Here is a 57671-nt window from a genome sequence, read left to right as displayed (position 1 = left end):
CGGCCGGCCCGTCGGCGGCGTCGTCGTCGGCGGGGTGCTGTTCGGCGTCGTCGGGGCCGTCGTCGTCGGCACGGTGGTCGTCGGCACGGTGGTCGTCGGCGGGGCGGTGGCCCCCGCGCCGGTGGGCACCGTGGTGGTGGGCACCGTGGTGGTGGGCACCGTGGTGGTGGGCACGGCCGTGGTCGGCACGGCGGTGGTGGGCGTCGGCGTGCCGGGCGGGGCGGGCACCAGGGTGGTGGTGAGGACCGAGGTCAGCGCGGGGGGCAGCGGGGGCCGGGCGGTGGAGGACGCGGGGGCGGCCGCCGGCGTCGGCGCGGGGCTGGTCAGCGGCGGCGTGGCCACCGGGGCCACCGGGGCCGTGGACGGCGTCGTGCCGGCCGACCCGTCGGTGGCGGTGCTGGTGCTGCCGGCGGGGGAGCCGGTCCAGCTGGGGGCCGCGACCGGCGGGACCTGGGCCGGGGAGTCGGTGCCCCCGGGTGCGGCCGCGGCGAGCAGGGTCAGCCCGCCCGCGGCGACGACGCCCAGGCCGAGCGCGGCGACCGGCGCGGCGCGGCGGCGCATCCGGCGGGCCCGCGGACGGCGGGCGACGACCCGGACCGGCGGTGCCGGCGGGACGACCTCGGCGGGGACGACGACGGGCACGTCACCGGTGTCGGCGTGACGGCCGTAGCTGTCCGCGTCGGGGTCCAGCCAGGGCTGTCGCGCGCTGTCGTCGGCGTCCGTCATGGCCTGTGGACCTCCGTCCGGGTCGTCCACCATGGCACCACGCGGCGACGTCCGCTGCAGGCTGACCTGCGCACATGTCGCGCAACGTCCGTGATCGCTCACGGAACGGCGTCGTACCGGGAGGGAGCCCGGCCGGTGCGCGAGGATGCCGGGACCGAGGAGAGGGGGAGCGGTGGACGACGTCTCGGCCATCCTGCTGGCCGTCCTGGTCGGCGGGGTGCTCGCCGGCCTGCTCCGGTTGCCGCCGCTGCTGGGCTTCCTGGCCGCCGGCTTCGTGCTGGCGCCGCTGGGCGTGCAGGCGCCGCCGGAGCTGTCCTCGGTCGCCGACCTGGGCGTGACCGTGCTGCTGTTCGGCGTGGGCCTCAAGGTCGACCTGCGCTCGCTGGTGCGCCGGGAGGTGTGGCTGACCTCCTCGGTGCACGCGCTGGTCTCCACCGGGGTGACGGCGGGGCTGCTGGGTCTGCTCGCCGTCCTCGGCGTGGCGCTGGCGGCCGACGGCGGGCCCCGGGCGTGGCTGCTCATCGGGTTCGCGCTGTCGTTCTCCAGCACCGTCTTCGTGGTCAAGGTGCTCGAGGAGCGCGGTGCCACGCAGACGCTCACCGGCCGGCTGGCCATCGGCGTCCTGGTCGTGCAGGACCTGCTCGCGGTGGTCTTCCTCGCCGTCGCCGAGGGGACGGTGCCCAGCCCGTGGGCGCTGCTGCTGGTGCTGCTGGTCCCCGCCGCGCCGCTGCTGCGCGGGGTGCTCGCCCGGCTGGGCCACGACGAGCTGCTGCCGCTCTACGGGATCGTGCTGGCCCTGGTGCCCGGGTACGCGCTGTTCTCGGCGCTCGGCGTGAAGGGCGACCTCGGGGCGCTGCTGCTGGGCGTGCTGCTGGCCGGTCAGCCGCGCTCGGCGGAGCTGGCCCGGTCGCTGTTCGGCATCAAGGACCTGCTGCTGGTCGCCTTCTTCGTCTCGATCGGCCTGGCCGGGCTGCCCACCGGGGCCGAGCTGCTCGTCGCCGGCGTGCTGCTGCTGGCGCTGCCGGTGCAGGGCCTGGCCTTCGTCGTGCTCTTCTACCTCGCCCGGCTGCGCCGCCGCACGGCGGTCTTCACCGCCACCGCGCTGACCAACTTCTCCGAGTTCGGGCTGATCGTGGTGGTCGCGCTGCCCGACGACCTGCTCGACCCCGGGTGGGCCACCCCGCTGGCGGCGGCGGTCGCGGCGTCGTTCGTGCTGCCCTCGCTGGTGGGTGACCGGCCCGACCGGCTCGTGGTGGCGCTGCGCCGCTGGCTGCCCGACCGGCCCGACCACCGGCTGCACCCCGACGACCGGCCGCTGGACCTCGGCGACGCGCAGGCCGTCGTCCTCGGCATGGGCCGGGTGGGGTCGGCGGCGCACCGGCGGCTGGCCGGGGAGTACGGGCTGCGGGTCATCGGCATCGAGGCCGACCCCGACCGGGTGGCCCGGCTGCAGGCCGAGGGCGTGCACCTGATCGAGGGCGACGCCACCGACCCGCGGCTGTGGGAGGAGCTGGAGCTGCACCACGTCGAGCTGGTGCTGCTGGCCATGCCGGCCCACGACAACAACCTCGCCACGCTCACCCGGCTGCGCGCGCACGGCTTCGGCGGCACGGTCGCCGCGGTGACCCAGTTCGACGACGACCAGGCCGAGATCCTGGACGGCGGCGCCGACATCGGCCTGCAGCTCTACGAGGGCGCGGGCGCCGAGCTCGCCGACCGCGCCGTCGCCCGCCGCACCACCGGCTAGGCAGGGCAAGCCCTGCACCCACTGACGAGGCTCGTCAGCGGGTGCAGGGCTTCCCCTGCCCGGTGGGGACGGCGGCGGGTCAGCCGGCGATGGCGGCCACCGGGGGCGTGCGGGCCGCGCGACGGGAGGGCAGCACGCTGGCCAGCAGCCCCGCGGCGGTGGCGACCACGACGATCGCGCCCACCTGCAGCCACGGGATCGAGATGACCGTGCCCTCGGCCGACAGCGCCCCCAGCACCGAGGCGGCGCCGACCAGGCCGTAGCCGCCGCCCAGGAGCACCCCGAGCACCGCGGCCACCCCGGCGACCAGCACGGCCTCCCAGGCCAGCAGGCCGCGCAGCTGACGGCGGGTGAGGCCCAGCGCCCGCAGCAGCCCGCTCTCCTGCCGCCGCTCCACCACCGACAGCGCCAGGGTGTTGCCCACCCCGATGAGCGCGATGAGCACGGCCACCCCCAGCAGGCCGGTGACCACCAGCAGCAGGGTGTCCAGCACGTCGTCCAGGGCGGCCCGCTCGCTGGCGATGCCGGTGACGAACGCGGTCGGGACCTCGGTGCCGGCCAGGTCGGTGACCGCCTCCACGGCGGTCGCGGTGTCCGCGGTGTCGGCCAGCCGCAGCCAGACCGTGCCCAGGCCCGCGTCGGGGACCAGCGCGGTCAGCTCGGTGCCGGTGAGCCGGGGCGTGCTGAGGTCGTCGGTGCCGACCACGGTGGTCAGGGTCAGCGACCGGCCCTCGGCGGAGAGCTCGACCGGGTCGCCGTCGCCGACGCCCCAGACGTCGGCGAGGTAGCGGGGCAGGACGACCTGGCCCAGCTCGGGCAGCGGCTCGTCGACCGTCGAGCGCAGCACCGGCAGGGTGGCGGGCACGTCGAACCCGTCGACGCCGTAGACCTGCCCGTCGGGGCCGGTGACCTCGCCGTAGGTGAGGCCGACGCCGGCCTGCACGCCGTCCACGGCGGTGAGCTGGCCGACCAGGCCGTCGGGCATGTCCGCGCCGAAGCCCTGCACCACCACGTCGGTGGGGTAGGCGGCGTCCAGCCCGGCCGCGGCGGTGGCCCGGGTGGACGCCGCGCCCACGACCATCGCGGTGGTCAGGGTGACGCCGATGACCAGCGCGGTGGCGGTGGCCGCCGTCCGGCGGGGGTTGCGGGTCGCGTTGCCCGCGGCCAGCCGGCCGGGGACGCCGCCGGCGCGGCCGAGCAGCCGGCCCGCGGCCGCGACCACCGGCGGGATCGCCCGCTGGGCCAGCAGCAGCGCGCCGAGGAAGCTCAGCACCCCGCCGGGCAGCGCCAGCAGGACCTCGCCGACGGCCGCACCGAACAGCAGCAGCGCCACGCCGGGGACGAACAGCAGCAGGCCGAGGACCAGCCGCAGCACGCCAGGCCGGGAGCGCAGCGGTGCGGCGTCGACCGGCCGCAGCGCGGCCAGCGGGGCCACCCGCGTGGCGGCCCGGGCCGGGGCCAGCGCGGCGACCACGGTGGTCACCAGGCCCACGGCCAGGCCGGCGACGACGGCGACCCACGGCACGGAGACCCCGGCCAGCGGGATCGGCGAGTCCAGCGCCCGGGCCAGCGCCGAGACGCCGGCGGCCAGCCCGACGCCGGCCAGCACGCCGAGCACGGAGGCGGCCAGGCCGGTGATCGCGGCCTCGCCCAGCACGCTGCGGCGGACCTGGGACGACGTCGCGCCGACGCAGCGCAGCAGTGCCAGCTCGCGGGTCCGCTGGGCCAGCAGGACGGCGAAGGTGTTGGCGATGACCAGCCCGGCCACCAGGACGGCGACGGTGGCGAAGACCAGCAGCACCACGGCGAGGGCGTCGGAGTCCCCGGTGAGCGCCGCGGCGGCGGACTCGGCGGCCTCGGTGCCGGTCTGCAGGGTGACCGCGCGGGTGGTGACCGCGGCCTGCAGCGCCACCGGGTCGGGGTCGCCGGTGACCAGGAGCTCGCTGGCCCAGGCGCCCCACTGCTGGGCCTGCTCCGGGGTCACGAAGCCCTGCGTGAACAGGCCGCCGGTGACCGAGCCGGAGACGTCGACCAGCCCGGTGACGGTGAGGTCGCCGCTGAGCTCGGAGCCGTCGGCGTCGTAGGTGGTGTAGGGCACGACGTCCCCGACGGCGACGTCGGAGCCCTCGGACAGCGCGATCTGGCCGGGCTGCGTCGGCAGGCTGCCGGCGGCCAGCTGCTGCCAGCGCAGGGCGGGGGCGTCGGCGACGGCGCCGATCGCGACGTAGCGGGCACCGGTGGTGCCGGGCAGGACGGTCTGCAGCGAGGTGTCCCACTGCGGGGCGACGGCGGTGACCCCGGGGACGGCGGCCACGGCGGGCACCTGGTCGGCGAGGGTGTCGCCCTCGGTGGAGGACAGCACCAGGTCGGCGCCGGTGTACTGGGCGCCCACGGCGTCCAGGACGGTGGTCTTGGCGGTCTGGTTGAGCACCAGGGTGGCCACCACGAAGGCGACGGCGATGACGATCGCGGTCATCGAGGCGACCAGCCGGCCGGCGTTCGCCCGGACCTGGGCGAGGAGGACGCGGCGCACGGCTCAGCCCCCCAGTCCGCGGAGGGCGTCGATGACGGCGTCGGCGGTGGGCTGGTGGACCTCGCCGGCCAGGTGCCCGTCGGCGAGCAGCACCACGCGGTCGGCGTAGCCGGCGGCCACCGGGTCGTGGGTGACCATGACGACGGTCTGGCCGGTCTCCCGGACGCTGGAGCGCAGCAGGCCGAGCACCTCGGCGCCGGTGCGGGAGTCCAGGTTGCCGGTGGGCTCGTCGGCGAACACGACGTCCGGGCGGGGGAGCAGGGCGCGGGCGACGGCGACGCGCTGCTGCTGGCCGCCGGAGAGCTCGTAGGGCCGGTGGCCGAGCCGGTCGCGCAGGCCCAGCCGGGCCACGACGTCGTCCATCCAGGCCCGGTCGGGGCGGTGGCCGGCCAGCTGCATCGGCAGCGTCATGTTCTCCTCGGCGGTGAGCACCGGCAGCAGGTTGAACGCCTGGAAGACGAAGCCGATGCGCTCGCGGCGCAGCGTGGTCAGCTGCTCGTCGCGCAGCCGGGTGAGCTCGGTGTCGCCCAGCCAGACCTGACCGGCGGTGGCGGTGTCCAGCCCGGCCAGGCAGTGCATGAGCGTGGACTTGCCCGAGCCCGAGGGGCCCATGATCGCGGTGAACCGGCCGCGCTCGAACGCGACGTCCACCCCGGCGAGGGCGTGGACGGCGGTCTCGCCCTTGCCGTAGGTCTTGCGCAGGCCGGCGGCGCGGACGGCGGCGGTGGTGGGCGGTGCCTCGCCGGGGACGGTCATCATCGGCACGGACATGCGGAGCTCCTCGGGCACGGGTGATCAGGTCGGCACCCAGCGTCGCGGCGGAGCACGTCCTCCCGCGTCGGAGCTGGGTCCCGACCCTGCGCCCGCTGTGCTGCGCCCCAGGGCGGACCGGGGTCATCCCGCAGGGGGACCTCAGTCCGCGGGCAGCTCCCCGGTGAGCAGCTGCGCGGCGGCGGTCTCCAGGTCCAGCCCGCGGCCGAAGGCCAGCGCGCGCAGCGCCGCCAGCGCCGTCCCGCTGCTGGCGCCCCGCTCGGTGGCCAGCCGGCCGACGGCGACCCAGACCTGCTGGCGGGCCCGCACCGGGTCGGTGCGCAGGGACGCGGGGACCCCGAGGACGGCGTCCGCACCGGCGGCCAGGCCGGCGACGAGCTCGGCGCCGGCCACGTCGGCGACCTCGCGGGCGGCGTCGACCAGGTCCGGGCCGGGCGCGGCGGGGTCGGCGGCGAAGAGGTCCAGCACGACCGACCCGGCCAGCGCGCCGCCGACCGGCAGCGCCAGCACGCTGCGGAACGGCGTCCGCCCGGCCAGCTCGAGGGCGAACACCGGCCACCGTGCGTGCAGCTCGTCGGCCCCGGCGGCCACCGGGGCGCCGTCCCGGTGCGCGGCGGTGCACGGGCCGTCGCCGAGGGCGAACTGCAGCCGTTCGGCCTCGGCGGCGGCCGGGTCGCCGGCGGCCAGCGGCACCCGGCGCCCGGCCAGCAGTTCCAGGCTCAGCCCGGCGCCGTCGACCCCCAGCGCCTGCGCGGCCGCACGCGCCAGCCGCTCCGGGAGCAGCAGCCCGGCGTCCTCGGTGCCCGGCCCGGCCAGCGCGGCCCGGAAGGCGCGCGCAGGGCCGCTCAACGGACTGCGACCAACGGCAGCAGCACCCGGTCGACGAGGGCGAGCACCTCCGGTGCGGGCATCGGGGGCACCAGCGCGCCGCACCGCTCCCACCACAGGGCCTGCAGCACCCGGTGCATGAGGTGCCGCTGGGCCGGGGCCACCGGCCGCCCCCTCCCGGCCTCCCGCTCGCAGACCGCGGCCACCGCCTCGCGGAGCGGGGCGACCAGGGCGCGGTCGAGGGACGCCCGCAGCTCGGGGCTGTGGTGGGCCAGGCCGAGGACCGAGGCCACCGCCTGCTCCAGGACGTCCGGGGAGCGGGTGAAGGGGTGCAGGAGCGCGGCGAGGTCCCCGCGCAGCGACCCGGTGTCGGGGGGTGTGCGCACCAGCCGGACGCCGTCGAGGGCGTCGGTGAGCAGGGCCGGCATGGTCCGCCAGCGCCGGTAGATGGCCGCCTTGCCCGCTCCGGTGCGCGCGGCCAGCACCTCGGGGTTCAGCCGGGAGTAGCCGCGCTCGGCCACCAGCTCGACGGCGCCGTCGAGCAGGCGCTGCGTCAGGTCGGCGTCGCGGGGGCGTCCGGTGCGGACGCGCGGGGTGGGCGGCACGGTGCTCGATCCCGGGCACGGGTGCCCTGGCGGGGAGGGCGGGGCACCCTCGACCGACGCCGTGGTTGGACGCCCCGGTGGGGACCGGTGGTCCGACGCTACCCCTGCCTCACCCGGCCAGCAGGTCGCCCGGGCCCGCGGAGCCCACCGGCACCGAGGAGCCGGCGGCCGGGTCCGCCACCCGGCCGGTGTCCCGGCGGTCGTCCGGGAGCTGCACGGTGCCGGTCGGGGCGGTCAGCAGCACCGTGGCGCGGGCGGCCCCGGTGCCGCGCTCGGCGACCACGCAGCGCACCGCCACGACCAGCCCGGCGGGGTCGGTGCCGCTCGGGAAGCCCTGGGTGCCGCAGCCGATGGTCTGCAGGCTGCCGTCCCCGAGCCGGGCGGCCCAGGCGGTGCTCACCACCACGGCGCCGCTGGGCTGGGGCACGACCAGCACCGCGGCGTCCACCCCGCCCCCGCGCGGGCCGGGGAGGGCGCCGGCCCACAGCAGCTGCGGGGTGAGGGTCGCCGGGTCCTGACCGGTCGGGGCGGCCACCGCGCCCAGGGCGGCGTCCACGGCGGCCGTGCGGGCGCCGAGGTCGGCGTCCCCACCGCGGAGGGGGACCAGCGGAGGGACGGCGGGCCGGGCGTCGGCGTCCCCCGCCCTGGCGACCGGCACCGGCAGCGCGGACACCCCGGCCCGGACCTGCACCGCCACCCCGCCGGGGTCGGGTGCGGCCAGCCGCAGCACACCGACGCCGTCCTCGAGCGGCAGGGCGACCGGGTCGCGCCCGGCCGAGCCGTCGGCGCGGACCACCAGGCCGGTGGACACCTGGACCGGCTCGTCGGGCTCGGCGACCACCACGAGGACGTCGTCCAGCTGCAGCGCGGCGGGCCGGTCCGGCGGCAGCGCCACCGGTCCGGCGACGGGGGAGAGGGGGCCGTCCGCCGGGCCGGCCGACCACCACCCGGTCCAGCCGCGGTCGGTGCGGCCGGCCACGAGCGCCCACCGCCGGTCCAGCAGCTCGCCGGCGAGCACCAGCTCCCGCCGGCCGGTCGCGGGGCCCTCGGCGGGTGCGGCGAGCAGCGCGTCCCGGACGGCCTCGTCACCGGCGAGGGAGCCGCGGGTCGGGCCGTCGAAGCGGCCCCGCGGGGCCGTCGGGGCCGGGCCCGGGACGAGCACCGCGAGCAGCGCGACGGCCACCAGCCCGACGACCGCGAGCAGGGGCCGGGTGCAGCGGGACCGGCGGTGCGCCCGGACCAGCGGCACGGCGGCGACGTCGTCCCGCGCCGGGGGACGACGGACGGCGAGCAACCCGTCCAGCGCCCGCGCCACGGCGTCCTCCTGCGCGGGGGTCCGTCCTCCTGCACCAGAGCTGGTGAGGGACGACGGACCTGGATCAACTCCCCTGATCAACGCTGCGCGGCCGCGGGCCAGGGCGGCGGGGTCGGCGGGGGCGCCCTCGTGGTGCAGCACCAGCGCGGCGCGGGCGGCGTCGTCCAGGCCGGCGAGCACGGCGGCGGTGGCCCGGGCGGCGGCCAGCTCGTCCGCGCCCACCCACCACGGGTCCGGGCCGGCCGGCACGACCGCGCCGCGGGGGGCACGGGTGCGCACCAGCGCGGCCACCGCCGTCGCGTGGTCCGCACCGGGCGCCAGCCGGGCCAGCGCACGGTCGACCCGGTCCTCGGCCAGCCGCTCGTCACCGGTCAGCAGGAACGCCGGCCCCAGCAGGGCCTCCCGGTGCTCGCGCACGGTGCCGGCGACGTCCACGGCACCGATGGTGGCCCCCGGTCCACGGCGCGCGCCCGGGGGAGCCGGGTGGTGAGATGGGATCGAGCAGGTGAAGGACCAGTGGGGCTCGTATCCCTGCCAGCGCAAATCTTGTTTACGGATAGTACGTTCCCTGCACTGCCGCGGCTGCGACCAGGCGCCCGGCCCCAGTGGAACGAGGTCCCCGTGCCCGCCCTGCTCCTCGGGTCCATCAGCACGATCGCCGACACCTCCGAGCTCCAGCGCGCCGCCTTCAACGACGCCTTCGCCGCGCACGGCCTGGACTGGCGGTGGGAGCAGGACGAGTACCGCGCCCTGCTGGCCAGCAACGGCGGCGCCGACCGCGTCGCCTCCTACGCCCGCGACCGCGGCGAGACCGTGGACGCCGCCGCGGTGCACGCCACCAAGTCCGAGCTGTTCCAGCAGGCCCTCGGCCGCGGCGGCCTCACCGCCCGCCCGGGCGTGCTCGACGCCGTCCGGGCCACCAAGGAGGCCGGGGACCCGGTGGCGCTGGTGACCACCACCTCGCCGGAGAACGTCGTCGCCCTGGTCGCCGGGGTGGACGGCCTGGAGCTGGCCGACTTCGACCTCGTCGTGGACAGCTCGGTCGTGGCGGAGTCCAAGCCCGACCCGGCGCCCTACCGGCACGCGCTGCGCACCCTCGGCGTCGACGCCGCGGACGCCGTCGCGGTCGAGGACAACGTCGGCGGGGTGGCCTCGGCGACCGCCGCCGGCGTCCGCGTCCTGGCCTTCCCCAACACCAACACCGCCGGTCACGACTTCGGGGACGCCCCCGTGGTCGAGCACCTCGACCCCGCCGCGCTGCAGGCCTGAGAGGACACCCGATGACCACCGTCAGCTCATCCGTCACCCGCACCGACGGCGGGTTCGCCGTCGAGGCCGTGCACCGCACCGAGTACCGCCTGGTCCCGGTGGACGGCGTGTTCGCCCCGCACAACCCGCAGCTGGCCGACTGCTACCGCGCGGCCGGCCGCTGCCTGGCCGTCGTCGACGAGAACGTGCTCGCGCTGCACCGCGAGGCCATGGAGGCCTACTTCGCCGCGGCCGGCATCGACCTCACGATCATCCCGGTGGCCATCGCGGAGACCGACAAGACGCTGGCCACCCTGGAGCGGCTGGTCGACGCCTTCGGCGCCTACGGCCTGCTGCGCACCGAGGCCCCGCTGGTGGTCGGCGGCGGCCTGGTCACCGACGTCGCCGGGTTCGCCTGCGCCTCCTACAAGCGGTCCACGCCCTACATCCGGATCCCCACCACCCTCATCGGGCTGATCGACGCCAGCGTGTCCATCAAGGTCGCGGTCAACCACGGCAAGGCCAAGAACCGGCTGGGCGCCTACCACGCGTCCTCGACGGTGTTCCTCGACTTCTCGTTCCTCGCCTCCCTCGCCGAGGACCAGGTCCGCAACGGCATGGCCGAGCTGATCAAGATCGCGGTGGTGGCCAACCGCACCGTGTTCGACCTGCTCGACGAGCACGGCGAGGAGCTGCTGCGCACCCGGTTCGGCCACGTCGACGGCACCCCGGAGATCCGCAAGGTCGCCGACCAGGTCACCGACGAGGCGATCGAGACGATGCTGCAGCTGGAGGTGCCCAACCTCGCCGAGCTGGACCTGGACCGGGTGATCGCCTACGGCCACACCTGGAGCCCGACGCTGGAGCTGACCCCCGAGGTGCCCTACTTCCACGGGCACGCCATCTCGGTGGACATGGCCTACTCGGCGACCCTGGCCGCGCGCCGCGGCTACATCTCCGTCGCCGACCGCGACCGGGTGCTGGCGCTGTTCAGCCGGCTCGGCCTGACCGTGGACAGCCCCTACCTGACCCCGGAGCTGCTCATCGGGTCGACCCGGTCGATCCTGCAGACCCGCGACGGCCTGCTCCGCGCGGCGGCGCCGAAGCCGATCGGGGAGTGCACGTTCATGAACGACGTCTCCGACGACGAGCTCGTGGAGACGCTGCAGCTGCACCGCGAGGTCGTCGCCGGGCTGCCCCGCGGCGGCGAGGGCGTCGACGCGTTCATGGTCCCGCGCACCAGCCCGGTCGTGCAGGCGCCGTGACGCCGGGGCTGCGTCCGGTCACGCCGCTGGGCCTCCTGGCGGCGCGGCTGGACGCCGTCTGCGGCCGGCTCGGCGCGGTCGAGCAGGGCCTGCGCGCCGAGCTCGAGGGCATCCGCGACCTGGCGGCGGGGTTCGAGCCCTACCTGGAGCGGCACACGTCCCCCGAGTCGGCCGAGCTCGCCGCGCTCGCCGCGGCGACCCGGTCCGCGCCGTGGTCGGGGTCGCTGGAGGCCGAGATGCTCTCCGGCCACGTCGAGGGCCGGTTCCTGCAGTTCCTGCTGCGCATGACCGGTGCCCGGCGGGTGCTGGAGTTGGGCATGTTCACCGGCTACTCGGCGCTGGCGATGGCGCAGGCGCTCCCCGCCGACGGCGAGGTCGTCGCCTGCGAGCTGGACCCGGAGGTGGCCGCGTTCGCGCAGCGCTGCTTCCCGGCCGGGGCGCGCATCGACGTCCGGGTGGGGCCGGCGGCGGACACGCTGGCCACCCTGGCGGCCGAGGGCCGGGTCTTCGACGTCGTGTTCGTCGACGCCGACAAGGCGGGCTACGCCGGCTACCTCGACGCCGTGCTGGACGGCGGCCTGCTCGCCCCGGGCGGGCTGGTCGCGGTGGACAACACCCTCATGCAGGGTCAGCCCTGGGCCGGCCCGGACACCCCCAACGGTGCGGCGATCGCCGCGTTCAACGACCGGCTGACCGCCGACCCCCGGGTCGAGCAGGTGCTGGTCCCCCTCCGCGACGGGATCACCCTGGTCCGCCGCACCACCCCCTGAGGAGAACCGTGCAGACCACCCCGCTGGCGCCGCTGGGCGCGCAGGTCACCGGTGTCGACGTCGCCGCCGTCACCCCCGAGGACGTCGCCGGGCTGCGCGCCGCGCTCGCCGAGCACGGCGTCGTCGTGCTGCCCGACCAGCACGTGGACGACGACGCCTTCCTGGCCTTCCTGCGGGCGTTCGGCCCGCTGACCTTCACCGCCGGCGAGACACCGGTCGAGGGGTACTCGGACCTCAACGTGATCAGCAACGTGGGCCGCACGGAACCGCCGCGCAGCACCTTCCACGTGGACAGCTCCTACCTGTCCACCCCGCCGGCCTACACGGCGCTGCGGGCGGTGCAGATCCCCTCGCAGGGCGGGGAGACGGTGTTCACCGACCAGTACCGGGCGCTGGAGACGCTGCCGGCCGACCTGCGCGAGCGGGTCGAGGGCCGCACGATCCGGCACGTGGTCACCGGCATCGACCCCGAGCTGCTGGGCCCGGACGACGAGACCGAGGCCGAGCACCCGGTGGTGCGGCCGCACCCGCTCACCGGCCGCCCGGCGCTGTTCCTCACCACCCCGAAGCGGTGCGCGTCGGTGAGCGGGCTGCCCGACGACGAGGCCGCCGGGCTGGTCGAGGAGCTGTACGCGCACTCCACCGACGAGGCGCACGCCTTCGCCCACCGCTGGGCGCCCGGGGACGTGGTGATGTGGGACAACGCCTGCGTGCTGCACCGCGGCGACCACTCCGTGGTGGTCGGCGACCGGGTGATGCACCGGGGGATGGTCCGCGACCACGGGGCGACCCGCTGACCGCCGCACCCGCCCGGCCACGCACCGGGGAGGACGCGCCGGTCCGGCCCACCCCGGGCCGGTCGCTGGCGGTGCTGGCCGGGCTGGCGCTCACCCTGCCGGTCGACCTGGCGGTCACCGCGGCGGCGCTGCTGACCACCCGGGCCCCGCGGCCCGCGCCGGCGGCCGACCGGCGGACGGTGCTCATCAGCGGCGGCAAGATGACCAAGGCCCTGCAGCTCGCGCGGTCCTTCTCCGCGGCCGGGCACCGGGTGGTCCTGGTGGAGAAGGCCGCCTACCGGTTCACCGGGCACCGGTTCTCGCGGGCGGTGGACACGTTCCACGTCGTCCCCGACCCCCGGGACCCCGGCTACGCGCAGGCGCTGCTGGACGTCGTCCGGGCCGAGGGGGTCGACCTGTACGTGCCGGTCTGCTCGCCGGTGGCCTCGGAGCCCGACGCCGCCTCGGCCGAGCTGCTGGCCGGGCACTGCGAGGTGCTGAGCCTGGACGCCGACACCGTGCGCACGCTGGACGACAAGCACGCCTTCACCGCGCTGGCCGCCTCGCTGGGGCTGTCGGTGCCGGACACGCACCGCATCACCGACGCCCAGCAGGTGCTGGACTTCGACTTCACCCGCTCCACCCGGCCCTATGTGCTCAAGTCGATCGCCTACGACCCGGTGCACCGCCTCGACCTCACCCCGCTGCCCCGGCCCACCCGCGCCGAGACCGCGGCGTTCGTGGCCGGCAAGCCGATCAGCCCGGACAACCCCTGGATCCTGCAGGAGTTCGTCACCGGCACCGAGGTGTGCACGCACTCGACCGTCCGGGACGGCGAGGTCACCGTGTGGTGCTGCTGCCCCTCGTCGGCGTTCCAGGTGAACTACGCCCAGGTCGACCGGCCGCGGATCCGGGAGTGGGCCACCCGGTTCGCCGCCGCGCTGGGCGGCACCGGGCAGGTGTCGCTGGACTTCATCGAGGCCGAGGACGGCACGCCCTACGCCATCGAGTGCAACCCGCGCACGCACTCGGCCATCACGATGTTCCATGACCACCCGGGCCTGGCCGACGCCTACCTGCACGCGCGCGACACCCCGCTGGAGCCGCGGCCGGGCAGCCGGCCGACCTACTGGACCTACCACGAGCTGTGGCGGGCGCTCAGCGCCCCGCGGACGGCGGCGGGCCGCTGGCGGGTGGTCCGCGAGGGCACCGACGCCGTGTTCGACCGGGCCGACCCGCTGCCCTACCTGGTGCTGCACCACGTGCAGGTCCCGCTGCTCCTGCTGCGCAGCCTGCGCTCGCGCGGGGCGTGGAGCCGGATCGACTTCAACATCGGCAAGCTCGTCCAGCCGGCGGGGGACTGATGGCCCGGGTGCTGCACCTGGTCGGGTCGCCGACCAGCGCGTTCATGGACGACCTGTCCCGGCTCTACGCCGCCGACTGCCTGGCGAACGTCGGCGACTCCCACGAGCACGTGGTCGCGCACGTCGCCCCGGACGGCTCCTGGCGGTTCCCCGCCACGCTGGCCGAGCTGGCCGACGCGCAGCCGCTGCCGATCGGCGACGCGCTGGCCCGGCTGGTGGCGCTGCGGCCCGACGTCGCGCTGCCGCAGATGTTCTGCATCCCCGGCATGACCTCCTACCGGGCCCTGCTGGACGTGCTGGGCATCCCGTTCGTCGGCAACCCCGCCGACGTGATGGCGCTGGGCGCGCACAAGGCCCGGGCCCGCGCCGTGGTGGCCGCGGCCGGCGTCCGGGTGCCGGCCGGCGAGGTCCTCGCCCCCGGGGGGACGACGACGCTGGCCCCGCCCCTGGTGGTCAAGCCGGTCGACGCCGACAACTCCGCCGGCATCACCCACGTCGTGCACGCCGACCAGCTGCCCGCCGCCCTGGCCGCCGCGTGGGCGGAGTCCGGGCACGCCCTGGTCGAGGAGTACGTGCCGCTGGGCCGGGAGGTGCGCTGCGGGGTGGTGGTGCGCGACGGGGAGCTCGTGCCGCTGCCGCTGGAGGAGTACGGCCTCTCCGCCGACCACCCGGTGCGCACCGCCGAGGACAAGATCCGCCGGGCCGACGACGGCACCCTCGGGCTGATGGCCAAGGACACCCCGACGGTGTGGGTCGTGGACCCGGCCGACCCGGTCACCGCCCCCGTCCAGGAGGCGGCGCTGGCCTGCCACACCGCGATGGGCTGCCGGGACTACTCGCTGTTCGACTTCCGGGTCGACCCCGACGGCGTCCCGTGGTTCCTCGAGGCCGGGCTGTACAACTCCTTCGCCCGGCAGAGCGTGGTGCCCACGATGGCCCGGGCGGCCGGGATCGAGCTGCCCGAGCTGCTGGACGTCGCGGTCGCCGCCGCCCTGGCCCGTGCTGCGGGGGACCGGGGGCGCTCGTAACCTGCGCGGGTGAGCGGACCTCGGGACGGGTGGCCGGGCCGGCCCCAGCTCCTGGGGATCTGGACGGCGGAGGAGCTCGAGGTCGCCCTGGTGCGCACCGCCTACGGCGACGCCGACCTCGAGACCGCGCTGCAGCTGGTCTTCGACCAGGGCCCCGGCCCGTTCGTGCTGCTGGCCGCCGGGCTGCTCACGGTCCAGCCCGACGTCGACGACCTCGGCGGCGGCCTGTGGGCCGAGGTGGAGTGGGCCGACATCGACGACGCGGTGATCACCGGTGCGCTGCGGGCCGAGCCCGGCCAGCTCGCCGCGCTGCGCAAGGCCGCCCGGATCGCCGCCGACCGCTGAGCCCCGCCGGGCCCCGCCGGGCCCTACCGGGCCCCGGCCTCAGCCGGTCGCGTCGCGCAGCAGGTCGGCCGGGTGCACCAGGCCCGACCGGTAGGCCAGCACCACCGCCTGCACCCGGTCGCGGGAGCCGGTCTTGGCCAGCACCCGCCCGACGTGGGTCTTCACGGTGGCCTCGCTGACGTACAGGCCGCGGGCGATCTCGGTGTTGGAGGCCCCGTAGGCCATCTGCACCAGCACCTCGGTCTCCCGCGGCGTCAGCTCGGCCAGCGCCGGGTCGGGCCCGCCGGCGGAGGCCGGGGCGCCGCCGCGCAGCATCGGCGCCACGTGCTGCAGCAGCCGCCGGGTGGAGCTGGCCGCGATCACCGAGTCGCCGTCGTGCACGGTGCGCACCGCGGCGAGCATCTCCTCGGGCGCGGCGTCCTTGAGCAGGAAGCCGCTGGCGCCCGCGCCGATGGCCGCGACCACGTACTCGTCGAGGTCGAAGGTGGTCAGCACGACCACCCGCGGCGGGTCGGGCAGCGCGGTCACCTGGCGGGTGGCCTCGATGCCGTCGGTGCCCGGCATCCGGATGTCCATGAGGACGACGTCCGCCGGGGTGCGGCGCAGCAGCTCGACGGCCGCGCCGCCGTCCCCGGCCTCGCCGACGACCTGCAGGTCGGGCTGGGAGTCGATCACCATGCGGAACCCGGCGCGGACCATCTGCTGGTCGTCGACCAGCACCACCCTGATCGTCGTCATCGCCGTCGACCGTAGGGCAGGACGGCGTGGACGCCGAAGCCGCCGCCGTGGCGCGGCCCGGCCTCCAGCCGGCCGCCGTGCAGCTGCGCCCGCTCCCGCATCCCGGTCAGCCCCTGGCCCCGGCCGTCGCGGCCCTCCGCGTCCACGATCGCGGCCGCGGCGCCGCGGCCGTCGTCGAGGACCGACAGCTCCAGCGCGTCGGCGCGCCACTGCAGCCGCACCCACGCCCGGCTGGCCGGCCCGGCGTGCTTGAGCACGTTGGTGAGCGACTCCTGCACGATCCGGTAGGCGGCCAGCTGCGAGCCGGTGGGCAGGTCGCGCGGCTCGCCCTCGACCAGCAGGTCGATGTCCAGCCCACTGCGCCGGACGTCCTCGACGAGGGCGGGCACCGCGGCGACGTCGGGCTGCGGGGCGAACTCCTGGCCGCCGTCCTCGCGCAGCACGCCGAGCAGGGCGCGCATGTCGGCCAGCGCCTGCCGGCCGGTGGCCGAGATCTGCTCCAGCGCCCCGACCGCCGCCTCGGGGTCGGCGCGGCCGGCGTAGCGGCCGCCGTCGGCCTGGGCGATGACCACCGACAGGGAGTGCGCGACGACGTCGTGCATCTCGCGGGCGATCCGGGCGCGCTCGGTGGTGGCGGCCAGCCGCATCTCCTGGTCGCGCTCGAGCTCGAGCAGCTGGGCCCGCTCCAGCATCGCGGCCTCCCGCTGGATGCGGCCGCGCTTGACCGTGCCGATCGCCCAGCAGGCCACCACCAGCACGCCGATGGCGCCGGCGGTGATGACCAGGTCGAACAGGCCGCGGCCGTAGGAGAAGGACGCGTCGCCGTAGTAGAAGCCGCCGAAGTAGCGCAGGGAGGCGATCACCGCGCCGACCAGACCGAAGGCCAGCCCGGCGCGGGAGGCCCAGCGCGGGGCGTAGGCGGCCAGCGCGTAGACCATCATCGGGACGGCGACGTTCGCGGCCACGAAGGAGCTGGTCAGCGCGACCTGGGCCAGCCCGACGACGACCACCACCGCGGCCGCCGGGACCGGTGCGGTGCGCCGCCAGGCCAGCGGGGCGACCAGGCCGATCGAGACCAGCACGTCGCCGGGCCCCTCGACCCCGCTGCCGCCGAGGGCGACGGTGGCGAGGCCGACGAGCACCGCGATGCCGACGTCCACCGCGAAGGGGTGCGCACGCAGCGCGTCCCCGGTGCGGCTCAGCGGCGCGGTCTCGTCCATCCCGGGCAGGTTAGGCAGCGCGCGGGGGCGCTGTCGTCGTCCCCAGGGGGGATCTGCGGGTCCTCCCCGGGGATCAGGCGCGCTCGACGGTGATGCCCGCCGGACCGCTGCGGAAGTGCACGTGCGCGAGGTCGGGGGCGTACCCGTCGGCCTCCAGCTCGCTGTGGTGGTGGGTGTCGCCGACGGCCAGCGTGGCGCACCCGGCGGCCCGGCCCGCGGCCAGCCCGGCGGGGGCGTCCTCGACCACCAGGCAGCGGTGCGGGTCGACCCCGATCCGGTGCGCGGCCAGCAGGAACGGGTCGGGGGAGGGCTTGCCGTTGACGACGTCGTCCACGCAGACGACCTCCCGGGGGGCGTGCAGGCCCGAGCCGGCCAGCCGGGCGGCCAGCAGCGGGCCGGTGCAGGAGGTGACGATCGCGACCCGGTTGGCCGGCAGCGCCGTGAACGCCTCCGCGGCGCCGGGCAGCACCTCGATGCCCTCGCCGGCGGCGTCCACCTCCAGGTCGTGGATGCGGGCCAGCGCGTCGGCTCGTCGGGCCCCGTCCACCAGCTCGGCCACGATGCGCCGGGCGGGCAGCCCACCGAGCGCGCCGAGCGCGGCGGGGTCGACGTCGAACTCGGCGGCCCAGGCGTGCCAGGCGGCCAGCGACCCGCGCATCGAGTCGATCAGCGTGCCGTCCATGTCGAAGAGCACCCCGTCGAAGGTCCGACCGGTCAGCGCGTCGAGGTCCATGAAGGCGCCGGAGGGCGCGGAGGTCCGTTGCACGCCACCCATGGTTCCACCGCCGGGTGGTGCGCCGCTGACGAACGGGTGACCAATCGTCTACAGAACAGGATCGTCCGTTTCGTCACACCGGAGGGTCAGGGCACGACGGTGACCGGCCAGCGGCCGGCCTTCACCAGCCGGACGGCGATCGAGCCCACCCACCGGTGCCCCGCCTGCTGCGAGGCCCCCACCACGACCGCGTCGGCCAGCAGCGCATCGGCGATGCGGGTGATCTCGACGACCGGGTCGCCGTCGGCCGGGACGTACTCGACCGGGATGCCGACCTGCGCCGCACCCCGGGCGACCAGGGCCTCGACCTCGTCGGCGATCTCCCGGGCGGTGCCGCTGGCCACCGCGGCCGACCCGGGCACCAGGCCGGCCAGCGGGGTGGTCCCGGTGCGCACGTGGACGACCACCAGCCGGGAGCGCTGGCGCCGGGCCAGGCCCGCGGCGTAGGCCGCCGCGCGCAGCGACGTGTCCGAGCCGTCGACGCCGACGAGCACCACCTCCGGCCCGTCCGTGCCGAGCTCGGGGACACCCTCCACCGGACCCACGACCCCGATCCTGCACCCGGCGCGGCAGAAGTCCTCCGGGCGGGGTGGTCGGGTCGGTCGGTCGTGCGCAAACGATCTACTCTGCACCCATGGTGAACGGCGACGTCGTCGGGTCCGGCGTGCCCAACGTCGTCGACACGAAGATGCAGGAGTCCGTCGTCGACGACGCCAGCCAGGCCCTGTCCGTGATCGGTGCCAGCCCCGGCGCCACCGCGCTGCCGCGGGTGCTGGGCGACTCCCCGATCGCCGTCCTGCTGGTCGACCGGTCCCACGGGCAGGTCACCTACGCCAACACCGCCGCCCTCGAGCTCGCCGGCGACGTCGGCCTGCCGGTGGCCGTCGACGCGTGGACGGCCGCCGCCGGGGTCACCGACGTCGACGGCAACCCGCTGACCGAGACCTCCGCGCCGCTGTCCCGGGTCGCGGCCGGGCAGCCGGTGGCCGGCGAGCCGGTGCGCATCCGCGGCACCGACGGCGTCGCCGACACCGACCGCGGCACCGCCGACAGCCGCGGCCCCGTCGTCTGGGCGACCGGCTTCCCGCTGGGCGAGGGCGCGCACGACGAGCAGCTCTCGCTGCTGGTGTTCCTCCCGGTCGAGCAGCCCACCGGCGCCGACGACCCCGAGGCGGTGCTGCAGTCGCTGCGCGAGCGCGCGGTGCTGGCCACCGACATCTGCTTCACCATCTCCGACCCGCGCCAGGAGGGGAACCCGCTGGTCTGGGTCAACCCGTCCTTCACCAAGGTCACCGGGTACTCCCTCGAGGACTCGATCGGGCGCAACTGCAAGTTCCTGCAGGGCCCGGCCACCGACCCGGCCGCGGTGCAGCAGATGGTCGACGACCTCTCGGCCGGCCGGTCCACCGCGGTCACCCTGCTCAACTACCGGCCCGACGGCACCGCGTTCTGGAACCACGTCTCCATCTCGCCGGTCTACGACGGCGCCGGCGAGCTCGTCTCCTTCGTCGGCGTGCAGTCCGACGTCACCAGCCGGGTCCTCGCCGACGCCGAGCGCGACGCCGCCCACGAGTCCGAGCGCACCGCCCGCCGGCACGCCGAGGAGGCCCGCGCCCGGATGGCCCTCATGGCCGAGGCGACCACCGAGCTGGTCGGCAGCCTGGACACCGCCGAGCTGCAGCACCGGCTGGCCCGCCTCTGCGTGCCCCGGCTGGCCGACTGGGTGTCCATCTGGCAGGTCGACGACGACGGCCTGATCACCTCGGCCACCAGCCTGCACCGCGACGGCGACGTCGTCCGCCCGCTGCTGGACGCGATGGAGGCCGCGTACCTCGGCCGGCCCTTCCCGCGGGCGGCGCCGGTGCGGGAGGCCTTCCTCACCGGCCAGCCGGTGCTCCGCGAGGACCTCGACGACCGGGCGCTGGAGCCCTACGCCCGCGGCCTGACCGACGGCGAGGTGCTCACCCAGCTCGGGGTCGGCTCGCTGCTGGCCCTGCCGCTGCCCTCGCAGCGGGGCACCTGGGGCGCGATGACCCTGGTCCGCGAGGCGGCTCACGGGTTCTCGGTCGAGGACCTCGACGTCGCCCAGGACCTCTGCCGGCGGGCCGGCCAGGCGCTGGACAACGCCCGCATCTACAGCCGCGAGGCCTCGGTCGCCGAGACCCTGCAGCACGCCCTGCTGCCCGAGCTGCCCGACCTGCCGCGGATCACCGCCGCCGCCCGGTACACCGCGGCCTCGGCCGCGGCCGCCGTGGGCGGCGACTTCTACGACCTGCTCCCGATGCCCGGAGGGGCCACCGGCATCGTGATCGGCGACGTCGCCGGGCACGACATCACCGCGGCCACCGCGATGGGCCAGCTGCGCGGGCTCATCCGCAGCGCCTGCTGGGACACCGACGAGCCGGCCCCGGACATCGTGCTGGCCCGCGTCGACCGGCTGCTGAAGGTGCTGAGCCTGCCGGTGATCGCCACCGCGGCGCTGCTGCGGGCCACCCCGCCGGCCGACGGCGGCGACGCCTGGGTGGTCGAGTGCGCCAACGCCGGGCACCCGCCGGTGCTGCTGCGCACCCCCGACGGCTCGGTCGACCTGTTCTGCGACGACCACGACCTGCTGCTGGGCACCGGGATGGCCGACCTGCTGCCGCCGCGGTCCAGCACGGTGCACAAGGTGCCGGTGGGCAGCCAGCTGCTGCTCTACACCGACGGGCTCATCGAGCAGCCCGGCGCCGAGGGCCCGGGCCGCGACATCGACGCGGGCCTGGCGGCGCTGCGTCAGCGGTGGGCGTCGCTGCCGGTGTCGGCCGACCCCCGCACCGTCTGCGATGCCGTCCACGACCTGGTCGTGCTGGCCTCCGACGACCTCGCGGTGCTCACGCTCCAGCTCGACTGACCCGCCGGGTCGTCCGTCCCGTGGTCCAGGGCCAGCCGGACCAGCGACGGGGGGTCCCAGCCGGCGGGGCAGCGGGGCTCAGGCAGCGGCCACATCGTCGTCCTCCTCGGTGCGGGCGGTCCCGCGGGCGGTGACCAGCAGGTCGGCGAGGGCGTGCCGGTAGGCCACGCCGAGCCGGTCGGTGGGCAGGTGCACCTCGTCGCGCGGCGTCAGCGGCAGACCGGTCACCGGCAGCGCCCCGTCGAGGGCCTCGAGCTCGGCCCCCACCCGCTGGGCCTCGGCGGCCAGCTGCACCCGGCCCGGCCGGCCGCCCAGGGCGACCCGGGCGTGCACGAGGGTGGAGTCGGCGTCCTCGGGCTGGAGCAGGAGCAGCAGCGACCGGGTGGTGCCGTCGGGCAGGGTCTCGTCGCGGCGCAGCTGGAACGGCGCCCGCAGGTGCACCACCACCTGCCGCCCGCCGTCGGCCCACCGGGCCGTGCAGCCGCCGGCCACCGGCACCACCTCGGCGACGACGCCGGGGGCGCCCGGGTCGAGGACGGCGTCCATCAGCACCGCGGCGGGCGTGCCGGTGCGCACCGCCGGCAGCCACTGCGTGCGCCCGGGGAACACCTCGGCGGGCAGGTCGGTGCCGCAGGGCGGCTCCGGGGCCAGCCAGAGGGCACCGTCCCGCTCCCGGACGCCGGCCACCGGCGGCTCGGCGGTGACCACCCCGCCCCGCCGCTGCAGCGTGCGGGTGGCCCCGAGCAGGCGGACCGACAGCCAGCCACCCTCCTCCAGGGCGTCGGCACGGGCCACCGGGTGCCAGGCGCGGCCCAGCGCGGGGGCCACGTTGCCCAGCACCGGGCCGGACGGCGCGGGCAGCGCGGGCACCGGCTCGGCCGTGGTGCCGGCGACCGCCCGGGGCGGGCGGTGGTGCAGGGTGCGGTCGGGGGCCACCCAGACCCAGCCGTCGCGCTCCTCGACCGCCCAGGGCGCGGACAGGTCGGCCCGCGGGGGCGGCACGGCGTCCGGGCCCAGCGCGGGCACGCCGCGGCACCGGCCGTCGGCGGCGAAGGTCCACCCGTGCCCGGCGCAGCGCAGGTCGCCGCCGACCACGGTGGCCGAGGTGAGCGGGAGCAGCCGGTGCGGGCAGTGCGGCGACAGGGCGGTGACCTCGCCGCCGGGTCGCAGCCGGACGACCACCCACGGCCGGCCGCCGGCGCCGACCAGCAGCGGGGTGCCGCCGACGTCGGCGGCGCGGGCGACGGGGAACCAGCCGGTGCCACCGGGGGAGGGGCGGGAGAGGGCTCTGCTCGATGCCACAGCACCATCGGACCGCACCGGCGTTCCCGCCACGTTGCCCGGCGGTGACGTCCTCGTACCGGTTGTCGGAGCCACCCTCTAGTGTCGGCGATCACACAGCGGAACCACAGTGAGGTGCACCCCCCGTGACCGAACCCGAACGCCGGCTGCTCACCCCCGAGGAGTACCGGCAGGCTCAGGACTCGCCCGAGTTCACCGAGCTGCGGCGCCGCTTCCGGCGCTTCGCCGTCCCCATGACCGTGGCCTTCCTGGCCTGGTACCTGCTCTACGTGCTGCTCTCCACCTACGCGGTCGACCTCATGAACACGCACGTGTTCGGCGACGTCAACCTCGGCATCCTGCTCGGCCTGGGCCAGTTCGTGACCACGTTCGCGATCACCCAGGCCTACGTCGCCTACTCGGCGCGCAACACCGACCCCATCGCCGACGAGATGCGCACCCGCCTCGAGGCCCACGAGTACCGGTCGGAGGGCCAGCAGTGACCATCGGCAACCCCGCGGTGAACATCTCGATCTTCGCCGTGTTCGTGCTCATCACGCTGGTCATCACCTTCCGGGCCAGCCGCAGCAACGCCAGCGCCGCCGACTACTACGCGGCCGGCCGCAACATCTCCGGCACCCAGAACGGCCTGGCCATCGCCGGCGACTACCTCTCGGCGGCCTCGTTCCTGGGCATCGCCGGGGCCATCGCGGTCTACGGCTACGACGGCTTCCTGTACTCGATCGGCTTCCTGGTCGCCTGGCTCGTCGCGCTGCTGCTGGTCGCCGAGCTGCTGCGCAACACCGCCCGGTTCACCATGGCCGACGTCCTGGCCTTCCGGATGCGGCAGGGCCCGGTGCGCACCGCGGCCGCGCTGTCCACGCTGGCGGTCTCGCTGTTCTACCTGCTGGCCCAGATGGCCGGCGCCGGTGGCCTGGTCACCCTGCTGCTGGGCATCAGCGGCGCGGGCGCGCAGGCCCTCGTCGTGGTGGTCGTCGGCGCGCTGATGATCTTCTACGTGCTGGTCGGCGGCATGCGCGGCACCACCTACGTGCAGCTGATCAAGGCCACCCTGCTCATCGCCGGCGCGCTGGTGATGACGGTGTGGGTGCTCGGCAAGTACGGGTTCAACCTCTCCTCGCTGCTCGGCGGCGCCGCCGAGACCGCGACGCAGCAGGCGACCCCGCGCGACGTGCTCTCCCCGATGGGCCAGTACGGCGCCACCGGCACCTCGAAGCTCGACTTCGTCTCGCTCGGCCTGGCCCTGGTGCTCGGCACGGCGGGCCTGCCGCACGTGCTCATGCGCTTCTACACGGTGCCCACCGCCAAGGACGCCCGGAAGTCCGTGGTCTGGGCGATCTGGCTGATCGGGTTCTTCTACCTGTTCAGCCTGGTCATCGGCTACGGCGCCGGTGCCCTGGTCGGCGCCGACCGGATCCTGGCCGCGCCGGGTGCGGTGAACTCCGCGGCACCGCTGCTGGCCTTCGAGCTGGGCGGCACCGTGCTGCTGGGCATCATCGCCGGCGTCGCGTTCGCCACCATCCTCGCCGTGGTCGCCGGGCTGACCATCACCGCGTCGGCGTCCTTCGCGCACGACATCTACAACTCGGTGATCAAGAAGGGCACGGCGAGCGGCTCGCAGGAGGTCCGGGTCGCCCGGATCACCTCCTGCGTCATCGGCGCGGTCGCCATCGGGCTGGGCATCCTGGCGCTGCAGGCCGGGCTGAACATCGCCTTCCTGGTGGCGCTGGCCTTCGCCGTCGCGGCCTCGGCGAACCTGCCGACGATCCTCTACACGCTGTTCTGGAAGCGGTTCACCACCCGCGGCGCGCTGTGGTCGATCTACGGCGGGCTGATCTCCTGCCTGGTGCTGATCGTCTTCTCGCCGGTCGTGTCGGGGGCGCCGGTCAACCCGACCACCGGGGTCTCGCCCTCGCTCATCCAGGGCGACGGGTTCTCCTGGTTCCCGCTGAACAACCCGGGTCTGGTGTCCATCCCGCTGGCCTTCTTCCTGGGCTGGCTGGGCACCGTGCTGGACCGGGGCGGGGCCGACGCCGACAAGTACGCCGAGCTCGAGGTCCGCTCGCTGACCGGCATCGGCGCCGAGAAGGCCGTCCAGCACTGAGGCACCTGTCCACCCCGGCTAGGTTGCCGGGGTGGACAGCCCGGACGCCGTCGTCGCCTGCGTGGACATCGGCTCGACGTTCACCAAGGCGGCGCTGGTCGACCTGACCACGGGGGAGCTGCGTGCCACCGCGCAGGCGCCCACCACGCTCGACGACGTCGTCCGCGGCGTGCTCGAGGCGACGGCCGGCTTCGGTGACGTCCCCGTCCGGGCCTGCTCCTCGGCCGGCGGCGGGCTGCGGCTGGCCGTGGTCGGCTACGAGCAGCTGATCAGCGCCGAGGCCGGCCACCGCGCGGCGCTGTCGGCCGGCGCCCGGGTGGTGCACGTGGCCGCCGGCCGCCTCGACGCCGCCGGGCTGGCCGCGCTCGGTGCCGCCCGGCCCGACGTCGTCCTGCTGGTCGGCGGCACCGACGGCGGCGACACCGCGGTGCTGCGGCACAACGCCGCGGCCCTGGCCGGGGAGGACCGCTCCGTCCCGGTCGTGCTGGCCGGCAACGCGCACGTCGCCGACGAGGTGGCCGCCGTGCTGCGGGACGGCGGCCTGCCGGTCACCGTCTGCGCCAACGTGCTGCCCGACATCGGCGAGCTGGTGCCCGAGCCCGCCCGGGCCGCGATCCGGGCGGTGTTCCTGGAGCACGTCATCGGCGGCGACAAGCTCTCGGCCGACCCGCGGCTGCGGCAGTGGGTGCGCGCGGTGACCCCCGACGCGGTGCTCGACGGCGTCGTCGTGCTGGCCGGGCTGCGGGCGGCCGCCGAGGTGCCCGGCGTGGTGGTGCTCGACGTCGGCGGCGCGACCACCGACGTCTACTGCGTGCCCGACCTGGACGCCGAGCAGGCCGCGCTGCGCCGGGAGGCCGTCGGCGTCCCCGCGCACCGGCGCACCGTGGAGGGCGACCTCGGCGTGCACCACGCGGTCGAGGACCTGCGGGCGGCCGCGGCGGCGGAGTCGCTGCCCCCGCTGGCCGACGACGCGCTGGCGCTGGGCGAGGCCGCGGCCACCGTGGCGCTGCGCCGGCACCTGCGCGCGGAGGCCGCCTACGGGCCCGGGGGCTCCTCGGCCCGCGGCGTCGGCCTGGTGGTGCTCTCCGGCGGGGTGTTCCGGCACGCCTCGGCGCCCGGCCGGGACGCCGTCGTCGCCCGGCTGGCCGCCGACCGCGGCGGGGCGGGTGGCGTGCTCGGCGGCACCGAGGTGGTGGTGGACGCCGCCTACGTGCTGGCCGCCACCGGCCTGCTGGCGGCCGATCACCCCGGCGCCGCCCGGGCGCTGGCCGCCACCCTCCTGCCCTGACGCCGGGGGTCAGCGGGCGACGCGGATCCCCAGCTCGGCGGCCATCCCGCCCGACCAGCCGGCCAGCTGCGCGTCGCTGATCGTGGCCCCGCGCAGGCCGGTCACGCCGTCCAGGTCCGGCAGCCCGGCGCCGGTCAGGTCCACGTCGCGGCAGCGGGCGCCGGACAGGTGCAGCGTGCCCAGCTCCCCGCCGGCCACCCGCACACGGCGCAGGTCGGCCCCGCCCAGGTCGAGCTCGCGCAGGGTGCAGTCGACCAGCTCGACCTCGACCAGCGTCGCCCCGCGCAGGTTCACGTAGTCCGCCCGCACCCCGGTCAGCACCACCCGGGTCCACGACGCCCCGTGCGCGGTGAACGCGCCGTACCGGCCGCCCTCGACGACGGCGTCCAGCCAGGTGCCGTCGCGGGCGAGCAGCTCGGTGGCGGTGCAGCGGAGCAGCCCGGTGGTCGAGAGCCGGGCGCGGACCAGCGACAGCCCGTCCAGCGCACACCCCTCCAGCAGGCACTCCAGCAGCTGGCCGGCCTCCCCGGTGGGCTCCAGGTCGGCGAACCGCAGCCCGTCCGCCGTCCCGCCGGCCAGCTCCGCGGGGCCGCCGTCGGTGAGCGGGGGCAGGGGCGCGAGCAGCTCGGCGACGTCCACCCGCCCAGCCTGGCACCCGGCGCTCAGCCGGTGAGCGTGGCCGCCCAGGGGCCCGACGCCGCCTCGGCGAAGGGGGCGGCGTCGGCGGCGCCGATGTCCAGCGCCCGGTAGCCGCCCGCACCCGCGCCGACCGCGGCGACCACGGTGGCCACGCCCTGCCGGCGCTGGAAGAACGACTGCTGCACCTGCCAGCCGACCACGGCCCGCCTCTGCAGCACCACCTGCTCCCGGACCAGCCAGCCCGACCGCAGGGAGAACGACCGCGCACCGGCGACGTGGCCCAGCGCGGCGTACCGGCCCAGCCCCAGCGGCACGCCCAGCCCGGCCAGCACGGCCCCGGCCGGCAGCAGCCACCACCAGCCGACGGTGGCGGTCAGCACCGCGCCGGCCACCAGGAGCACCGCCCCCGGCGCGCAGGCCCGGACCAGGCGCCGGCGCCGGGCGGCCGGCGGGTGCGGGCGCAGCGGCCCCGGGTCCTCGACCAGCAGGCCGGTGACCGCCCATGCCTGCTCGCGCGGGCCCAGCGGGAGCAGCTGGCCGCGCCGCGCGGCGTCCCCCAGGCCGGTGACCAGCGCGGTCGCGCGTGCCGCGCGCACCCAGCGCATGCCCAGGCCCTCCGTCACCGCGCACCCGCGGATCCGGTCGACCTCCAGCTCGGTGTGCCGCCGGGTGAGCAGGCCGCGGACGGCGACCAGCGACCCGCCGCGGCGGGTCAGCCGGAACCGCCAGTTGACCACCGCGCTGCCCACCACCGACCCGACCAGCAGCACCAGCACGACCGCCGCCACGGCGACCGCCACCACGGCGGTGTCGGTGAGGTCGGGCCGGCCGAGGTCGGGCCGCCAGCGCCGCGGCAGCTCGTCGGCCAGCCGGAACAGCGCGCCGACCGCCGCCAGCGGGACGGCCAGGTAGCTGCCCACCAGCGGGGCGTACAGCAGCCAGCGGTTGTCGAAGCGGAACAGCTCCTGCTCCACCGGCCCGGCGGGGAGGTCGGGGGCGTCGGCGGCCGGCGCCGTCCGCCGGGCCAGCAGGTGGGCACGCAGCCGGTCGGCCTCCGCGCGGGGCAGCCCGTCGACCACCAGCTCCTCGTCGGCGCCCTGCACCGCCCCGGCCGCGGCGTCGACCCGCACCCGGACCAGCCCGAGCAGCCGGTGCAGCAGCGGCGCCTCGACCTCCACCCCGCGCACCCGGTCCAGCGGCACCGTGCGCACCGAGCGGGACAGCAGGCCCCGGGTGACCACCACCGAGGTGTCCCCGTCGGCGTAGCTGAACCGCCACCAGGCCAGGACGGCGGTCGCCAGCGACACCACGGTGATGCCGGCCGCGATGGCCACCACCGCCCACGGTCCGTCGGTGAACCCGCGGAGGGCCCCGATGCCCAGCACCACGGGCACCCACTGCCGGGCCTGCTTGAACGTGATCGTGTGCACCAGCACGACCCGCCACGACGTCCGCACCGGGCTCACGTCGCCTCGTCGCGGACCAGCTCGGCCCGGTGCGCCAGGTCGTCGGCCACCCGGGCGGCCACGTCGGCGTCCAGGTGCGGGATGCGCACCGTGCCCTGCGACGACGCGGTCAGCACCGCCACGCTGGCCAGGCCGAACAGCTGCTGCACCGCCCCGCGGGTGACGTCGACGGTCTGGATCCGCGAGACCGGCACCAGCGTCCAGGTGCGCGACAGCCACCCCGTGCGGGTGTAGACCGCCTCGGCGGTGACCTCCCACCGGTGCACCCGGTAGCGCAGCCGCGGCCGCACCCCGATCGAGACCACGCCCTCGACCACCACCAGCACCGGCAGCAGCACCGCCAGCCAGGTCGGCAACGGGAGGAAGACCTCGAGGCCGGTCACCAGCAGGGCCAGCACCAGGGTCCCGACGGCACCCTCGACGGCCCACAACCCGATCGCGTTGCGGGACGGCGTCCAGGCGGGCGAGCGCGCGGGGTCGGGGTGCACGGGCCCCATCCTCCCGGGTGGGCCACCATGGGCTGCGTGACGATGCCGCAGCAGGTCCCCACCGTGCCCGCCAGCCAGGTCCCCGACGACGCCGTCGTGCTCGACGTCCGGGAGGACGACGAGTGGGTGGCCGGGCACGTCGAGGGCGCCACCCACATCCCGATGGGCGAGGTCCCCGCCCGCCTCGACGACCTGCCCGAGGGCGACCCGCTCTACGTGACCTGCCGGGGCGGCGGGCGTTCGGCGCGGGTGGCCGCCTGGCTGAACGCGAACGGCTACGACGCGGTCAACGTCGGCGGCGGCATGGGCGAGTGGCAGGCCGCGGGCCGGCCGATGGTCAGCGAGACCGGCAACCCGCCCACCGTCGTGTGACGGCGGGCGGGCCGCCGGTTCAGGAGCGCTGGTAGTCGGCGAAGCGGGTGCGCAGGTCCTTCTTGGAGAACTTGCCCACGCTGGTCTTGGGCACCTCGTCGATGAACTCCACGGCCTCGGGCAGCCACCACTTGGCGACCATCGGCGTGATGTGGGAGATGACCTCGTCGGCGGTGAGCTCCTCGCCCTCGGCGACGACGACGCAGGCCAGCGGCCGCTCGTCCCACTTCGGGTCGGGGATGCCGATGACCGCGGCCTCCTTGACCTTCGGGTGGCTCATGATCGCGTTCTCCAGGTCCACCGAGCTGATCCACTCGCCGCCGGACTTGATCAGGTCCTTGGTCCGGTCGGCGATGCGCACCGAGCCGTGCGGGTCGATGGCCGCGACGTCGCCGGTCCTCATCCAGCCGTCGGGGGTGGCCAGCTCCACGCCGGCGTCGGGGTTGTAGTAGTCCAGCGCGGTGGTCGAGCCGCGCACCTGCAGCTCGCCGGTGGCGACGTCGTCCCAGGGCAGCTCGTCGGTGGTGCCGGCCTCGACGATGCGCACCTCGACGCCCATGAACGGGATGCCGGCCCGCGCGCGGTAGGCGGCCTTGTCGTCGTCCGAGCCGTCGAACAGCCGGCGGGGGAGCCGGGCGGAGGTGGCCACGGGGTGGGTCTCGGTCATGCCCCACGCCTGCAGGATCGGCAGCCCGACCCGCTCGCGGTAGGCCTCGGACAGGGCCATGGGGACGGCGGAGCCGCCACAGCCGATGTCGCGCAGCACGTGCTCGCGGCCGGCCAGCTCCGGCAGCACGCCCTGCCAGATGGTGGGGACGCCGGCGGTGAAGGTCACGCCCTCGTCGACGATGAGGTCGGCCAGCGCCTTGGGCTGCATCATCGGGCCGGGGAAGACCATCGACGCGCCGACGGCGGGGGCGGCCTGCGCCAGGCCCCAGGCGTTGGCGTGGAACATCGGCACGACCGGCATGACGACGTCGGTCTCGCCCATGCCGAAGACGTTGGGCTGCACCACGGCCATGGTGTGCAGCACGGTCGAGCGGTGGCTGTACAGCACGCCCTTGGGGTTGCCGGTGGTGCCCGACGTGTAGCACATGCTGGCCGCGGTGTTCTCGTCCTCGACCCGGAAGTCGACCGGCTCGGCGGCGGCGATGTGGTCCTCGTAGAGCGAGACGCGGGGGTCGTCGGGGATCTCGTTGTCGCCGCCGTCGTCCATGACCACGACGTGCCGCACCGTGGTCATGGTGTCGATGAGCGGCCACAGCAGGGGCAGCACGGTGCGGTCGACGAAGACGGCCTCGTCCTCGGCGTGGTTGGCGATGTAGGTCAGCTGCTCGGGGAACAGCCGGATGTTGAGGGTGTGCAGCACCCGCCCGGTGCTCGGGACGGCGAAGTACAGCTCCAGGTGGCGGGCGGAGTTCCAGGCGAAGGTGCCCACCCGGCCGTCGGCGGAGATGCCGAGGGTGTCGAGCACGCCGGCGAGCTTGCGGGTGCGCACGGCCCACTCGGCGTACGTCGTCCGCACCGGGCCGGTGGGGGAGTTCGTCACGATCGTCTTGTCGCCGTGGTGGCGCTCCGTGTACCGGAAGATCGAGTCGATCGTCAGGGGCGTCTGCTGCATGAGGCCGCGCATGGGCGCATCCAACCAGTGACGGGCAACACGATCTACCCGCGGGTAGTCACCGTTGCAACGTCAGCGGGAGCCCGGCCAGACCGCGGATGACGAACTCCGGACGGCGGCGCGCCTCACCCGCGAGCTCCAGCACCGACGTGCGGGCCAGCAGCGCGCCGAAGGAGGCCTGCAGCTCCACCCGGGCCAGCGGTGCCCCGATGCAGAAGTGCACGCCGGCGCCGAAGGAGATGTGCGGGTTCTCGGTGCGGCCGACGTCCAGGGTGTCGGGGGCGTCGAACACCGCCGGGTCGTGGTTGCCCGACCCGAGCAGCGCGGCGATCTTCTGCCCCTGCTCGACGGTCACCCCGCCGACCTCGACGTCGGCGGTGGCGGTGCGCTCGAACAGCTGCAGCGGCGAGTCGAAGCGCATGAGCTCCTCGATCGCGGTGGGCAGCAGCGAGCGGTCCGCGCGCAGCCGGGCCAGCTGGTCGGGGTGCTGCAGCAGCGCCAGCAGGCCGTTGCCGGTCACGTTCACGGTGGCCTCGTGGCCGGCGTTGAGCAGCAGGATGCAGGTGGTGACCAGCTCGTCCTCGGTCAGCCGGTCGCCGTCGGCGTCCCGGGCGGTCACCAGGTGGGTGAGCAGGTCCTCGCCGGGTGCCTGCCGCCGCTGGGCGGCCAGGTCGCGCAGGTAGGCGACGAACTCCGCGGCCGCGGTCTCGGCGGCGTCCTCGGTCTGCGTCGTCCGGCCGTACTCGTACATCTTCACGATCGCGTTGGACCACGGCCGCAGCAGCGGACGGTCGGCCTGCGGCACCCCCAGCAGCTCGGCGATCACCTCGACCGGCAGCTGCTCGGCCATCCCGGTGAACAGGTCCACCGGCTCGCCGGCGGTGGAGCGCTCGACCATGCCGTCGACCAGCTCGCCGGCCAGCTGCTCCACCCACGGCCGCAGCCGCTCGACGTGCCCGCGGGCGAAGGCGGCGCTGATCAGCCGGCGCAGCCGGGTGTGGTCCGGCGGCTCCATCTCCAGGATCGCGTTGCGGTGGATCAGGTTGAACTGGCCGAACCGCTCGGCCGGGGCGCGGTCGGTCCAGATCCGGCCCAGCGCCCGGGTGCGCAGCACCGCGTTGGCCTCCGCGTGCCCGTAGGCCAGCCACATGCCCAGGCCGTCGTCCCACTGCACCGGCGCCTGCGCGCGGGCCGCGGCGAAGGCGGGGTACGGGTTCTCGACGAAGGACGGGTCGGTCAGGTCCAGCACCCGACGAGTGTGCACCGGGCCCGCATAGGGTCGGGCGCATGGCCCGCACGCAGACCAAGCGCCGTCCCGCCCCCGCCGCCGCCGACGGGGCGCCCAACCCCAAGGCGCCGTGCCCCTGCGGGTCGGGCCGCAAGTACAAGCACTGCCACGGGTCGGCCTACGCCCCCGTGGTCAGCCGGCCCTTCGAGGGCCTGCCCGGCGAGGTGCACTGGGTCGCGCTGCGCGAGCTGGTCCCGGCGGCCACCGCCACCCTGACCACCACCGACGGCCGGACGGCGACCCTGGCCAGCGTGCTGCCCGGTGGCGCCCCGGCGCTGGTGCGGGCCAACGGCGAGGTGCTGCTCGGCGTCCAGCTGGCCACCTCCTCCGACGACGTCAGCCGCGACCTGGGCACCGCCCTGGCCGCCGCGCTGGAGGCACCGGCCGGCAGCCCGGTCGACCCGGGCCCGGTCGGCGCCGAGGGCTCGGCCGGTCCGCGGCTGCAGGAGCTGCTCGACCCCGCCGCCGAGCTCGAGGTCACCGTGCACGAGGACTTCGGCTTCTGGCTGGAGGGCACCGGCGCCGGTCCCGCCGCGCAGGCCGGTCTCCAGCAGGCCAACGAGGCGATCATCCCGACCGTGCTGCTCGAGGGCCTGGGCGCGGCCTACTGGTGCCGCCCGGCCACCGACCGCGCGCACCTGCGCTGGGTGCGGCCCGAGCCCGAGGAGCAGCTGCTCGACGCCCTCGCCCGGCTCGGTGGCGCCGAGGAGCTGACCCTGGGCCCCGGGACCAAGTACGCCGGCGCGTTCCGGGCCCACGGCCTGGTCGTCCCGGTGTGGGACGTGCCGGCCGACGTCCCCGCCACCGACTGGACCGGTCCGGCCACCGAGCTGGACCGGCGGCTGACCGCCGCGCTCGGGCGCGACGAGCCGCTGACCGCCGACGAGCGCCGCTCCCGGGCGGGCCTGCTCTCCCGCCAGGTCACGCTGCGCTGACCGGGCTCCCGGCCGAGCAGGCCTGGTCGCGGCCGCGCCGCTTCGCGACGTAGAGCGCGCGGTCGGCGGCCGCGTAGAGCGTGCGCGCGTCCTGCGCGTGCGCCGGGACCTGGGCGACCCCGACGCTGATGCTCATCGGCAGGACGGTGCCGTCCTCCAGCACCAGCGGGTGCGCCCGGACGGCGGTCACCAGGTCGGTGGCGCGGCGCTCGGCGACGTCGGTCGGGCAGCCGGTGAGCAGGACGGCGAGCTCGTCCCCGCCCAGCCTGGCCACCACCGCGTCGCCGTCGCGCACGGCGTCGCGGAGCACCCGGCCCAGGTGGCGCAGCGCGTCGTCGCCGGCCGGGTGGCCGAAGCGGTCGTTGATGGCCTTGAACCGGTCGACGTCGACCAGCACCAGGGCGGTGCCCGGGCCGGGTGACCCCGCCAGGTCGCGGTCGACCGCGGCGTCGAGCACGTGCCGGGCGACCAGGCCGGTCAGCGGGTCGACCCCGGCCTGCTCGCGCAGCCGGGCGACCAGGCGCTCCTGGCGGTTTCCGGCGTGGGCCAGCAGGGCGGTGGCCAGCACCAGGGTGGCGGCGACGAAGACGGCGTCGGGCACCGCGCGGTCCAGCGGCTCCAGGTGCAGCACCAGGACGGCGTTCGAGGTGCCCGACAGGCCCGCCACGACCCAGGCGGCGGGCGGGCGCAGCTGCGAGGCGGCCCACAGCGTGGGCAGGACGGCGAAGACCTGCGCGGCGGCCGAGGTGTCGGCGGTGATCCAGTTCAGCACCCCCAGCACCACCGCGCCCAGCAGCGGGACCAGCGCGAGCAGGCCGCGGTCGTCCCACCGGTGCGGGTCGGTGCGGGTCAGCACCGCGCTGGCCGCGACCAGCAGCACGACCGCCGTCCAGGAGCCCACGTCGGCCACCGCCGACTGGTCGGCGAGCAGCGCGTAGCCGGCCTGCACCAGCGCGGCGGGCAGCATGACCGCGACGGCCAGCCGGGCGGCCGAGCGCGGGTCGCGGGTCCCGGCCCAGCGCGCTGCCCGGCCGGGGCCGGTCGAGCCGGGGCCCCGGTCGTCGACGGGCGCGGGGAGGGCGCTCACGGGGTCTCCGGTCTGCGGTGGTCCCGACCGGGTTGCTCCCGGCACAGGGACGTGCTCCCCCTGGTGTCGGCGCGCGGGGGTGCCCGGTTGAGCGCGGCGGACGGGACCCACCCGCACGGGTGGGACGACGGGGCGGACGCCCGCCCGGTTGCGCCCGGTTGCCTGCTGCTGTGACCGGCATCGCGCGGCGTCGTCGCGAACGGGGCGAGAACGGGTTGCCGCAGCACGTCGGGTTCGTTACGAGAACGTGACCGGTTGGCGCCCACAACCCCTTGACGGGATACGGTTGTTAACGTTCACAATGTGAGCGCTCGCACAGCTGCGGGCCTGAGCGCCGAGATGTGTCCGGCGGCAGACGTCTCGTGAAGGAGAACACGTGAGCAAGAAGCTCAGGCTGGCCGCCATCGGTGCGGTCGCGGCCGTCGGTCTCACTGCCTGCGGTGGTGGCGGTGCCGGCAGCGGTGGCGGGAACGACACCGCCAACGCCGACCCCGGCGACCTCACCATCGGCGTGGCCATGCCCACCCAGACCTCCGAGCGCTGGATCGCCGACGGCAACAACGTCAAGTCCCAGCTCGAGGACGCCGGCTACCAGGTCGACCTGCAGTACGCCAACGACGACATCCCCACCCAGTCGCAGCAGATCGACCAGATGATCACCGAGGGCGCCGACCTCCTGATCATCGCCGCCATCGACGGCACCGCCCTCTCGGGCCAGCTGCAGGCCGCTGCCGACGCCAACATCCCGGTCATCTCCTACGACCGCCTCATCCGCGACAGCGAGAACGTCGACTTCTACGTCACGTTCGACAACTTCGCCGTCGGCCAGGCGCAGGCCACCGCGCTGCTCACCGGCCTGGGCGTGCTCGACGAGTCGGGCAACCGCACCGACGCCGCCGGTCCGTTCAACATCGAGCTGTTCGCCGGCTCGCTGGACGACAACAACGCGTTCTTCTTCTTCAACGGCGCCATGGACGTGCTCCAGCCGCTGATCGACGACGGCACGCTGGTCGTCCCCTCGGGCCAGACCGACATCGAGCAGGCCGCCACGCTGCGCTGGCAGCAGGAGACCGCCCAGTCGCGCATGGAGACGCTGCTGACCGGTTCCTACAACAACGGCACCGTGCTCAACGGTGTGCTGTCGCCCTACGACGGCATCTCCCGCGGCATCATCACCGCCCTGCAGAACGCCGGCTACGGCCCGAACCTGGACTCGACCCCGCGTGCCCTGCCGGTCGTCACCGGCCAGGACGCCGAGATCGCCTCGGTCAAGCTGATCCAGGACGGCGTCCAGAGCTCGACCATCTTCAAGGACACCCGCAACCTGGCCGAGCAGGCCGTCACGGCTGCCAAGGCGTTCCTCGAGGGCGACGAGCCCGAGGCCAACGACACCGAGACCTACGACAACGGCGTGAAGGTCGTGCCGTCGTACCTGCTCCCGGTGCAGACGGTCTTCGCCGCCGACATCCAGTCGGTGCTCATCGACAGCGGCTACTACACCCAGGCCGAGGTCGACGCGGGTCAGACCGACTGACCTGCCCCTGAACCCGGCCGGGTCCGGCAGCGCAGCTGTCGGGCCCGGCCGGCTCCACGCTCCACCCGCTCCACCGCACGGCACGACCGAGCACGGCACACAGAACGACGACGAGACGACGGAGTCCGATGTCCGACCCCATCCTCGAGATGCGCTCCATCACCAAGACCTTCCCCGGCGTCAAGGCGCTGCAGGACGTGACGCTGTCCGTCGAGCGCGGCGAGGTGCACGCGATCTGCGGCGAGAACGGCGCCGGCAAGTCGACCCTCATGAAGGTGCTCTCCGGGGTCTACCCGGCCGGTGACTACGAGGGCGAGATCGTCTTCGAGGGCCAGGTCGTGTCCTTCGGCGGCATCCGCGACTCCGAGCACGCCGGCATCGTGATCATCCACCAGGAGCTCGCCCTGGTGCCCTACCTCTCGATCGCCGAGAACATCTTCCTGGGCAGCGAGAAGCGCGGGAAGTTCGGCCTCATCGACTGGAACCTCGCCAACGCCGAGGCCGACAAGCTGCTGAAGTCGGTGGGCCTGGACGAGAACCCCACCACCCCGGTCGGCCAGCTCGGCGTCGGCAAGCAGCAGCTGGTGGAGATCGCCAAGGCGCTGTCCAAGGACGTCAAGCTGCTGATCCTGGACGAGCCCACCGCGGCGCTCAACGACACCGACTCCGCGCACCTGCTGGGCCTGATCCGCGGCCTGCGCGACCAGGGCATCACCTCGATCATCATCTCGCACAAGCTGAACGAGATCGACGCGATCGCCGACCACACCACGATCATCCGCGACGGCCAGACGGTCGAGACGCTGGACATGGCCGACGAGTCGGTGACCGTCGACCGCATCATCCGCGGCATGGTCGGCCGCGCCCTGGACTCCTACTACCCCGAGCGCGAGTCGCACCCGGGCGAGGAGGTCATGCGGGTCGAGGGCTGGACGGTCAAGCACCCCACCCAGGACCGCCTCGTGGTCGACCACGCCAGCTTCGACGTGCGGGCCGGCGAGGTCGTCGGCATCGCCGGGCTGATGGGCGCCGGGCGCACCGAGCTGGCGATGAGCATCTTCGGCCGCTCCTACGGCACCTTCGTCGAGGGCCGGCTGTTCATGCACGGCAAGGAGGTGCGCGCGCGCACCGTCGCCGACGCCATCGACGCCGGCATCGCCTACGCCACCGAGGACCGCAAGAAGTACGGCCTGAACCTCATCGACGACATCGCCCGCAACAACTCCGCGGCGGCGCTGGACAAGCTCTCCACCCGGGGCTTCGTCGACGCCAACGAGGAGACCAAGGCGGCCGAGGAGGGTCGGCGGTCGATGAACATCAAGGCCCCGACGGTGAAGTCGATCGTGGGCAAGCTGTCCGGCGGCAACCAGCAGAAGGTCGTGCTGAGCAAGTGGCTGCTCACCGACCCCGACGTGCTGATCCTCGACGAGCCCACCCGAGGCATCGACGTCGGCGCCAAGTACGAGATCTACACGATCATCAACAAGCTGGTCGCCGCCGGGAAGGCCGTCGTCGTCATCAGCTCCGAGCTGCCCGAGCTCTTGGGCATCTGCGACCGCGTCTACACCCTCTCGGCCGGCCGGATCACCGGGCAGCTGCCCGTGGCCGAGGCCGACCAGGAACGTCTCATGACCCTCATGACCCAGGAGAAGGAGCTCGTCGGATGACCCAGACCGTCGGCCCGACGTCGGAGCCCGAGGCCGAGTCGGCCACCGCGCAGAAGGACAACGCCACCGCCGGCGCCCTCGGGACCGGCACCAGCGACGTCCGCACGCTGCTGAGCCGCAACCTGCGCACCAGCGGCATCTACATCGCCTTCGTGGTGGTCGTGGCGCTGTTCGCGATCCTGACCGGGGGCACCTCGCTCTCCCCGGGCAACATCACGAACATCGTCCTGCAGTACTCCTACATCCTGATCCTGGCCATCGGCATGGTCATCGTGATCATCGCCGGCCACATCGACCTGTCGGTCGGGTCGGTCGTGGCGGTGACCGGGGCGGTCTCGGCGGTGCTGGTCATCCGGCACGACCAGCCGTGGTGGGTCGGCGTGCTCGCCGCCCTCGCCGTCGGCCTGGCCATCGGTGCCTGGCACGGGTTCTGGGTCGCCTACGTCGGCATCCCCGCCTTCATCGTGACCCTCGCCGGCATGCTGCTGTTCCGCGGCCTGACCCTGCAGGTGCTCAACAACATCTCGCTGTCCCCGTTCACCCCGGAGTACGGCAAGATCGCCTCGGGCTTCAGCAACGGCCTGCTCGGCGGCAACGGCTACGACGCGTTCACCCTGCTGATCTTCGGCGTCGCGGTGGTCGTCTACGCCTTCAGCCAGTTCCGCACCCGCCAGGCCCGCGTCCGCTACAACCAGCAGGTCCCGTCGTTCCCGCTGTTCGTGGCGCAGATCGTCGTCGTGGCCGCCGTCGTCATGGCCTTCGCCTGGCAGCTGGCCACCGCCCGCGGCCTGCCCTACGTGCTGGTCATCCTGGCCGTGCTGATCCTGGTCTACGGCGTGGTCACCAAGCGGACCGTCTTCGGCCGCCAGGTCTACGCCATCGGCGGCAACCTGGCCGCGGCGACGCTGTCCGGCGTCAAGGTGAAGGTCGTCAACTTCTGGATCTTCGTGAACATGGGCTTCCTGGCCGCGGTGGCCGGCGTCGTGTTCTCGTCCCGGTCCAACGGTGCACAGCCCAGCGCCGGCAACAGCTTCGAGCTGGACGCCATCGCCGCGGCCTTCATCGGTGGCGCCGCGGTGACCGGCGGTGTCGGCACGGTCGTCGGCGCCATGGTTGGTGGTCTGCTCGTCGGCGTCATGAGCAACGGCATGCAGCTCATGGGTGTCGACCAGTCCATCCAGTCGATGGTCAAGGGCCTGGTGCTGCTGCTGGCCGTCGCCTTCGACGTCTACAACAAGCGCCGGGCCGGCTCCGGCCGCTGAGGCGGGCGGCCGGGGAGGAGCCAGCGGTGTCGACCGACACGACCGGAGCCGCCCCGGCCCGCCCCCTCGTCATGAGCGACGTGGCCGCCCGGGCCGGCGTCTCGCACCAGACGGTGTCCCGGGTGGTCAACGGCCACCCCAACGTGGCCCCGCGCACCCGCGAGCGGGTGCAGCAGGCCATCGCCGAGCTCGGCTACCGGCCCAACGCCGCGGCCCGGGCGCTGGTCACCGGGTCCTCCCGGACGATCGGCCTGATCACCATCGACGTCGACCAGTACGGGCCGGCGCAGACGATGATCGGCCTGGAGCAGGCGGCCCGGGCGGCCGGGTACTCCCTGTCGGTGGCCATCCTCGACCGGGCCGGCGGGCTGACCATCGCCGAGGCGGTCGACCGGTTCGTCGCCCAGTCGGTGGACGCGGTCGTGGTGCACACCGCCGAGCTGCAGGCGCTGGAGGCCCTCGAGCAGGTCGACCCGCCGGTGCCGCTGGTCGCCGTCCAGATGGGCGGCGAGGGCCACGGCAGCACGGTGACCGTGGGCCAGGAGGCCGGCGCGGCGCTGGCCGTCGACCACCTGCTCGAGCTCGGCCACACGACCGTGCACCACCTGGCCGGGCCGTCCTACTCGGTCGAGGCGCGGCGCCGCATCCAGGGCTGGCGCACAGCGCTGGCCCGGGCCGGCGCGCCGGCGGGGGAGCTGTGGCTGGGCGACTGGTGGCCCTCCTCCGGCCACGCGGCAGGCACCGACCTGGCGCAGCGCATCCGGGCCGGGGAGCCGATCACCGCGGTGTTCGCCGGCAACGACCAGATGGCCCTGGGCCTCATGGTCGCGCTGCACGAGCAGGGCATCTCGGTGCCCGGCGACGTCAGCGTCGTCGGCTTCGACGACGTCCCCGAGGCGCCCTACTTCAGCCCGCCGCTGACCACCGTCCGGCAGGACTTCGCCGAGCTCGGCCGCCGCGGCGTGGAGCTGGTGCTGGCCCGCATCGGCGGGGAGGACGGCGGGTCGGACCTGGTCGAGCCGCGGCTGCTGGTGCGCAGCTCCACGGGGCCCGCGCGCAGCTGACCGGCGATGTCGCCCGGTGTGTTCCGAACCACCTTTGTTAGCGCTAACATGTGCGACCGGGCGGTCGCGGACCGCAGGAGGAGCTGGTGATGAGCGAGCAGTACGTGGTGGGCGTCGACTACGGCACCCTGTCCGGCCGGGCGGTCGTCGTCCGGGTGTCCGACGGGGCCGAGCTGGCCAGCGCCACCCACCCCTACGCGCACGCCGTGGTCGACCGCGAGCTGCCCGGCACCGGTGAGCAGCTGCCGCCGGACTGGGCGCTGCAGGTGCCGTCGGACTACGTCGACGTGCTGCGCACCGCGGTGCCGGCCGCCGTCCGCGACGCCGGGGTCGACGCGGCCGACGTCGTCGGCATCGCCACCGACTTCACCGCCTGCACGATGGTGCCCACCACGGCCGACGGCACCCCGCTGTGCGAGCTGCCGGAGTTCGCCGACCGCAAGCACGCCTACGTGAAGCTGTGGAAGCACCACGCCGCCCAGCCGCACGCCGACCGGATCAACGCCCTCGCCGCCGAGCGGGGCGAGGCCTGGCTGCCGCGCTACGGCGGCCTGATCTCCAGCGAGTGGGAGTTCGCCAAGGGCCTGCAGCTGCTCGAGGAGGACCCCGAGGTCTACGCGGCCATGGACCACTGGGTCGAGGCCGCCGACTGGATCGTCTGGCAGCTGTGCGGCGAGTACGTCCGCAACGCCTGCACCGCCGGTTACAAGGGCATCCGGCAGGACGGCGGCTACCCCTCGCGCGACTACCTGGCCGCGCTGAACCCCGACTTCGCCGGCTTCGTCGACGACAAGCTCGACCACCGCATCGGCGAGCTGGGGGAGCGGGCCGGCGGGCTGACCCGCGAGGCCGCGCAGTGGACCGGCCTGCCCGAGGGCATCGCGGTCGCCGTCGGCAACGTCGACGCGCACGTCACGGCCCCGGCCGCGCAGGCCATCGAGCCCGGCCAGATGGTCGCCATCATGGGCACCTCGACCTGCCACGTGATGAACGGCGACACCCTCGCCGAGGTCCCCGGCATGTGCGGTGTCGTCGAGGGCGGCATCACCGCCGGCCGGTACGGCTACGAGGCCGGCCAGAGCGGCGTCGGCGACATCTTCGGCTGGTTCGTCGACACCTCCGTGCCCCCGGCCTACGTGCAGGCCGCCGGCGAGCGCGGGATCAGCGTGCACCAGCTGCTCACCGAGCTGGCCGCCCAGCAGGAGGTCGGCGAGCACGGCCTGGTCGCCCTGGACTGGCACAACGGCAACCGGTCGGTGCTGGTGGACGCCGAGCTGTCCGGGGTGGTGCTGGGCCAGACGCTGGCCACCCGGCCCGAGGACACCTACCGGGCGCTGCTGGAGGCCACCGCCTTCGGCACCCGCACGATCATCGAGGCCTTCGAGGGCTCGGGCGTGCCGGTCACCGAGCTGGTGGTGGCCGGCGGGCTGCTCAAGAACCAGTTCCTGATGCAGCTGTACTCCGACGTGTGCCGCCGGCCGCTGTCGACCATCGACTCCGACCAGGGCCCGGCGCTGGGCTCGGCCATCCACGCCGCCGTCGCCGCCGGTGCGCACCCCGACGTGCCCGCCGCGTCGCGGGCGATGGGCAAGGTGCTGCGCGGGGTCTACACCCCCGACGACGAGCGCGCCGACCGCTACGACGTCCTGTTCGCCGAGTACCGGCGCCTGCACGACTTCTTCGGCCGCGGCGAGGACCAGCCCGGGGGCGGCAACGACGTGCTGCACCGCCTGCGCGCCCTCCGCCGCGACGCCGCCGCCCGCCGCGCCGGCGGCGCGGTCCCCACCGCCACCCCCGTCGCGCCCGAGGTCGAGGCGCCCGCGATCGAGGAGCAGTCCGATGTGCTCAGCGTGTGACAGCCCGACGTCGGCCCGGCTGACCGTCCGTGCAGCCGCCGGGGAGGAGCGCGGCAGCCACCGCGAGCAGCGCGAGCACGTCGCCGCGCTGCACGCCCTGCTGGTCAGCAACGGCCTGGTCACCTGGACGGCGGGCAACATCAGCGAGCGGGTGCCCGGCGAGGACCTGTTCGTCATCAAGGGCAGCGGCGTCGACTACGACGGGCTGACCTGGGAAGGCATCACCGTCTGCGACCTGGACGGCGTCGCCGTGGACGGCGTCCGCGGGCCCTCCTCCGACACCGACGCGCACGCCTACGTCTACCGGAACATGCCCGAGGTCAACGGCCAGGTGCACACGCACAGCACCTACGCCGCCGCCTGGGCCGCCCGGGCCGAGCCGGTGCCCTGCGTGCTGACCGCGATGGCCGACGAGTTCGGCGGGCCGATCCCGATCGGGCCGTTCGCGCTGATCGGCGACGACTCGATCGGCCGCGGCATCGTCGACACCCTGGCCGGCCACCGCTCGCCGGCGGTCTTCATGCAGAACCACGGCGTGTTCACCATCGGGCGCTCCGCCCGGGCCGCGGTCAAGGCCGCCGTCATGGCCGAGGACGTCGCCCGCACCGTGCACATCTCCCTGCAGCTGGGGACCCCGGTCCCGATCCCCCAGGCCGACATCGACGCCCTGTACGAGCGCTACCAGAACGTCTACGGACAGAAGTGAGCAGCCAGATGACCAGCCCGTTCCCCGACCACGAGATCTGGTTCCTCACCGGCAGCCAGGAGCTCTACGGCGAGGAGACCCTGCAGCAGGTCGCCGAGCAGTCCCAGCGGGTGGCGGCGGCCCTCGACGGCGCGGACACCGTGCCGGTGGAGGTCGTGTGGAAGCCCGTGCTCAAGGAGCCGGGCGCCATCCGCCGGGTCATGGGCGAGGCGAACGAGGACCCGGCGTGCGTCGGCGTCATCACCTGGATGCACACCTTCAGCCCCGCCAAGATGTGGATCGCCGGGCTCGACGCGCTGCGCAAGCCGCTGCTGCACCTGCACACCCAGGCCGACGCCGCCCTCCCGTGGGCGACGATCGACATGGACTTCATGAACCTCAACCAGGCCGCCCACGGCGACCGGGAGTACGGCTACGCCCTCACCCGGCTGCGGGTGCCGCGCACCACGGTGGCCGGGCACGCCGGCAACCCCGCCGTGCAGGCCCGGGTCGGCGGCTGGGCGCGCGCCGCCGTCGCCGCCACCGAGGCCCGCTCGCTGAAGCTGGCCCGGTTCGGCGACAACATGCGCAACGTCGCGGTGACCGAGGGCGACAAGGTCGAGGCGCAGCTGCGCTTCGGCGTCTCGGTGAACACCTACGGCGTGAACGACCTGGCCGCCGTCGTCGAGACGGTCACCGACGCCGAGGTCGACGCGGTCGTCGCCGAGTACCTCGACCTGTACGCGGTCGCCGACGACCTGCGCCCGGGCGGCGACCGGCACGGCTCGGTGCGCTACCAGGCCCGCCTCGAGGTCGCGCTGCGCCGGTTCCTCACCGAGGGCGGCTTCGGTGCCTTCACCACCAACTTCGAGGACCTGGGCGCGCTGCGGCAGCTGCCGGGCCTGGCCGTGCAGCGGCTCATGGCCGACGGCTACGGCTTCGGCGGCGAGGGCGACTGGAAGACCTCGGCGCTGCTGCGGGTGCTCAAGACCGCCGGCCGGGGCCTGCCGGGCGGCACCTCCTTCATGGAGGACTACACCTACGACCTGTCGTCGGAGACGCCCAAGATCCTCGGTGCGCACATGCTCGAGGTCTGCCCGACCATCGCCGGTGAGCAGCCCTCCCTCGAGGTGCACCCGCTGGGCATCGGCGGCAAGGAGGACCCGGCGCGCCTGGTCTTCTCCGCCGCGCCCGCCGAGGGCGTCGTCGTCGGGTGGGCCGACCTGGGCGAGCGGTTCCGCTGGGTGGCCAACGAGATCGACGTCGTCCCGCCGTCCGAGCCGCTGCCGAACCTGCCGGTCGCGCGTGCGGTCTGGGAGCCCCGGCCGGACTTCGCCACCTCCACCGAGGGCTGGCTGACCGCGGGCGGGCCGCACCACACGGTGCTGACCACCCAGCTGACCACGGCGGAGCTGACCGACCTGGCCGACGTGTTCCGCACCGAGCTGGTGGTCATCGACGCCGACACCACGCGCCGCAGCCTCGCCAAGGAGCTGCGCTGGTCGGCGGCCTACCACCGCCTGGCCCAGGGCCTCTGAGGCCTCCGGGGTGGGCCGCCGTCCGCGGCCCACCCCGGGCGCCGTCAGCTGTACTGCATCCAGACGCGGCGGCGGCCGGCCTTGGTGCGCTCGTGGCTCATCGCCTCGACGCGGGCGGCCTGCTCGGGGGTGGCGCGGTGCTCGGCCACGGCGACCTCGGCCTCCCGGATCGCGGCCTCGGCGCGGCGCTCCTCGGGGGTGCGGGCCGGCAGGTCGGGCTCCTCGTCGTCGGCGGGGGCGCCGGTGACCAGGTTGGCCCGGTAGGGGTTGTCCGCGGGCAGGTTGCCGCTGACCCGGCCGTAGAGGCCCAGGGTGAGCAGCAGCAGGCCGACGACGATCGAGAAGATGACGTTGGACATCTGGAAGGCGAGCACGTTCAGGCCGGTGTTGAGCACGAACAGGTGCCAGAACGCCGAGAGCAGGAACGCGGTGCCCACCCCGGTCATCACGATCCCGGCGATGCGGCCGCCCTTGACCGCGCCGGCGACCAGCACGGCGGCGGTGACCAGCGAGATGGTGGACAGCAGACCGTTGGAGGACAGGCCGGCCACCTGGCCGCCGTCGGTGGAGAAGTAGTCGAGGCCGCCGACGAAGCCGAGGACGCCGAACACCGCGAGGACGGCGGCGACGGTGAACGCGCCGATCCGGTGGACGGTCTTCACCCGGCGGGCGGTGGGGGTCTCCGCGACGTCCTCGTGCAGACGGGGCGGGGTCCGGGTCGGACGGGTCGGTGCCGTGGTCATGGGGTGCCTCCTGGCGCTCGTGGCTGAACGACAGACGCCCCACTACCCCCACCGCGGCCGGGCGTAACCACGGTTTACGCAGCGGACGTCACCAGCGGCGCCGGCGGCTCAGCAACTCGGCCACCGCCTGCTCCGTGGCGGCCCGCGCGCCGCCGTCCCCCTCGACGAGGGCCGACAGGGCGGTGCCGTCGGCCAGGGCGACCAGCCGGGCCACCGGCACCTCGCGGTGACCGCCGCGCGCCAGCACCTCGACCAGCAGCGCGTCGGTGCGGGCCCGGGTCGCGGCGAGCACCGGGCGCAGCGCCGGGTGCCGGCCACCGGCCAGCCACCGCTCGTAGTAGGCCTGCAGCTGCTCGTCGGTGCGCCGTCCGGCGCCCAGCAGCACGTCCACCAGCACGGCCGCGGTCGCCCGCGTGGTGCGCCGCCCGGCCGGCAACGCGGCCACCAGGGCGGTGGCCGCAGCCGTCTCCTGCTCCCCGACCCGGGCGGTGGCGGCCACCAGCAGGTCGTCGAGGTCGCGGAAGTAGTAGGTGGTGGCCGCCAGCGGCACCCCGGCCGCCGCCGCGACGGCCCGGTGGGCGACCGCGTCGGGGCCGGCCTCGGCGACCAGCCGGGCGGCCGCGGCGACGATGGCCTCCCGCCGCGCCTCGCCCTTGGGCGTGGTCACCTCAGTGCGCCGACGAGGGAGCGAGGTTCAGCCCGACGACCCCGGCCACGATGAGCAGGATCGACAGGATCCGCACGGTGCCCACCGGGTCGCCGAGCAGCACCATGCCGACGACCGCCGTGCCCGCCGCCCCGATGCCGGTCCACACGGCGTAGGCGGTGCCCACCGGCAGGTCGCGCAGCGCGATGGTCAGCAAGGTGAAGCTGGTGCCGGCGCAGACGACGAACGACAGCGTCCACCACAGCCGGCTGAAGCCCTCGGAGTTCTTCAGCGACACCGCGAACGCCGTCTCGAACAGACCGGCCACGACGACCAGGACCCAGGCCACGACGGCCTCCTTCCCTCGGATCCGTACGACCGTACCGGAAAACCGGTACGCCCGTACTGCTCTTCGGTCCGCCTACGGTGGGCGGGTGGAACAGGACTGGGCCGGCACGCACACCTACACCGCGCGGGTCCTCCGCCCGCGCAGCACCGAGGAGCTCCAGGAGGCCGTCCGCGACGCCCCGGCGGTGCGCGCGCTGGGCACCCGGCACACCTTCAACGGCCTGGCCGACTCACCCGGCGTGCTGGTCGACCTGACCGCGCTGCCCGACCGGGTCCAGGTGCGCGACGACGGCACGGTCGCGGTCACCGCCGGCACCACGTTCGGGGCGCTGGCCCGCGAGCTGCACCGGCAGGGCCGGGCGCTGCACAACCTGGGCTCGCTGCCGCACATCTCCGTCGGCGGCGCGGTCGCCACCGGCACGCACGGCTCCGGCGACCGGGCCGGGGCGCTGGCCACCGCCGTCCGATCCTTCACCCGGGTCGGCCCGGACGGCGAGCTGACCGAGGTCACCGGGGACGACGTCGCCGCCCAGGCGGTGGCGCTGGGGTCGACCGGCGTGGTCACCGAGCTGGTGCTGGCCACCGAGCCCACCTACGAGGTGCGGCAGGACGTCTACCGCGGCGCCCCGCTCGCCGACGTCGCCGGGGCCTTCGCCGCCGGGGACAGCGTCAGCGCCTTCACCCGCTGGGACGGCGCGGCCGACCTGTGGGTCAAGACCCGGCTGCCCGCCGACGTCCCCGACACCGTGCTCGGCGCGCCCCGGGACCCGCAGAGCCGCGACCGGATCACCGACGAGATCGTCGGCAACGTGACCCCGCAGGGCGGCGTCCCGGGCCCGTGGCACGAGCGGCTGCCGCACTTCCGGCACGACGCCACCCCCAGCAACGGCGACGAGGTGCAGTCGGAGTTCTTCGTCGACCGGGCCGACGCCGCCGACGCCGTCGCGGCCGTGGCGTCCGTCGGCGACCGGATCCGCGAGCACCTGGTGGTCAGCGAGCTGCGCACCGTGGCCGCCGACGACCTGTGGCTGTCGATGGCGCACGGCCGCGACTCCCTGGCGGTGCACTTCACCTGGCGGCGGACCCCGGCCACGCTCGCCGAGGCGGTGCCGCTGGTCAACGGGGTGCTCGCGCCGTTCGGGGCCCGCCCGCACTGGGGCAAGGCGCACCCGCTGCGCGCCGCCGGGCTGGTCCGGGTGGTGCCGCAGCTGGCCCGGGCCCGGGCGCTGTTCGACCGGCTGGACCCCGACGGCGTGTTCGCCTCGCCGCTCCTGGTCGCGCTGGGGGTGCGCTCAGGCCGGTGAGGCGTCCCGGACGACGGGGCAGCTCATGCAGCGGGGGCCGCCGCGGCCGCTGCCGAGCTGGTCACCGGCGATCGGCACCACCTCGATGCCGGCGTCCTCCAGCGCCTTGTTGGTGACCGTGTTCCGCTCGTAGGCCACCGCCAGCCGCGGGCCGATGCAGAGGGTGTTGTTGCCGTCGTCCCACTGCTCGCGCTCGGCGGTGACCGGGTCCAGGCCGGTGTCGATGAGCCGCAGCCGCTCGATGCCCATCGCGTCGGCCGCGGCGGCGAGGAAGGGCTGCGGGCCGCTGACCCGCAGGTCACCGGCGTCCGGGTCGTCGCCGGCGCGCACCGTCCAGGCGACCAGGGTGTCGGCGACGGCGGGGTACATGACCATGGCGTCGACGTCGACCATCGTGGCGATGGTGTCCAGGTGCATGGTCGCCCGCTCCTGGGCGATGGGGACGACGAGGACGGTGTGCGCCAGGCCGCGGGCGAACACCCGGCGGGCCAGCCGCTCCGCCCCGCCCGCGGTGGTGCGCTCGCCGACCCCGACGGCCAGGACGCCGGGGGCCAGCAGCAGCACGTCGCCGCCCTCGAGGTGCTCCAGGGTCGGGTCGTAGAGCCGCTGCGGGCCGGCGAAGCGCGGGTGGTGGGCGTAGACCGCGCCGGTGATCGTGGACTCCCGGTGCCGGGCCGGCATGGCCAGCGAGGTGATGGCCACCTGGTCGCCGACCCAGACGCTGGAGTCGCGGGTGAACAGCAGGTTCGGCAGCGGCCGCACCACGAAGTCGCCGGGGCCCATCAGCTCGAAGGCCAGCCCCCGGGCGCCGGGCAGCTCGTCGTGCGCGACCCCGCCGATGAGCGCCGCGGCCAGCTCGTCGGACGCCAGGCCGGACAGGTGCGCCACGCAGGTGTGCCGCAGGGTCTCCCCGATGCGCGGGTCGTCGACCGCCGCGGCGACCAGCTGCTCGCGGGCCGCGGGGACGTCGAGCACCTCGGCCAGCAGCCGGTCCAGGTGCAGCACCTCCACCCCGCGGTCGGTCAGCGCCGCGGCGAACGCGTCGTGCTCCTCCTGGGCGCGGGCCACCCACGGCACGCCGTCGAAGAGCAGCTCGTCGTTGTTGCGCGGGGTCAGGCGGCGCAGCTCGGCCCCGGGGCGATGCAGCAGCACGGTGCGCAGCCGGCCGACCTCGCTGGTGACCAGGGGGGAAGTCATGGGCAGACTGTGCCCTGTGCAGAGCGGGGAGCGTCAACCAGCCTGGTTCGTGGTGCTGCTCGGCCTCGGGCTGGCCGTGCTCGTCGCCGCGCTGTGCTTCTTCGCCCTACAGGCGCTGGGCGCCCGCGAGGTCGGCAGCGGCTTCGTCGTCCTGGTCGCGGTGCTGTCCGCGGTCGTCGGCGGCTTCCTGGCCCGCTCGGTCGCGGCGAAGCTGCCGCCGGTGCGCCGCCCGCGCTGAGCCGGTCGACCCCACCAGCACGCCGCCGACCACCAGGGCGCCCCAGGCGAGCTCGGCGGCCGAGGTGGCCTCGCCGAGCAGCAGCCAGGCGGCGCCGATGCCGACCACCGGCACCAGCATGGAGAACGGGGCGACCGAGGACGACGGGTTGCGGCTCATCAGCGTGGCCCACAGCCCGGAGCCCAGGACGGTGCCCACCAGCACGGTGTAGGCCAGTCCACCGACGGCGAGCAGGCCGGTCGCCGTGCCCAGGCCGGTGAACGAGCGGCCGATCTGCGCCGGGCCCTCGACCAGCAGGGACACCGCCAGCATCGGCAGCGGGGGCACGACCGACATCCACAGCGTCAGCCGCAGCGGGTGCGGCGCCCGCGCCTGCCGGGTCGCCAGGTTGCCCAGCGCCCAGCCCAGCCCGCCGCACAGCGTGAGCAGCACCGGCAGCAGCAGCGCCCCGCCGTCGACGTCGGCGCGGTGCACCGCGATGCCCCCGAGGCCGGCGATGGCGACGGCCACCCCGAGGGCCTGGCGGCCGGTGACCCGCTCGCGCAGCAGCGCGCCGGCCAGCAGCACGGTGAACGGTGCCGAGGACTGCAGCACGAGCGACGCCAGCCCGGTGGGCATCCCGACCGCCATGGCCAGGTAGAGGAAGAGGAACTGCAGGACGCCGAAGCCGACGCCGTACCCGAGCACCCACCGCCACGGGACGCCCGGCCGGGGGACGAGCAGCACGGTCGGCACCGCGAGCAGCGCGAACCGCAGCGCCACCAGGAAGAACGGCGGGAACTGCTCCAGCGACAGGTGGATGGCGACGAAGTTCAACCCCCAGCAGACGGCGACGAGGCAGGCCAGCAGGCGGTCCCGGGTGTTCACGTCGTCCACTCTGCGGGACCGGACCTTTCAGCACCATCGACTGCTCGTGCGCTGTCGATGTAGCGTCGCTGCATGGACGTGCGGGCGCTGGAGACCCTCCGCGCGGTGCGCAGCCAGGGCGGGGTCACCGCCGCCGCCGCGGTGCTGCACCTGACGCCGTCCGCGGTGTCCCAGCAGCTGGCTGTCCTCTCCCGCGACGCCGGGGTGCCGCTCACCGAGCGGGTCGGCCGGGGCCTGCGGCTCACCGCGGCCGGCGACGCGCTGGCCGACGCCGCGGTCGACGTCGCCGTCGCGCTGGAGCGGGCCCGCGCCGCGTGCGCGGCCTTCGCGGGCTCGCCCACCGGCACGGTGCGGGTCTCGGCGTTCCAGAGCGCGGCCTGGATGCTGCTGCCCGGTCTGCTCACCCGGGTCGCGGCGCGGGGCGGCATCACGGTGGAGTGCTCGGACGAGGACGTCGCCCAGGACGCCTTCCCCGCGCTCACCGACCGGCACGACGTGGTGGTGGCGCACCGCCCGGCGGAGGCCGACCCGGGGTGGGGCGGGGGCGTGCGGGTGGTGCCGCTGCTGCGCGAGCCGCTGGACGTCGCCGTCCCGGCCGGGTCACCGCTGGCCGGGCGGGTCGCGCTGGAACCCGCCGACGTCGCGGGCGCGGACTGGATCGCCGTCCGCGAGGGGTTCCCGGTGGCCCGGGTGCTCGCCGACGTCGGCGTCCGCACCGGGACGGCGCCGCGGGTGGTGCAGCGGATCAACGACTTCCACGTGGTGGAGGCGCTGGTGGCCGCCGGGCACGGCATCTCCCTGCTCCCGCGCTACAGCTCCGGCGGGCACCCCGGCGTCCGCCTCGTCCCACTGGCCGGGGTGCGGGCCGGCCGGCAGGTCGACGCCCTGGTCCGCCCGGACGCCGCGGAGCGCCGGGTGGTGGCCGTGGTGCTCGAGGAGCTGGTCGCGCTGGCCGGCGAGCTCAGGCGGGGGTGACCGGCGCCGGCACCGACCGGAACACCCGGGTCAGGCCGGTCTGGTTGAGCAGCAGGCGCAGCGAGGTGGGGGGCTCGACGACCTCGAGCTCGCCGCCGGACCGCTTCTGCTTGCGGGCCAGGTGGACCAGCAGCTCCAGCCCGGCCGAGCTCATGAAGGTCACCTCGCGCACGTCGACCCGTGCGGGCCAGTCGGCGGGGCGGACGGTCACCCGGAACTGCCGGACGACGTCCTTGTCGATCTCGCCCGAGAACACCAGCTGGGTGCCGTCGGCGGACAGCTCGACGGACCCGTGGTCGGGCGCTGTGGCATCGACGTCCGTGGTCATGCAGGCCAGGGTGTCCCGCACCACGCCTCGCCAAACCCGACACGCGGGCGTTCAGGAGGGCAGCAGCACGCCGGGGTTGCAGATGCCCGCCGGGTCCAGCGAGGCCTTGACCGCGCGCAGCACGTCCACGCCCAGCGGCCCGACCTCGCGGTCCAGCCACGGGCGGTGGTCGGCGCCCACGGCGTGGTGGTGGGTGAGCGTGCCGCCGGCGGCCAGCACGGCATCGGTGGACGCCCGCTTGGCGCCCAGCCACTGCTGCAGGGGCAGGTCGTCGTCCCGGTCGGCGAGCACGGTGAGGTACAGCGACGCGCCGGTGGCGTAGCCGTGCGACACGTGCGTCATCACCAACGGCTGCTTCCCGGGGCCGGCCAGCGCCTCGCGCAGCGCCCGGCGGGCCGCGTCGTAGACGGTGGGCAGCGCCGACCAGGTCGCCGCGGTCTCCAGCGTCTCGACGAGCAGGCCGTGGTCGAGCAGCCGGTCGCGCAGGTAGGGCCCCTCGAACCGGTGCCGCACCCACGCCTCGCCGACCCGGGAGCCGGCGCGCTTGCCGCCGTCCTCGCGCAGCAGCGAGGTGGCCGCGCGCTGCCGCGCCCGCACCAGGGTGGGCAGGCCCTGCCAGCCGACGACCAGCAGGCAGCCCGAGCCGTGGCCGCGGCTGCGCAGCGCGCCGCGCAGGGCCCGGGCGCCCGCGCCGCCGGACAGCAGCAGGTTGGCCCGGGTCTCGTCGGGGTCGCTGAGCCGGACGACGTCGGGCAGCAGGTCGTGCCGGGCCAGCCGCTGCAGCGCGGCCAGGCCCGCCGCCCAGCTGCGGAAGGACCAGCCCTCGTACTCCTCCACCTCCGGGCGGGGGCGCACCCGCAGGGTGAGCTCGGTGATCACGCCGAGCGTGCCCTCCGAGCCCAGCGCCAGGCCGAGCAGGTCGGGGCCGGCCGCGGACGCCGGCGGGTGCCCGACCTCGAGCACCCCGGACGGCGTGGCCAGCGTCAGCGAGGCCACCAGGTCCTCGAAGCGGCCGACGCCGGTGGAGGCCTGGCCGGCGCTGCGGGTCGCGGCGTACCCGCCGAGGGTGGCGAACTCCCAGCTCTGCGGCAGGTGGCCCAGCGTCAGGTCGTGCTCGGCGAGGGCGTCCTCCAGCGCCGGCCCGCGCATGCCGGGGCCGGCGGTGACCAGCGAGCTCGGCACGTCGACCGACACCAGCCCGGACATCCGGGCCAGGTCCAGCACGACCACCGGCCGGTCGTCGACGTCGGTGCCCGACAGCCCGCCGACCACGCTGGTGCCGCCGCCGAAGGGCACGACGACGACGCCGTGCCGGCTGCACAGCTGCAGCACCGCGACGACCTCGGCGGTGTCGGCCGGGGTGAGGACGGCGTCGGGTGCGTCGGAGGCGTCGCCGGAGCGGCGGCGGACCAGGTCCAGGTAGCTCTTCCCGCCGGTGCGCCGCAGCCGCGACCCGCGGTCGTCGCGGACGTTCTCCTGGCCCAGCAGCGTCACCAGCTCGGCCCGCACGGGCACCGGCAGGCGGCTGGCGGCCAGCTCGACGTCGTCCAGCGGGACCGGCGGGGTGCGCCGCGGCGTCCAGCCCAGCTCCCGGGCCAGGTGCTTGCGGGCGGCCTTCGGCAGCGCCTTCGCCAGCGACTTGTCGGCGGTCAGCTCCAGCGTGCCGCCCTCGGCCACGTGCGCGACGCGGGTGCCGGGGGGACCCCAGCCCTGGACGGTCAGTTCGGGTTGCTCGGCCACCCGGACAGTCTGCGGCACAGTGGGCCCGTGACCGGGACGCTGCTCGACCCCGCCCGCCGCGCCCGCGACCTGGACCGGCTCGGCCGGGCGGTCGACGTCCTCGTGGTGGGCGGCGGCGTGACCGGCGCCGGGGTGGCCCTGGACGCGGCGTCCCGCGGGCTGTCGGTGCTGCTGTGCGAGCGCGCCGACCTGGCGGCCGGGACCAGCCGGTGGTCGTCGAAGCTGGTGCACGGCGGGCTGCGCTACCTGGCGCACGGCGAGGTCGGGCTGGCCCGGGAGTCCGCCCGCGAGCGCGCCGTGCTCATGGGGACGACGGCGCCGCACCTGGTCCGGCCGCTGCCGTTCTGCGTGCCCTCGGTCGCCGGTGCCGACGTCGCCGCCGTCGCCGGGCTCGGCGGGGTGCTGGGGGACGCCGTCCGCGGGTCGGTGCGCGGCGGGCGCGGCTCGCTGCCCCGCGCCCGGCGGGTGGGTGCCGACGAGGTCGCCGCGTGGCTGCCGGCGGTGCGGCCCGGGCACGGGGGCCGCGGCGGGGGCGTCGCGTTCTGGGACGGCCAGCTCACCGACGACGCCCGGCTGGTGGTGGCGCTGGCCCGCACCGCGGCCGGGTACGGCGCCGCGGTGCTCACCGGCGCCCGGGTCGTGGGGGTGGACGGGCGGACCGCGGTCGTCGAGGTCGAGGGACGGCGGGTCGAGGTCGAGGCCGGCGTCGTGGTCAACGCGGCCGGCGTGTGGTCGGCCGGGCTGGACGACGGCATCCGGCTGGTGCCCTCGCGCGGCTCGCACCTGGTGGTCCGCAGCGAGCGGCTGGGCTCCCCGACGGCGGCGCTGACCGTGCCGCTGCCCGGTTCCCGCTCCCGGTACGTGTTCGCGCTGCCGCAGGACACCGGGCTGGTGTTCCTCGGCATCACCGACGAGCCGGTCGGGGGCCCGGTGCCCGACGACGACCCGCAGCCCTCGGCCGCCGAGGTGCAGCAGCTGCTGGGCACGGTCAACCAGGTGCTCGCCGACCCGCTGACCGCCGCCGACGTGGTGGGTGCCTACGCCGGGCTGCGGCCGCTCGTGCTGCCCGCCTCGGCCGGCACCGGCCCGGGCGACGCCACGGCCGACCTCTCCCGCCGGCACCTGCTGCACCGGGCCGGGTCGGTGCTCACCGTCGTCGGCGGCAAGCTGACGACCTACCGGGCGATGGCGGAGGAGACGGTGGACGCCGCGCTGGCCGTGCTCGGCCGGCCCGCCCGCCGGTCGGTCACGGCCCGGCTGCCGCTGGTCGGCGCCGCGCCCCGGCGGGTGCTGGACGCCGTGGACGCCCCGGCCCGGCTGGTCGCCCGCCACGGCACCGAGGCGGCGCAGGTGCACGCGCTGGGTGCCGAGCCGCTGGTCGAGGGCCGGCCGGAGACGGTGGGGGAGCTGCGGTTCGCCGTCCGGGCCGAGGGTGCCCGCACGGTGGCCGACCTGCTCGACCGCCGTACGAGGGTCGGCCTGGTGCCGGCCGACCGGGAGGCGGCGGCGGCCCGCGCGCACGAGGTCCTGGCGGAGGAGCTCAGCCGCTGACCCGGCCGGTGATCATGGGGTTGTCGCCACGGACACGCCGGGGGCGGGCGCGGCGCCCGGCAACAACCCCATGATCACGGCTGAGGGGGAGGCGGGGACAGGCGGTAGAGGCGTCGGGCGTTGCCCTCGAACACCGCCTCCGCGTGCTCCCCGGCCGCCTGCGCCAACAGGTCGAGGTCGGTGTCCGCGAAGGGACGGCGGGCCCGGGTGCTGGGCAGGTCGGTGCCGGCGACCAGGGCGCCCGGGTCGACGGCGAGCACCTGCCGGGCGGTGTCGGCGACGTCCAGCTCCACCCGGCCGAACCCGGTCGCCTTGACCACCGCGCCCGTCTCCACCAGCGCCAGCAGGTCGGGCAGGCCGTCGGCGTGCAGGCCCAGGTGGTCGACCACCACCTGCGGCAGAGGGTGCAGCACCGGGGCCAGGGCGGCCAGGTCGCGGCCGTCGACGTAGAGCTCGGTGTGCCAGCCGGCCAGCTCGTGGACCCGGCGGGCCAGCCGGTCCAGGTCCGCGAGCGGCGCCGAACCGCCGCGGCGCAGGTTGACCCGCACCGCGCGCACCCCGGCGGCGTCGAGCCGGAGCACCTCGGCGTCGGGCACGTCGGCCGGCAGCTGGGTCACCCCGACGAACCCCGGGCCGAGCCGCGCCAGCGCGTCGAGCAGGTACGTCTGGTCGAAGGCCTGGAAGGACCCGGAGACGACGGCGCCACCGACGACGTCCAGGCCGGCGACCCGGGCCCGGTAGTCGGCGACGGTGAACGGGTCGGGCACGAAGCCGTCGTTGGGCACCAGCGGGAACGCCGGGTCCACGACGTGCAGGTGCGCGTCGACCAGCCTCACAGGAACGCCTTGCCCTCGCCGCGGTAGGTGGGCACCGAGCCGACCAGCGCGTCGCCGGCCACCAGGTGCAGCTCGCCGACCCGCTCGGCCAGCTCGCCGGCCTTGGCGTGCCGGAACCAGACCCGGTCGCTCAGCCGCAGGTGCGCGGCGGGGGCGCCGAGCAGCGGGGTCTGCGCCTCGCCGGCGCCCTCCAGCGGGCTGAACCGCAGGCCCGCCGGCCAGGCGATGGTGGGCTGCCGGTCCGGGCCGGGCGGGCCCGACGCGATCCAGCCGCCGCCCAGCGCGGTGGCCACCGTCGCCGAGGGCCGGCGCACCACCGGCTGCACGAAGTACGCCGCGGGCCGGGGGCGGAAGCGGCGGTACCCGTCGAACAGGCCGGGCGCGTAGAGCCCGGAGCCGGCGGCGACCTCGGTGACCGCGGGCTCGGCGGAGGTCTGCTCCACCGAGCCGGTGCCCCCGCCGTTGACGAACCGCAGCGGCGCCAGCTCCGACACCGCGGCCACCACCGCGGCCCGCCGCTGCGCGAGCTCCCGGGCCGACGCCCGCTGCACCGCCCGCACCGCCAGCTGCCGCAGCCGCGGGCCCGCGCCGTCCGCCGTCCCGGCGATCTGGCCCTCGTAGGCCATCAGGCCGTCCAGGTGCAGCCACGGCCGGTCCAGCACCGCGCGGGCCAGGGCCACCGCCTGCACCGGGGTGCGGACCGGGGAGCGCAGCGGGCCCAGGTGCACCCGGCCGCCGAGCAGTTCGAGCGCGGCGTCCAGGTCCAGGCAGACCTTCAGCGGCGCGGCGGGGGAGCGGCCGACCGCGGCCTCGACGACGTCCAGGGACTCGACCGAGTCGACCATCAGCGTCACCCGCGCGGCCAGCTGCGGGTCGGCGGCCAGCGCGGCCATCGCGGGGGCGTCGGTGCTGGGGTAGCCGACGACGACGTCCGGGTGGTCGGCGGCCAGCCAGACCGCCTCGGGCAGGGTGAGCGCCAGGATGCCGGCGAACCCGGGGCGGGCCAGCGCCCGGTCGCCCAGCGCCCGGCAGCGCACGGACTTGCTGGCCAGCCGGATGGTCGTGCCGGGGGCGGCGCGGGCGACGAGGGAGTCGGCGTTGGCGTCGAAGGCGTCCAGGTCGACGACGGCGAAGGGCGGCTGCAGGTCGGCGGTCGCCGCGCGCAGTGCGGCCAGGCGGTCGCTCACCCGGCCCGGTCCAGCAGCGCGTCGGCGAGGGCGGCCAGCGCGGCGCGGGCGGCGTCGCCGTCCCCGTCGACCCGCCAGGTGAGCGCGATGCCGTCGAAGGCGGAGTCGACCAGCCGGGCCAGCACGGGGACCGGCACCGTCCAGGTGAACCCGGCCGCGGTGGCCGCCTCGGTGAGGAACTGCTCGTGCACGTCCAGGTAGTGGCGGAAGAGCCGGGCGACGACCGGCTGCAGCTCGGGGTGCCGGCGGGCGTACTGGGCCAGCTCGTAGCCGACCAGCTCGCGGTCGGGGTCGGCCTCGATGCGCTCCCACAGCCGGGTCAGCGTGCCGTGCACGACGGTGCGCAGGTCGCCCTCGACGGAGAAGCCGCTGCGCACGTGCTCCAGCGTGCGGTCGGTGATCCGCTCGGCGGCCAGCACGAGCAGCTCCTCGCGGCTGTCGAAGCAGTAGTGGAAGGCCGACAGGCTGGCGCCGGCCTCGGCGACCACCGCGCGGGTGGTGGCCGCCGCGACGCCGTCGCGGACCAGCACCCGCAGGGCGGCCTCGACGAGGTCCTCGCGCCGGTCGGCGACGGGCTTGCGCACCACGGGCGGGCGCCGGGTCGGGCGGCGTCGGGTGGCGGGCGGCATGCGGCGGATCGTCGCACGTCGGCGTCCCGGGACGCCATCGGGTCAGCCAGTCGAGTCGCGCGTCCGGGACGGTTGACCCACCGGCCTCGGCGAGGTGGTCCGGGACGGCGACGGCCACGCCACCGTTTCCCACTGAGCGGGATGACCAGTTCACACTGTGGGACGACGGGTGCAGGCTGACCGCGTGGACACCTACACCCACGGCCACGCCGACGCCGTCCTGCAGTCCCACCGCTGGCGCACCGCGGAGAACTCCGCGGGCTACCTGCTGCCGCACCTGCGGGCCGGGCTCGACGTGCTCGACGTGGGCTGCGGGCCGGGGACGCTCACCGTCGACCTGGCGCGCCGGGTGGCCCCGGGCCGGGTGCTGGGCCTGGACGTCGTCGAGGACCCGCTGGGCGAGGCCCGCGCGCTGGCCGGGCGCGAAGGGGTGCCGGTGGAGTTCGCGGTCGGCGACGTCTACGCCCTGGACCTGCCCGACGACTCCTTCGACGTGGTGCACGCCCACCAGGTGCTGCAGCACCTGACCGACCCGGTCGCCGCGCTGCGCGAGATGGCGCGGGTGTGCCGGCCGGGCGGGCTGGTCGCCGTCCGGGACGTCGACTACGCCGCGACCACCTGGTTCCCCGAGGACGACGGCCTGACCCGCTGGCTGGACCTCTACCACCGGGTGGCCCGCCGCAACGACGCCGAGCCGGACGCCGGCCGCCGGCTGCGCGCCTGGGCGCACGCGGCCGGGCTGCGCGACCTCACCGCGTCGGCGTCCACCTACTGCTACGCCTCCGACGCCGAGCGCCGCTGGTGGGGGGACTCGTGGGCCGGGCGGGCGACCGCGTCGGCCTTCGCGGAGCAGGCGGTGGCCTACGGCCTGGCCAGCACCGACGAGCTCGCCGACGTGGCCGCGGCCTGGCAGCGCTGGGCGGCCGCGGACGACGGCTGGCTGGGCATGCTGCACGGCGAGCTGCTGGTCCGGGTCGGCCCCTCAAGCACCGCCGGGTAGCCGCCGATCAGGTGGGGGAGGGCGCCACTGAGCCCGGTACCGGCCGGCTCAGTGGCGCGGGGCGACCTCGCGGGGCGCGGCCTCCAGTGCGTGCAGCGACCGCCGGACGCCGACCGTCACCGCGCCGAGCGCGAAGAACCCCTCGTCGTCGGGCACCTCGGCCGAGCGCAGCAGCTGCACCAGCCGGTCCAGCGCGGCCACCGCCGCGTCGATCGCGTCGTCGCGGGAGTCGCGGTGCGGCCCGTCGTGGTACGGGATGCGCACCACGCCGGCCAGGCCGGTGAGCGCGTCGGCGAGGACCCAGCCGGTGCCGTCGTCCACCCGGTCCAGGCCGCGGCGGTGCGGCTGGAACTCCGCGACCAGGTCGGTGAGGTCGTCGACCAGCACGGCCACCCGGTCCAGTGCGCGGGACTGCTCGCGCACCCGGCCGGCCGTCCCCTGCCAGCGGGCCGCGCGCGGGTTGGCCCGCCGGGCCCGCTCGACCTGGGTCTCGGCGGCGCGCATCCGGTCCAGCGCGGCGTCCAGCGCCCGGCCGCGGTGCGCCCAGTCCTCCGGGTCGGGCACGGTGCCGCCGCGGACGGCGTCGGCCATGTCCACCAGGTGCGCGGCCAGCAGGCCGCGGGCGACGGCGATCCGCTCGACGGCGACGGTGAGCATCATCGGCGGGAAGAGCACGGTGGTGACGGCGACGCCGACCGCCGCGCCGAGCAGGGTCAGCCCGCCGTAGCGCAGTACGTAGGCCGCGGGGTCGTCGGTGCCGATGGTGATCATCAGGACGGCGGCGAAGCTGACCCAGCTGGCCTGCTCGCGCAGCAACCGCCACTGCTCGACCACCACCGCGACGGCCACGATCAGCGCGATGGTGAACGCGTTGGGCACCCCGCGGGTGACCTCGTAGACCCCGACGGCCAGGCCGAAGCCGAGGAACATCGCCGCGACCGT

53 protein-coding genes (2 of these 53 running past the window's edge) are annotated in these 57671 nt (G+C 75.7%); 26 read left to right on the top strand and 27 right to left on the bottom strand.

From position 1 onward, the window contains the following. Both BM158_RS11970 and BM158_RS11965 read left to right on the top strand, forming a co-directional pair. Positions 1-661: the 3' portion of a hypothetical protein gene (locus BM158_RS11970; RefSeq protein ID WP_131802029.1), read on the top strand. Its footprint begins 149 nt before the window's first position; 661 of the gene's 810 nt are visible here — the last part of the coding sequence; its start codon lies beyond the left edge, outside the window; it ends in the stop codon at positions 659-661. Between the two features lie 237 nt (positions 662-898). After that, positions 899-2473 (top strand): cation:proton antiporter family protein, encoded by a 1575-nt coding sequence (locus BM158_RS11965; RefSeq protein WP_207506423.1) that lies wholly within the window; start codon positions 899-901, stop codon positions 2471-2473. A gap of 79 nt (positions 2474-2552) precedes the next feature. Here the strand turns inward: BM158_RS11965 and BM158_RS11960 are convergent, their stop codons facing one another. The 5 genes from BM158_RS11960 to BM158_RS11940 all read right to left on the bottom strand — a co-directional run bounded on the left by BM158_RS11960 (position 2553) and on the right by BM158_RS11940 (position 8960). Further along, complete coding sequence (locus tag BM158_RS11960) at positions 2553-5006, bottom strand: FtsX-like permease family protein (protein WP_091558419.1); 2454 nt, start codon at positions 5004-5006, stop codon at positions 2553-2555. Positions 5007-5009: 3 nt separating this feature from the next. Next, a complete protein-coding gene (locus BM158_RS11955; protein WP_091558417.1) occupies positions 5010-5777 on the bottom strand; it encodes an ABC transporter ATP-binding protein in 768 nt (255 codons plus the stop codon). A gap of 141 nt (positions 5778-5918) precedes the next feature. Then, a complete protein-coding gene (locus BM158_RS11950) occupies positions 5919-6626 on the bottom strand; it encodes a hypothetical protein (protein ID WP_091558414.1) in 708 nt (235 codons plus the stop codon). Continuing rightward, a complete protein-coding gene (locus BM158_RS11945) occupies positions 6623-7210 on the bottom strand; it encodes a TetR/AcrR family transcriptional regulator (RefSeq protein WP_091558412.1) in 588 nt (195 codons plus the stop codon). The genes BM158_RS11950 and BM158_RS11945 overlap by 4 nt, the downstream gene beginning before the upstream one ends. A 109-nt stretch (positions 7211-7319) precedes the next feature. Next, entirely contained in the window at positions 7320-8960 is a 1641-nt protein-coding gene (locus BM158_RS11940) for a hypothetical protein (RefSeq protein ID WP_091558409.1), read from the bottom strand. A 186-nt stretch (positions 8961-9146) separates the two neighbouring features. On the opposite strand from BM158_RS11940, the gene BM158_RS11935 reads away from it, so the two are divergent. The 7 genes from BM158_RS11935 (at position 9147) to BM158_RS11905 (ending at position 15321) form a co-directional block, all read left to right on the top strand. Further along, positions 9147-9794 (top strand): HAD family hydrolase, encoded by a 648-nt coding sequence (locus BM158_RS11935; RefSeq protein WP_091558406.1) that lies wholly within the window; start codon positions 9147-9149, stop codon positions 9792-9794. Positions 9795-9805: 11 nt separating this feature from the next. After that, positions 9806-11038: a sedoheptulose 7-phosphate cyclase gene (locus BM158_RS11930; RefSeq protein ID WP_091558403.1), complete on the top strand. Its 1233-nt coding sequence runs from the start codon at positions 9806-9808 to the stop codon at positions 11036-11038. Continuing rightward, a complete protein-coding gene (locus BM158_RS11925) occupies positions 11035-11808 on the top strand; it encodes an O-methyltransferase (RefSeq protein WP_207506421.1) in 774 nt (257 codons plus the stop codon). The genes BM158_RS11930 and BM158_RS11925 overlap by 4 nt, the downstream gene beginning before the upstream one ends. A gap of 8 nt (positions 11809-11816) precedes the next feature. Further along, the gene (locus BM158_RS11920) at positions 11817-12605 is read left to right on the top strand and encodes a TauD/TfdA dioxygenase family protein (RefSeq protein WP_091558399.1); all 789 of its coding nucleotides are present in this window, start codon (positions 11817-11819) and stop codon (positions 12603-12605) included. A gap of 71 nt (positions 12606-12676) precedes the next feature. Beyond that, a complete protein-coding gene (locus tag BM158_RS11915; RefSeq protein ID WP_207506419.1) occupies positions 12677-13948 on the top strand; it encodes an ATP-grasp domain-containing protein in 1272 nt (423 codons plus the stop codon). Continuing rightward, positions 13948-14976 (top strand): D-alanine--D-alanine ligase family protein, encoded by a 1029-nt coding sequence (locus tag BM158_RS11910; RefSeq protein WP_091558396.1) that lies wholly within the window; start codon positions 13948-13950, stop codon positions 14974-14976. The genes BM158_RS11915 and BM158_RS11910 overlap by 1 nt, the downstream gene beginning before the upstream one ends. A gap of 9 nt (positions 14977-14985) precedes the next feature. Further along, entirely contained in the window at positions 14986-15321 is a 336-nt protein-coding gene (locus tag BM158_RS11905; RefSeq protein WP_091558393.1) for a hypothetical protein, read from the top strand. Positions 15322-15360: 39 nt separating this feature from the next. Here the strand turns inward: BM158_RS11905 and BM158_RS11900 are convergent, their stop codons facing one another. From BM158_RS11900 to BM158_RS11885, 4 genes are all read right to left on the bottom strand, one after another. Continuing rightward, complete coding sequence (locus tag BM158_RS11900) at positions 15361-16059, bottom strand: response regulator (RefSeq protein WP_091558389.1); 699 nt, start codon at positions 16057-16059, stop codon at positions 15361-15363. Continuing rightward, positions 16056-17279, bottom strand: coding sequence for a sensor histidine kinase (locus BM158_RS11895; protein WP_091558386.1), 1224 nt, complete (start codon positions 17277-17279; stop codon positions 16056-16058). The genes BM158_RS11900 and BM158_RS11895 overlap by 4 nt, the downstream gene beginning before the upstream one ends. Before the next feature lie 73 nt (positions 17280-17352). Beyond that, positions 17353-18045, bottom strand: coding sequence for an HAD-IA family hydrolase (locus BM158_RS11890; protein ID WP_229827672.1), 693 nt, complete (start codon positions 18043-18045; stop codon positions 17353-17355). A gap of 95 nt (positions 18046-18140) precedes the next feature. Then, a complete protein-coding gene (locus BM158_RS11885; protein ID WP_091558383.1) occupies positions 18141-18599 on the bottom strand; it encodes a universal stress protein in 459 nt (152 codons plus the stop codon). Between the two features lie 89 nt (positions 18600-18688). On the opposite strand from BM158_RS11885, the gene BM158_RS11880 reads away from it, so the two are divergent. After that, on the top strand, positions 18689-20944 hold the full coding sequence (locus BM158_RS11880) for a SpoIIE family protein phosphatase (RefSeq protein WP_091558379.1): 2256 nt from the start codon (positions 18689-18691) through the stop codon (positions 20942-20944). A gap of 78 nt (positions 20945-21022) precedes the next feature. Here the strand turns inward: BM158_RS11880 and BM158_RS11875 are convergent, their stop codons facing one another. Beyond that, entirely contained in the window at positions 21023-22246 is a 1224-nt protein-coding gene (locus tag BM158_RS11875) for a Rieske 2Fe-2S domain-containing protein (RefSeq protein ID WP_229827673.1), read from the bottom strand. Positions 22247-22371: 125 nt separating this feature from the next. Between BM158_RS11875 and BM158_RS11870 the strand changes: the two genes are divergently transcribed. Genes BM158_RS11870 through BM158_RS11860 form a run of 3 tightly spaced genes read left to right on the top strand, consistent with a single transcriptional unit; the run spans position 22372 to position 25638 of the window. Next, complete coding sequence (locus BM158_RS11870) at positions 22372-22728, top strand: DUF485 domain-containing protein (protein WP_091558374.1); 357 nt, start codon at positions 22372-22374, stop codon at positions 22726-22728. Continuing rightward, the gene (locus tag BM158_RS11865) at positions 22725-24350 is read left to right on the top strand and encodes a solute symporter family protein (protein ID WP_091558371.1); all 1626 of its coding nucleotides are present in this window, start codon (positions 22725-22727) and stop codon (positions 24348-24350) included. Before BM158_RS11870 ends, BM158_RS11865 begins: the two co-directional genes overlap by 4 nt. A 31-nt stretch (positions 24351-24381) precedes the next feature. Beyond that, on the top strand, positions 24382-25638 hold the full coding sequence (locus BM158_RS11860) for a glutamate mutase L (protein ID WP_091558368.1): 1257 nt from the start codon (positions 24382-24384) through the stop codon (positions 25636-25638). Positions 25639-25647: 9 nt separating this feature from the next. On the opposite strand, the gene BM158_RS21790 is transcribed toward BM158_RS11860, so the two are convergent. From BM158_RS21790 to BM158_RS11845, 3 genes are read right to left on the bottom strand one after another with little or no spacing between them, the layout of a single operon-like run. Beyond that, complete coding sequence (locus BM158_RS21790) at positions 25648-26277, bottom strand: pentapeptide repeat-containing protein (RefSeq protein WP_165628902.1); 630 nt, start codon at positions 26275-26277, stop codon at positions 25648-25650. Positions 26278-26300: 23 nt separating this feature from the next. Then, positions 26301-27743 carry a PH domain-containing protein gene (locus BM158_RS11850; RefSeq protein WP_091558361.1) on the bottom strand — a complete coding sequence of 481 codons (1443 nt, stop codon included), beginning with the start codon at positions 27741-27743 and terminating at the stop codon, positions 26301-26303. After that, the gene (locus BM158_RS11845) at positions 27740-28240 is read right to left on the bottom strand and encodes a PH domain-containing protein (RefSeq protein WP_091558358.1); all 501 of its coding nucleotides are present in this window, start codon (positions 28238-28240) and stop codon (positions 27740-27742) included. Before BM158_RS11845 ends, BM158_RS11850 begins: the two co-directional genes overlap by 4 nt. Before the next feature lie 33 nt (positions 28241-28273). Here BM158_RS11845 and BM158_RS11840 point away from each other — a divergent pair, with 33 nt between their 5' ends. Then, complete coding sequence (locus BM158_RS11840; RefSeq protein WP_229827745.1) at positions 28274-28603, top strand: rhodanese-like domain-containing protein; 330 nt, start codon at positions 28274-28276, stop codon at positions 28601-28603. Between the two features lie 19 nt (positions 28604-28622). On the opposite strand, the gene BM158_RS11835 is transcribed toward BM158_RS11840, so the two are convergent. Together BM158_RS11835 and BM158_RS11830 are read right to left on the bottom strand one after the other, a co-directional pair. Next, the gene (locus tag BM158_RS11835; protein ID WP_091558351.1) at positions 28623-30236 is read right to left on the bottom strand and encodes a long-chain fatty acid--CoA ligase; all 1614 of its coding nucleotides are present in this window, start codon (positions 30234-30236) and stop codon (positions 28623-28625) included. A 46-nt stretch (positions 30237-30282) separates the two neighbouring features. Then, positions 30283-31473, bottom strand: a complete 1191-nt coding sequence (locus BM158_RS11830) for a cytochrome P450 (protein ID WP_091558348.1) — start codon at positions 31471-31473, stop codon at positions 30283-30285. Between the two features lie 38 nt (positions 31474-31511). Between BM158_RS11830 and BM158_RS11825 the strand changes: the two genes are divergently transcribed. Then, a complete protein-coding gene (locus tag BM158_RS11825; RefSeq protein WP_091558345.1) occupies positions 31512-32447 on the top strand; it encodes a DUF5926 family protein in 936 nt (311 codons plus the stop codon). On the opposite strand, the gene BM158_RS11820 is transcribed toward BM158_RS11825, so the two are convergent. After that, positions 32434-33534 carry a GGDEF domain-containing protein gene (locus BM158_RS11820; protein ID WP_091558342.1) on the bottom strand — a complete coding sequence of 367 codons (1101 nt, stop codon included), beginning with the start codon at positions 33532-33534 and terminating at the stop codon, positions 32434-32436. The genes BM158_RS11825 and BM158_RS11820 overlap by 14 nt on opposite strands. A gap of 376 nt (positions 33535-33910) precedes the next feature. Between BM158_RS11820 and chvE the strand changes: the two genes are divergently transcribed. The 7 genes from chvE to araA all read left to right on the top strand — a co-directional run bounded on the left by chvE (position 33911) and on the right by araA (position 43140). Then, positions 33911-35068, top strand: coding sequence for a multiple monosaccharide ABC transporter substrate-binding protein (gene chvE / locus BM158_RS11815; RefSeq protein WP_091558339.1), 1158 nt, complete (start codon positions 33911-33913; stop codon positions 35066-35068). Positions 35069-35196: 128 nt separating this feature from the next. Then, entirely contained in the window at positions 35197-36735 is a 1539-nt protein-coding gene (gene mmsA / locus BM158_RS11810) for a multiple monosaccharide ABC transporter ATP-binding protein (RefSeq protein WP_091558335.1), read from the top strand. Then, a complete protein-coding gene (gene mmsB / locus BM158_RS11805; RefSeq protein ID WP_091558332.1) occupies positions 36732-37997 on the top strand; it encodes a multiple monosaccharide ABC transporter permease in 1266 nt (421 codons plus the stop codon). Before mmsA ends, mmsB begins: the two co-directional genes overlap by 4 nt. 26 nt (positions 37998-38023) lie before the next feature. After that, a complete protein-coding gene (locus BM158_RS11800) occupies positions 38024-39061 on the top strand; it encodes a LacI family DNA-binding transcriptional regulator (protein ID WP_229827675.1) in 1038 nt (345 codons plus the stop codon). A gap of 89 nt (positions 39062-39150) precedes the next feature. After that, complete coding sequence (gene araB, locus BM158_RS11795; RefSeq protein WP_091558329.1) at positions 39151-40917, top strand: ribulokinase; 1767 nt, start codon at positions 39151-39153, stop codon at positions 40915-40917. Next, complete coding sequence (locus BM158_RS11790; RefSeq protein WP_091558326.1) at positions 40901-41623, top strand: L-ribulose-5-phosphate 4-epimerase; 723 nt, start codon at positions 40901-40903, stop codon at positions 41621-41623. The genes araB and BM158_RS11790 overlap by 17 nt, the downstream gene beginning before the upstream one ends. 8 nt (positions 41624-41631) lie before the next feature. Beyond that, complete coding sequence (araA, locus tag BM158_RS11785; protein WP_091558908.1) at positions 41632-43140, top strand: L-arabinose isomerase; 1509 nt, start codon at positions 41632-41634, stop codon at positions 43138-43140. A gap of 44 nt (positions 43141-43184) precedes the next feature. Here the strand turns inward: araA and BM158_RS11780 are convergent, their stop codons facing one another. From BM158_RS11780 to BM158_RS11770, 3 genes are all read right to left on the bottom strand, one after another. Further along, positions 43185-43883 (bottom strand): DUF4383 domain-containing protein, encoded by a 699-nt coding sequence (locus BM158_RS11780; protein ID WP_091558322.1) that lies wholly within the window; start codon positions 43881-43883, stop codon positions 43185-43187. Positions 43884-43971: 88 nt separating this feature from the next. Then, positions 43972-44550: a TetR/AcrR family transcriptional regulator gene (locus tag BM158_RS11775; protein ID WP_091558319.1), complete on the bottom strand. Its 579-nt coding sequence runs from the start codon at positions 44548-44550 to the stop codon at positions 43972-43974. A 1-nt stretch (position 44551) separates the two neighbouring features. Beyond that, positions 44552-44878: a DMT family transporter gene (locus BM158_RS11770; RefSeq protein WP_091558314.1), complete on the bottom strand. Its 327-nt coding sequence runs from the start codon at positions 44876-44878 to the stop codon at positions 44552-44554. Positions 44879-44963: 85 nt separating this feature from the next. Here BM158_RS11770 and BM158_RS11765 point away from each other — a divergent pair, with 85 nt between their 5' ends. Continuing rightward, positions 44964-46181, top strand: a complete 1218-nt coding sequence (locus BM158_RS11765) for an FAD-binding protein (protein ID WP_091558310.1) — start codon at positions 44964-44966, stop codon at positions 46179-46181. Here the strand turns inward: BM158_RS11765 and BM158_RS11760 are convergent. Both BM158_RS11760 and BM158_RS11755 read right to left on the bottom strand, forming a co-directional pair. After that, positions 46170-47378, bottom strand: coding sequence for an arginine deiminase (locus BM158_RS11760; protein WP_091558305.1), 1209 nt, complete (start codon positions 47376-47378; stop codon positions 46170-46172). The two genes, BM158_RS11765 and BM158_RS11760, sit on opposite strands and share 12 nt — an antisense overlap. A gap of 106 nt (positions 47379-47484) precedes the next feature. Next, a complete protein-coding gene (locus BM158_RS11755; RefSeq protein WP_091558905.1) occupies positions 47485-48483 on the bottom strand; it encodes an EamA family transporter in 999 nt (332 codons plus the stop codon). Positions 48484-48555: 72 nt separating this feature from the next. On the opposite strand from BM158_RS11755, the gene BM158_RS11750 reads away from it, so the two are divergent. Next, positions 48556-49458 carry a LysR family transcriptional regulator gene (locus BM158_RS11750; protein WP_091558302.1) on the top strand — a complete coding sequence of 301 codons (903 nt, stop codon included), beginning with the start codon at positions 48556-48558 and terminating at the stop codon, positions 49456-49458. Here the strand turns inward: BM158_RS11750 and BM158_RS11745 are convergent. Both BM158_RS11745 and BM158_RS11740 read right to left on the bottom strand, forming a co-directional pair. Then, positions 49445-49786: an STAS domain-containing protein gene (locus BM158_RS11745; protein ID WP_131802027.1), complete on the bottom strand. Its 342-nt coding sequence runs from the start codon at positions 49784-49786 to the stop codon at positions 49445-49447. The genes BM158_RS11750 and BM158_RS11745 overlap by 14 nt on opposite strands. A 51-nt stretch (positions 49787-49837) precedes the next feature. Further along, positions 49838-51526, bottom strand: a complete 1689-nt coding sequence (locus tag BM158_RS11740) for an FAD-binding oxidoreductase (RefSeq protein WP_091558296.1) — start codon at positions 51524-51526, stop codon at positions 49838-49840. Positions 51527-51553: 27 nt separating this feature from the next. Between BM158_RS11740 and BM158_RS11735 the strand changes: the two genes are divergently transcribed. After that, positions 51554-53077, top strand: a complete 1524-nt coding sequence (locus BM158_RS11735; RefSeq protein ID WP_229827676.1) for a glycerol-3-phosphate dehydrogenase/oxidase — start codon at positions 51554-51556, stop codon at positions 53075-53077. A 74-nt stretch (positions 53078-53151) separates the two neighbouring features. On the opposite strand, the gene BM158_RS11730 is transcribed toward BM158_RS11735, so the two are convergent. The 3 genes from BM158_RS11730 to BM158_RS11720 are packed head-to-tail and all read right to left on the bottom strand — an operon-like array spanning position 53152 to position 55729. Further along, entirely contained in the window at positions 53152-53913 is a 762-nt protein-coding gene (locus BM158_RS11730) for an amidohydrolase family protein (protein ID WP_165628901.1), read from the bottom strand. After that, entirely contained in the window at positions 53910-55100 is a 1191-nt protein-coding gene (locus tag BM158_RS11725; protein WP_207506412.1) for an alanine racemase, read from the bottom strand. The genes BM158_RS11730 and BM158_RS11725 overlap by 4 nt, the downstream gene beginning before the upstream one ends. Then, on the bottom strand, positions 55097-55729 hold the full coding sequence (locus BM158_RS11720) for a TetR/AcrR family transcriptional regulator (RefSeq protein WP_091558293.1): 633 nt from the start codon (positions 55727-55729) through the stop codon (positions 55097-55099). Before BM158_RS11720 ends, BM158_RS11725 begins: the two co-directional genes overlap by 4 nt. A gap of 184 nt (positions 55730-55913) precedes the next feature. On the opposite strand from BM158_RS11720, the gene BM158_RS11715 reads away from it, so the two are divergent. Continuing rightward, a complete protein-coding gene (locus tag BM158_RS11715; protein ID WP_091558289.1) occupies positions 55914-56729 on the top strand; it encodes a methyltransferase domain-containing protein in 816 nt (271 codons plus the stop codon). Between the two features lie 48 nt (positions 56730-56777). Here the strand turns inward: BM158_RS11715 and BM158_RS11710 are convergent, their stop codons facing one another. Then, positions 56778-57671, bottom strand: the 3' portion of a protein-coding gene (locus BM158_RS11710; protein ID WP_091558285.1) for an FUSC family protein. Its footprint extends 195 nt past the window's final position; only the last 894 of its 1089 coding nucleotides appear in the window; its start codon lies beyond the right edge, outside the window; it ends in the stop codon at positions 56778-56780.

This window comes from Klenkia taihuensis (genome assembly GCF_900112525.1).
In the GTDB taxonomy this organism is placed as follows: Bacteria; Actinomycetota; Actinomycetes; order Mycobacteriales; family Geodermatophilaceae; genus Klenkia; species Klenkia taihuensis.
This window is presented reverse-complemented; position numbering and strand designations above follow the sequence as displayed.

What these genes read in the sequence shown, in the direction of transcription:
- BM158_RS11955 (WP_091558417.1), bottom strand. Translation starts at nt 5,777, where the DNA reads ATGTCCGTGCCGATGATGACCGTCCCCGGCGAGGCACCGCCCACCACC.
- BM158_RS11910 (WP_091558396.1), top strand. Translation starts at nt 13,948, where the DNA reads ATGGCCCGGGTGCTGCACCTGGTCGGGTCGCCGACCAGCGCGTTCATG.
- BM158_RS11835 (WP_091558351.1), bottom strand. Translation starts at nt 30,236, where the DNA reads ATGCGCGGCCTCATGCAGCAGACGCCCCTGACGATCGACTCGATCTTC.
- araA (WP_091558908.1), top strand. Translation starts at nt 41,632, where the DNA reads ATGACCAGCCCGTTCCCCGACCACGAGATCTGGTTCCTCACCGGCAGC.
- BM158_RS11825 (WP_091558345.1), top strand. Translation starts at nt 31,512, where the DNA reads ATGGCCCGCACGCAGACCAAGCGCCGTCCCGCCCCCGCCGCCGCCGAC.
- BM158_RS11745 (WP_131802027.1), bottom strand. Translation starts at nt 49,786, where the DNA reads ATGACCACGGACGTCGATGCCACAGCGCCCGACCACGGGTCCGTCGAG.
- mmsA (WP_091558335.1), top strand. Translation starts at nt 35,197, where the DNA reads ATGTCCGACCCCATCCTCGAGATGCGCTCCATCACCAAGACCTTCCCC.
- BM158_RS11880 (WP_091558379.1), top strand. Translation starts at nt 18,689, where the DNA reads ATGGTGAACGGCGACGTCGTCGGGTCCGGCGTGCCCAACGTCGTCGAC.
- BM158_RS11895 (WP_091558386.1), bottom strand. Translation starts at nt 17,279, where the DNA reads ATGGACGAGACCGCGCCGCTGAGCCGCACCGGGGACGCGCTGCGTGCG.
- BM158_RS11720 (WP_091558293.1), bottom strand. Translation starts at nt 55,729, where the DNA reads ATGCCGCCCGCCACCCGACGCCGCCCGACCCGGCGCCCGCCCGTGGTG.
- BM158_RS11750 (WP_091558302.1), top strand. Translation starts at nt 48,556, where the DNA reads ATGGACGTGCGGGCGCTGGAGACCCTCCGCGCGGTGCGCAGCCAGGGC.
- mmsB (WP_091558332.1), top strand. Translation starts at nt 36,732, where the DNA reads ATGACCCAGACCGTCGGCCCGACGTCGGAGCCCGAGGCCGAGTCGGCC.
- BM158_RS11900 (WP_091558389.1), bottom strand. Translation starts at nt 16,059, where the DNA reads ATGACGACGATCAGGGTGGTGCTGGTCGACGACCAGCAGATGGTCCGC.
- araB (WP_091558329.1), top strand. Translation starts at nt 39,151, where the DNA reads ATGAGCGAGCAGTACGTGGTGGGCGTCGACTACGGCACCCTGTCCGGC.
- BM158_RS11790 (WP_091558326.1), top strand. Translation starts at nt 40,901, where the DNA reads ATGTGCTCAGCGTGTGACAGCCCGACGTCGGCCCGGCTGACCGTCCGT.
- BM158_RS11840 (WP_229827745.1), top strand. Translation starts at nt 28,274, where the DNA reads ATGCCGCAGCAGGTCCCCACCGTGCCCGCCAGCCAGGTCCCCGACGAC.
- BM158_RS11760 (WP_091558305.1), bottom strand. Translation starts at nt 47,378, where the DNA reads ATGACTTCCCCCCTGGTCACCAGCGAGGTCGGCCGGCTGCGCACCGTG.
- BM158_RS11930 (WP_091558403.1), top strand. Translation starts at nt 9,806, where the DNA reads ATGACCACCGTCAGCTCATCCGTCACCCGCACCGACGGCGGGTTCGCC.
- BM158_RS11845 (WP_091558358.1), bottom strand. Translation starts at nt 28,240, where the DNA reads ATGGGGCCCGTGCACCCCGACCCCGCGCGCTCGCCCGCCTGGACGCCG.
- BM158_RS11780 (WP_091558322.1), bottom strand. Translation starts at nt 43,883, where the DNA reads ATGACCACGGCACCGACCCGTCCGACCCGGACCCCGCCCCGTCTGCAC.